Annotated in this window: 43 protein-coding genes (1 of these 43 running past the window's edge); 5 read left to right on the top strand and 38 right to left on the bottom strand. The window is 61.1% G+C overall.

Translation table 11 applies throughout. From position 1 onward, the window contains the following. Positions 1-932: glutamine synthetase family protein (locus tag Q0K43_RS00005; protein ID WP_297288514.1), on the bottom strand; the 932-nt coding region annotated here is incomplete at its 3' end. A 328-nt stretch (positions 933-1,260) separates the two neighbouring features. Between Q0K43_RS00005 and fumC the strand changes: the two genes are divergently transcribed. Both fumC and Q0K43_RS00015 read left to right on the top strand, forming a co-directional pair. Next, a complete protein-coding gene (gene fumC / locus Q0K43_RS00010; RefSeq protein ID WP_297288515.1) occupies positions 1,261-2,625 on the top strand; it encodes a class II fumarate hydratase in 1,365 nt (454 codons plus the stop codon). Positions 2,626-2,640: 15 nt separating this feature from the next. Next, a complete protein-coding gene (locus Q0K43_RS00015; RefSeq protein ID WP_297288516.1) occupies positions 2,641-3,810 on the top strand; it encodes an NAD(P)-dependent malic enzyme in 1,170 nt (389 codons plus the stop codon). Positions 3,811-3,883: 73 nt separating this feature from the next. Here Q0K43_RS00015 and ftsZ read toward each other — a convergent pair whose 3' ends face one another. From ftsZ to Q0K43_RS00155, 28 genes are all read right to left on the bottom strand, one after another. Next, positions 3,884-4,996: a cell division protein FtsZ gene (ftsZ, locus tag Q0K43_RS00020; protein WP_297288517.1), complete on the bottom strand. Its 1,113-nt coding sequence runs from the start codon at positions 4,994-4,996 to the stop codon at positions 3,884-3,886. Positions 4,997-5,056: 60 nt separating this feature from the next. Further along, entirely contained in the window at positions 5,057-5,446 is a 390-nt protein-coding gene (locus tag Q0K43_RS00025; protein ID WP_297288518.1) for a small basic family protein, read from the bottom strand. Continuing rightward, on the bottom strand, positions 5,447-6,199 hold the full coding sequence (locus Q0K43_RS00030; protein ID WP_297288519.1) for a DUF881 domain-containing protein: 753 nt from the start codon (positions 6,197-6,199) through the stop codon (positions 5,447-5,449). It abuts the gene before it with no gap. A 16-nt stretch (positions 6,200-6,215) separates the two neighbouring features. After that, on the bottom strand, positions 6,216-7,148 hold the full coding sequence (locus Q0K43_RS00035) for a cell division protein FtsQ/DivIB (protein WP_297288520.1): 933 nt from the start codon (positions 7,146-7,148) through the stop codon (positions 6,216-6,218). Positions 7,149-7,237: 89 nt separating this feature from the next. Next, positions 7,238-8,485, bottom strand: coding sequence for a UDP-N-acetylglucosamine 1-carboxyvinyltransferase (murA, locus tag Q0K43_RS00040; protein ID WP_297288521.1), 1,248 nt, complete (start codon positions 8,483-8,485; stop codon positions 7,238-7,240). Between the two features lie 63 nt (positions 8,486-8,548). Next, positions 8,549-9,682 (bottom strand): undecaprenyldiphospho-muramoylpentapeptide beta-N-acetylglucosaminyltransferase, encoded by a 1,134-nt coding sequence (gene murG / locus Q0K43_RS00045; RefSeq protein WP_297288522.1) that lies wholly within the window; start codon positions 9,680-9,682, stop codon positions 8,549-8,551. A 58-nt stretch (positions 9,683-9,740) separates the two neighbouring features. Further along, positions 9,741-10,955, bottom strand: coding sequence for an FtsW/RodA/SpoVE family cell cycle protein (locus Q0K43_RS00050; RefSeq protein ID WP_297288523.1), 1,215 nt, complete (start codon positions 10,953-10,955; stop codon positions 9,741-9,743). A 35-nt stretch (positions 10,956-10,990) separates the two neighbouring features. Further along, the gene (gene mraY / locus Q0K43_RS00055) at positions 10,991-11,971 is read right to left on the bottom strand and encodes a phospho-N-acetylmuramoyl-pentapeptide-transferase (RefSeq protein WP_297288524.1); all 981 of its coding nucleotides are present in this window, start codon (positions 11,969-11,971) and stop codon (positions 10,991-10,993) included. A 121-nt stretch (positions 11,972-12,092) separates the two neighbouring features. Beyond that, positions 12,093-13,532 (bottom strand): UDP-N-acetylmuramoyl-L-alanyl-D-glutamate--2,6-diaminopimelate ligase, encoded by a 1,440-nt coding sequence (locus Q0K43_RS00060; protein ID WP_297288553.1) that lies wholly within the window; start codon positions 13,530-13,532, stop codon positions 12,093-12,095. A gap of 36 nt (positions 13,533-13,568) precedes the next feature. Then, entirely contained in the window at positions 13,569-15,974 is a 2,406-nt protein-coding gene (locus Q0K43_RS00065; RefSeq protein ID WP_297288525.1) for a penicillin-binding transpeptidase domain-containing protein, read from the bottom strand. Between the two features lie 183 nt (positions 15,975-16,157). Beyond that, positions 16,158-16,709, bottom strand: a complete 552-nt coding sequence (locus tag Q0K43_RS00070; RefSeq protein WP_297288526.1) for a hypothetical protein — start codon at positions 16,707-16,709, stop codon at positions 16,158-16,160. 44 nt (positions 16,710-16,753) lie between these two features. Then, the gene (gene rsmH / locus Q0K43_RS00075) at positions 16,754-17,695 is read right to left on the bottom strand and encodes a 16S rRNA (cytosine(1402)-N(4))-methyltransferase RsmH (protein WP_297288527.1); all 942 of its coding nucleotides are present in this window, start codon (positions 17,693-17,695) and stop codon (positions 16,754-16,756) included. A 1-nt stretch (position 17,696) separates the two neighbouring features. Beyond that, complete coding sequence (mraZ, locus tag Q0K43_RS00080) at positions 17,697-18,113, bottom strand: division/cell wall cluster transcriptional repressor MraZ (RefSeq protein ID WP_297288554.1); 417 nt, start codon at positions 18,111-18,113, stop codon at positions 17,697-17,699. A gap of 328 nt (positions 18,114-18,441) precedes the next feature. Further along, complete coding sequence (locus Q0K43_RS00085; protein ID WP_297288528.1) at positions 18,442-18,948, bottom strand: hypothetical protein; 507 nt, start codon at positions 18,946-18,948, stop codon at positions 18,442-18,444. Then, on the bottom strand, positions 18,948-19,445 hold the full coding sequence (gene coaD, locus Q0K43_RS00090) for a pantetheine-phosphate adenylyltransferase (protein WP_297288529.1): 498 nt from the start codon (positions 19,443-19,445) through the stop codon (positions 18,948-18,950). Before coaD ends, Q0K43_RS00085 begins: the two co-directional genes overlap by 1 nt. An 8-nt stretch (positions 19,446-19,453) precedes the next feature. After that, positions 19,454-20,011 carry a 16S rRNA (guanine(966)-N(2))-methyltransferase RsmD gene (gene rsmD / locus Q0K43_RS00095; RefSeq protein WP_297288530.1) on the bottom strand — a complete coding sequence of 186 codons (558 nt, stop codon included), beginning with the start codon at positions 20,009-20,011 and terminating at the stop codon, positions 19,454-19,456. Further along, positions 20,008-21,846, bottom strand: a complete 1,839-nt coding sequence (uvrC, locus tag Q0K43_RS00100) for an excinuclease ABC subunit UvrC (protein WP_297288531.1) — start codon at positions 21,844-21,846, stop codon at positions 20,008-20,010. Before uvrC ends, rsmD begins: the two co-directional genes overlap by 4 nt. Before the next feature lie 89 nt (positions 21,847-21,935). Next, on the bottom strand, positions 21,936-22,199 hold the full coding sequence (locus Q0K43_RS00105) for an HPr family phosphocarrier protein (protein ID WP_007495691.1): 264 nt from the start codon (positions 22,197-22,199) through the stop codon (positions 21,936-21,938). Positions 22,200-22,353: 154 nt separating this feature from the next. Next, on the bottom strand, positions 22,354-24,726 hold the full coding sequence (locus Q0K43_RS00110) for an endonuclease MutS2 (RefSeq protein WP_297288532.1): 2,373 nt from the start codon (positions 24,724-24,726) through the stop codon (positions 22,354-22,356). Positions 24,727-24,793: 67 nt separating this feature from the next. After that, complete coding sequence (locus Q0K43_RS00115) at positions 24,794-25,657, bottom strand: PhzF family phenazine biosynthesis protein (RefSeq protein WP_297288533.1); 864 nt, start codon at positions 25,655-25,657, stop codon at positions 24,794-24,796. Position 25,658: 1 nt separating this feature from the next. Then, a complete protein-coding gene (gene recO, locus Q0K43_RS00120) occupies positions 25,659-26,414 on the bottom strand; it encodes a DNA repair protein RecO (RefSeq protein ID WP_297288534.1) in 756 nt (251 codons plus the stop codon). A 1-nt stretch (position 26,415) separates the two neighbouring features. After that, positions 26,416-27,309 carry a GTPase Era gene (gene era, locus Q0K43_RS00125; protein WP_087334516.1) on the bottom strand — a complete coding sequence of 298 codons (894 nt, stop codon included), beginning with the start codon at positions 27,307-27,309 and terminating at the stop codon, positions 26,416-26,418. 34 nt (positions 27,310-27,343) lie between these two features. Then, on the bottom strand, positions 27,344-27,829 hold the full coding sequence (gene ybeY / locus Q0K43_RS00130; RefSeq protein ID WP_297288535.1) for an rRNA maturation RNase YbeY: 486 nt from the start codon (positions 27,827-27,829) through the stop codon (positions 27,344-27,346). Next, positions 27,826-28,803, bottom strand: a complete 978-nt coding sequence (locus Q0K43_RS00135) for a PhoH family protein (RefSeq protein WP_297288536.1) — start codon at positions 28,801-28,803, stop codon at positions 27,826-27,828. Before Q0K43_RS00135 ends, ybeY begins: the two co-directional genes overlap by 4 nt. Beyond that, a complete protein-coding gene (locus Q0K43_RS00140) occupies positions 28,800-30,029 on the bottom strand; it encodes a sporulation protein YqfD (RefSeq protein ID WP_297288537.1) in 1,230 nt (409 codons plus the stop codon). The genes Q0K43_RS00135 and Q0K43_RS00140 overlap by 4 nt, the downstream gene beginning before the upstream one ends. Positions 30,030-30,045: 16 nt before the next feature. Then, positions 30,046-30,327 carry a YabP/YqfC family sporulation protein gene (locus tag Q0K43_RS00145; protein WP_297288538.1) on the bottom strand — a complete coding sequence of 94 codons (282 nt, stop codon included), beginning with the start codon at positions 30,325-30,327 and terminating at the stop codon, positions 30,046-30,048. A gap of 99 nt (positions 30,328-30,426) precedes the next feature. Further along, positions 30,427-31,299, bottom strand: coding sequence for a 4Fe-4S cluster-binding domain-containing protein (locus Q0K43_RS00150; protein WP_297288539.1), 873 nt, complete (start codon positions 31,297-31,299; stop codon positions 30,427-30,429). Positions 31,300-31,363: 64 nt separating this feature from the next. Continuing rightward, entirely contained in the window at positions 31,364-31,582 is a 219-nt protein-coding gene (locus Q0K43_RS00155; RefSeq protein ID WP_297288540.1) for a helix-turn-helix domain-containing protein, read from the bottom strand. Positions 31,583-31,656: 74 nt separating this feature from the next. Between Q0K43_RS00155 and Q0K43_RS00160 the strand changes: the two genes are divergently transcribed. Continuing rightward, a complete protein-coding gene (locus Q0K43_RS00160; RefSeq protein ID WP_297288541.1) occupies positions 31,657-31,839 on the top strand; it encodes a hypothetical protein in 183 nt (60 codons plus the stop codon). On the opposite strand, the gene Q0K43_RS00165 is transcribed toward Q0K43_RS00160, so the two are convergent. Together Q0K43_RS00165 and mutY are read right to left on the bottom strand one after the other, a co-directional pair. After that, entirely contained in the window at positions 31,825-32,394 is a 570-nt protein-coding gene (locus tag Q0K43_RS00165; RefSeq protein ID WP_297288542.1) for a thymidine kinase, read from the bottom strand. The genes Q0K43_RS00160 and Q0K43_RS00165 overlap by 15 nt on opposite strands. Beyond that, positions 32,364-33,434, bottom strand: coding sequence for an A/G-specific adenine glycosylase (gene mutY / locus Q0K43_RS00170; RefSeq protein WP_297288543.1), 1,071 nt, complete (start codon positions 33,432-33,434; stop codon positions 32,364-32,366). The genes Q0K43_RS00165 and mutY overlap by 31 nt, the downstream gene beginning before the upstream one ends. Positions 33,435-33,599: 165 nt before the next feature. On the opposite strand from mutY, the gene Q0K43_RS00175 reads away from it, so the two are divergent. After that, positions 33,600-35,534, top strand: a complete 1,935-nt coding sequence (locus tag Q0K43_RS00175) for an FUSC family protein (RefSeq protein WP_297288544.1) — start codon at positions 33,600-33,602, stop codon at positions 35,532-35,534. 79 nt (positions 35,535-35,613) lie between these two features. Here the strand turns inward: Q0K43_RS00175 and Q0K43_RS00180 are convergent, their stop codons facing one another. The 6 genes from Q0K43_RS00180 to Q0K43_RS00205 all read right to left on the bottom strand — a co-directional run bounded on the left by Q0K43_RS00180 (position 35,614) and on the right by Q0K43_RS00205 (position 42,801). Continuing rightward, complete coding sequence (locus tag Q0K43_RS00180) at positions 35,614-38,100, bottom strand: S-layer homology domain-containing protein (protein WP_297288545.1); 2,487 nt, start codon at positions 38,098-38,100, stop codon at positions 35,614-35,616. 34 nt (positions 38,101-38,134) lie between these two features. After that, the gene (locus Q0K43_RS00185) at positions 38,135-38,326 is read right to left on the bottom strand and encodes a hypothetical protein (RefSeq protein WP_297288546.1); all 192 of its coding nucleotides are present in this window, start codon (positions 38,324-38,326) and stop codon (positions 38,135-38,137) included. A gap of 166 nt (positions 38,327-38,492) precedes the next feature. Next, complete coding sequence (locus Q0K43_RS00190) at positions 38,493-40,115, bottom strand: RNA polymerase sigma factor (protein WP_297288547.1); 1,623 nt, start codon at positions 40,113-40,115, stop codon at positions 38,493-38,495. Between the two features lie 394 nt (positions 40,116-40,509). Further along, positions 40,510-40,959 (bottom strand): GNAT family N-acetyltransferase, encoded by a 450-nt coding sequence (locus Q0K43_RS00195; protein ID WP_297288548.1) that lies wholly within the window; start codon positions 40,957-40,959, stop codon positions 40,510-40,512. A gap of 848 nt (positions 40,960-41,807) precedes the next feature. Next, entirely contained in the window at positions 41,808-42,251 is a 444-nt protein-coding gene (locus tag Q0K43_RS00200) for a GNAT family N-acetyltransferase (RefSeq protein ID WP_297288549.1), read from the bottom strand. A 37-nt stretch (positions 42,252-42,288) separates the two neighbouring features. Beyond that, a complete protein-coding gene (locus tag Q0K43_RS00205) occupies positions 42,289-42,801 on the bottom strand; it encodes a GNAT family N-acetyltransferase (protein WP_297288550.1) in 513 nt (170 codons plus the stop codon). Positions 42,802-44,222: 1,421 nt separating this feature from the next. Here Q0K43_RS00205 and Q0K43_RS00210 point away from each other — a divergent pair. Beyond that, positions 44,223-53,849, top strand: coding sequence for an InlB B-repeat-containing protein (locus tag Q0K43_RS00210; RefSeq protein WP_297288551.1), 9,627 nt, complete (start codon positions 44,223-44,225; stop codon positions 53,847-53,849). A 410-nt stretch (positions 53,850-54,259) separates the two neighbouring features. On the opposite strand, the gene Q0K43_RS00215 is transcribed toward Q0K43_RS00210, so the two are convergent. Beyond that, positions 54,260-57,671, bottom strand: the end of a protein-coding gene (locus Q0K43_RS00215; protein ID WP_297288552.1) for a CARDB domain-containing protein. Its footprint extends 18,713 nt past the window's final position; only the last 3,412 of its 22,125 coding nucleotides appear in the window; its start codon lies beyond the right edge, outside the window; it ends in the stop codon at positions 54,260-54,262.

Here is a 57,671-nt window from a genome sequence, read left to right on the forward strand (position 1 = left end):
GACCAGGCCAGGTAGCAGGGGGCCTCGTAGCCGGGCACCAGCCGCTTGTAGGAGTTGACCAGGGGGTTGGTGATGGCCGCCATGCCCTTCACATGGGCCAAGAGGCCGGCAATGAAGGAATAGGCCTCCCTGGACAGGCCCCGCTCGCCGTTGGGATCATGAAACACGTTTTTGCCGTCCCGGAACAGGGACATATTGGTGTGCATGCCAGACCCGGCCACGCCGTAGATGGGCTTGGGCATAAAGGTGGCGTGAAGGCCGTTCTTCTGGGCCAGGGTCTTGACCGCCAGCTTGAAGGTCATGATGTTGTCGGCGGCGTGAAGGGCCTCCTCGTACTTGAAGTCGATTTCATGCTGACCCTGAGCGCACTCGTGGTGGGAGGCCTCAATCTCAAACTTCATGGCTTCCAGGGCCAGACAGATCTCCCGGCGGGTAGACTCCCCGTGGTCCAGGGGGCCCAGATCGAAGTAACCGGCCTCGTCGTTGGTCTTGGTGGTGGGCTTACCCTCGTCGTCGGTCTGGAAGAGGAAAAACTCCGCCTCAGGGCCTACATTAAAGGAGTCAAACCCCATGTCCCTGGCCTTCTGGATCACCCGTTTGAGTACATAGCGGGGATCACCGGCAAAGGGGGAGCCGTCGGTATTGTGTACGTCGCAGATCAGGCGGGCCACCTTGCCGTGGTGGGGCTGCCAGGGAAAGACGCGGTAGGACTTCAGATCGGGGAAGAGGTACTGGTCGGACTCGTCGATGCGGACAAAGCCCTCGATGGAGGAGCCGTCGAACATGCACTGGTTGTTGACCGCCTTCTCGATCTGGGAGGCGGTAATGGCCACGTTTTTCAACTGGCCGAAGATGTCGGTAAACTGGAGACGGATAAACTTGATATCCTCATCCCGTACCATACGAATGATATCTTCTTTGGAGTGCGGCATGACAGGGGCCCCTTTCTCTCTTCAAATTCATCGGTTCAGATAGCAAAGAAGGCGCTCCGCCCCCCGGGCCGGAACGCCTTTGTTCACAACTGAGTTTAGTATACGAGTTCTCCATTCTCCTGTCAAGGGAGTTGCCGGGCAGAAAAAGATTTTTGTGGCAACGAGCAGGGGGACCTGCTTTTGCCCCCCTTTCCCTTGTGCGGACAGCACAAATTCAGCACAAATGGAGGGTTTTCACCCGTATCCTTCTTTTATCCACACAGGATCTGTGCTAAAATGCAGCTATCAATACATCTCCGTCCAGAGGGGAAGAGGGGGAGGTCCACACATGGAATACCGCACCGAACGGGACAGCATGGGGGAAATGCAGGTGCCCGCCGACCGCTACTGGGGGGCTCAGACCCAGCGCAGCTATCAGAATTTTAAAATCGGCACAGAAAAAATGCCGCTGGAGATCATCCGCGCCTTCGGCATTCTGAAAAAGGCGGCGGCTATGGCCAACCACAGCCTGGGCAAGCTGGACGAGGAGAAGCTGAATGTGATCTCCCAGGCCTGCGACGAGGTGATTGCCGGCAAGCTGGGCGGCCACTTCCCTCTTGTGGTGTGGCAGACCGGCAGCGGCACCCAGTCCAACATGAACGTCAACGAGGTGGTGGCCAACCGGGGCAATGAGCTGGCCGGCAAAAAGCTGCTCCACCCCAACGACCACGTCAATATGTCCCAGTCCTCCAACGACACCTTCCCCACCGCCATGCACATCGCCGCCGCGGTAGAGATAGAGGACAGGCTCTTCCCCGCCATCGACGCTCTCATCGCCACCTTCAAGCGGCTCGAAGCGGAGAATGCCGACGTGGTGAAGAGCGGCCGCACCCACCTCCAGGACGCGGTACCCATCACCGTGGCCCAGGAGATCAGCGGCTGGCGCTCCAGCCTGGAACAGGACAAGGCCCTGCTGGAGCTGGCCCTGCCCCCTCTCCATACGTTGGCCCTGGGCGGCACCGCCGTAGGCACGGGCCTCAACGCCCCAAAGGGGTTTGACGCTGCCGTGGCCGCAGCCGTGGCTCAGCTTACCGGCAAACCATTTATCACCGCCCCCAACAAATTCCACGCCCTTACCAGTAAAGACGAGCTGGTCTTTGCTCACGGAGGACTGAAGGCCCTGGCCGCCGACCTGATGAAGATCGCCAACGACGTGCGCTGGCTCTCCTCCGGCCCCCGGTGCGGCCTGGGGGAACTCCACATCCCGGAAAACGAGCCCGGCTCCTCCATCATGCCCGGCAAGGTCAATCCCACCCAGTGCGAGGCGGTGACCATGGTGGCTGTTCAGGTTATGGCCAACGATGTGGCGGTGGGCATGGCCGCCTCCCAGGGCAATTTTGAACTCAACGTCTTTATGCCGGTGTGCATCTACAATTTCCTCCAGTCGGTGCGCCTGTTGACCGACTGTATGGTCTCTTTCAACCGCAACTGCGCCGTGGGCATTACCGCCAACCGGGACAAGTGCCGCCACAACCTGCACAACTCCCTTATGCTGGTCACCGCCCTCAACCCCTATATCGGCTACGACAACGCCGCCAAAACCGCCAAGAAGGCCTACGCCGAAGGCATCTCTTTGAAAGAGGCCTGTGTCACCCTGGGCTTCCTCACGGCGGAACGATTTGACGAAGTGTTCCATCCGGAAGAAATGGTGTAAGAAAGAAGGCTTTGTATGGATATCAATGAGCAGGCCCTGGACCTCCACTATCAGCTCCAGGGCAAGATCGAGGTGGTCTCCCGCAAGCACATCGAGACCCGGCAGGACTTATCCCTGATGTACACCCCCGGCGTGGCCGAGCCCTGCCGGGTCATCGCCAAGGACTATGAGCAGTCCTTCCGCCTCACCTGCCGGAGCAACCTGGTGGCGGTGGTCACCGACGGCTCCGCCGTACTGGGCCTGGGGGACATCGGCCCCGCCGCCGGCATGCCGGTGATGGAGGGCAAGTGCGCCCTGTTCAAGGAGTTCGGCGGGGTGGACGCCTTCCCCATCTGCGTGGACACCAAGGATGTGGACAAGCTGGTGGAAACCATCGCCCTCATCTCCAAGAGCTTCGGCGGCATCAACCTGGAGGACATCGCCGCCCCCCGCTGCTTTGAGGTGGAGCGGCGGCTCAAGGAGATCTGCGACATTCCCGTGTTCCACGACGACCAGCACGGCACCGCCATCGTGGTGGCCGCCGCCATGCTCAACGCAATGAAAGTCACCGGCAAACAGATGGGACAGATGAAGATCGTCATCAACGGCGCCGGCGCCGCCGGCATTGCCATCGGCAAGCTGCTCATCTCCATGGGCTTCGGCAACGTGGTGCTGTGCGACCTGCGTGGTATCATCTGCCAGGGGGATCTTGACCTGAACGCCGGACAGGAGGAAATCTCCCGCATCTCCAACCTGAATCATGAGCATGGCACCCTGGCCGACGCCCTCAGGGGGGCCGACGCTTTTGTGGGCGTGTCCCGTCCCAATCTGGTCACCGCCCAAATGGTGTCCACGATGAAGGACGGCATTGTGTTCGCAATGGCCAATCCCACCCCGGAGATCATGCCCAACGAGGCCAAGAAGGGCGGCGCCGCCGTCATCGGCACCGGCCGCTCCGACTTCCCCAACCAGATCAACAACGTGCTGGTGTTCCCCGGCGTCTTCAAGGGGGCTCTGGCTGTCCGTGCCCGGGAGATCACCGAGGGCATGAAGATCAAGGCCGCCCACGCTCTGGCGGCCCTGGTGACGGACGACCAACTCAGCGCCGAGTACATCCTCCCCTCCGCCCTGGACAAGACGGTGGCCGACGCTGTGGCCGACGCCGTGGCCCGGGAGGCCAGAGCCCAGGGCATTGCCCGCATCTGAGCATTTTCAGACAAAAATCCCCGTTCCGTCAAAGCGGAACGGGGATTTTTTATGCTGTCAGCTTGCCGCGCTCTCAGCGGTTGCGGTTAAAGATCTTGAAGATATCGTCGAAGGGGTCCTTCTCGTCCGGATTGCCGGCGTCCGCCTGAGGCTCGCCGCTCTGCCCGGTCTGCTCCTCCGCCTTCTTCTCGCCGGCAGTTGTGAAGGGCTTGCTGGGCATGGCGTCCTCCGCCTCCTCGAACCCGGTGGCAATGACGGTGACCCGGATCTCGTCCTCCAGGGTGTCGTCGAAGGCGGCGCCGAAGATGATGAGGGCGTCGGGATGGGCGGCCTGCTGCACCAGGTTGGCGGCAGTCTCCACTTCCTCCAGGCCGATGTCCACCGAACCGGTGACGTTGACCAGCACGCCCTTGGCGCCGTTGATGGAGGTCTCCAGCAGGGGGCTGGAGATGGCCATCTTGGCGGCCTCCTCGGCCTTGTTCTTGCCGGCGGCCCGGCCCACGCCCATGTGGGCCATGCCGGCATTCTGCATGACGGCGGTCACGTCGGCAAAGTCCAGGTTGATGAAGCCGGTGTTCTTAATGAGGTCGGAGATGGACTGCACCGCCTGGCGCAGCACATCGTCGGCGATCTCGAAGGCATTCTGGAAGGTGATCTTCTGATCGGTGGCATATTTCAGCCGCTCGTTGGGGATGATGACCAGGCTGTCCACCCGGGTACGCAGTTCCTCGATTCCCTTCTCCGCCTGCATCATCCGCCGGCGGCCCTCAAACTTGAAGGGCTTGGTGACAACGCCCACGGTGAGGATGCCCATCTCCTTGGCGATGTCGGCCACGATGGGGGCCGCGCCGGTGCCGGTGCCGCCGCCCATACCGGCGGTGATGAACACCATGTCGGCGTCTTCCAGAGCCTTGGACACCGCGCTGCGGCTCTCCTCGGCGGACTTGCGGCCCACCTCGGGGTCGCTGCCCGCGCCCTGGCCGCCGGTGAGCTTTTCGCCGATCTGAATCTTAAAGGTCGCGCTGGAAACGGCAAGGGCCTGCTTGTCCGTATTCACAGCGATAAAATCCACACCCTTGGTACCGGTCTTCACCATCCGGTTGACCACATTGTTGCCGCCGCCGCCGACGCCGATCACCTTAATGGTAACTACATTGTCCGGCCCGGTGTCCAGTCCAAACGCCATAACTGCTCCTCCTATGTACAACGTATTCGTGAAAAGACACGTAGAAAAGGCAAATATCTGTTATCTTTGGTTTTCTTCCGGAGAAGATACTATATCTAGTTGTTTTATTGTATCTCTCTTTTGCTTCGAGGTCAATAGTTCCCGCCGGATTTTAGCAAAGTTTTGGAACATCCGCGTGCCGAACACCACCACTGCGGCCAGGTAGAGGGGAATACCCAATTTTTCCCCCAGCCAGGTGAGGAAGGCGGCAATGGCAGCGTTTCCGATGGTGCCTGAAAGAAACACCGAAAGGCGGAACTGTTTTTCCAGCCGGGCACAATAGCCGCCCAGGGCGGAGTCCAGCGCCGCCAGCAGTCCGGCGGCCACATAGAGAGAATACTGGCTGGGAATGGTCCAGGGCACCAGGATGCCTACCAGCACGCCCACCAGCAGACCGATCAATTCCAGCATTTATTCTCCCCCCTCTTCCGGCTCAGGCTGAACGGTATGGGCGTACTGATAGTCCACCGTGCCGCTGTACTTGGGAATCAGCAGCAAGTCGCTGGCCGTCACCTTCACCGTAATACCCCACTGGCTCAGCACATCCACCACTCCATTGCGCATGGTGAGGGCGCTGTACAGGGTATCGGGGTTCCCTATGGCAAAGATCACATAGGGCGCGGCGTACCGCCGTCCGTTCACCGTTACCACCGCGCCGGTACAGCGGATCTCGCTGTTTGCCAGCAGCCGTTCTCCGTTGAGGGAGATGGCCTCCGCTCCCGCGGAGCGCAGTTCGTTAACCACCGACAACAGGTCGTTGTCGTGAATGAGGTAATCGGCCTCGTCGCCGGTCACGTTGCTCTGGGTGGAATCCTCCAGGATCACGGCAACTCCCGGCCCCTCCACATCGGTGCGGCCGGCAGTGATCTCCAGCTGTTCCAGTTCGGCTTTCAGGGCCTCGCCGCCCTCGTCACCGGAGGCCGCCTGATCCCGGTAGATGGCAAGTTCGCTCTGCAGCTGGGTCACCTGATCCTCCAGGGCGTCGTTCTGCTTGCTCTGCTCGTTGTACAGCTCCTGCAAGGTCTCCAGGCGGCTGGCATTGGTGGCATCCGCCGCACCGGTGAGCTGCACGGTGCGCAGTTGGGCCGCCAGCAGATAACCCACAATGATGCACACCACCACTACGGCAAATTCCCCTTTATTGCGTCGTTTCTTCTGTGTCATGTGATGCTCCTTGTCGTTATTGCGCTTCCTCCGGCGCCTGTTGGGGTGCCGTGGGCGTGTGTTCAGGCTGCGGGTCCTCCGTCTGCTGGGGCTGCGCGGACTCCTCCGGCTGAGATTCTGACCCGGACTGCTGGCCGGCGTCCTCCAGGGCGCTCCACCCATCAGGCAACCAGCGGTCTGGCAGCAGATGGATCTTCCGGTCCTCATAGTTTTGATCCAGCGTCCCGGTACGGGGCAAGCCCCGCTGGTCCATCGTCTTCAGGGCCAGCTCCAGCTCATGGGTCTCCGATGCAAAGTCGCCGTTGAGGGGAAACACCACCGTCAGGTTTTCCCCGTACCCAAACCGGATCTCGTTGCCGGAGGTCAGGTCAATGAATCCCTTCAGGCTGCCCGTCATCACCCTGCCCCGAATGGCCGCGAAAAAGGCCTGGAGCCGCTCCAGCTTGTCCTGCTGTTCCGGCGAGACGGTAAGGGTATTGCCCACTGTGGGATTCACCGCCGTCAGGCCAAGCACCTGGGGCTTGCCCTGTACCAGGGCGGCGTCTCCCACCTCCAGCAGCTTGCAGTTATCGTCCAGCAGCCAATAGGACCCTCCGCTCTCCAGCCAAGCCGTCCCGGTACTTTCCGTGACCTCAAAAATCAGGGTATCCGGCAGCTTACGGCTGATGGCTACTTCGTTTACATAGGGCAGCTGGGTCAAAATGCGGTTTGCGATCTGATACTTATTCAGCGTAAACAGGTTGTCCCCCTGTTTGACGCCGGCAGCGGCAATGATCTCCTCCTGGGTATAGCGGGAATTGCCCGCCACAACCATGGTGTTGACCCGGAAGAAAATGATGCAGCCTACCAAAATGGCGGCAAAGATGAGCAGAATAGACAGCAGCTTATAAAGGCCGCCGAAGCGTCCCCGATTCCGCCGCCGTCTCTTTCTGTTCCGTCTTGCCGCCATTGTGCCGTTCTCCTGTTCTTTTTTCTCCATCCTCCCACAGAATGGTGGATTTTTTGCTAAGAAATTCTTACAATTTTCTCAAACTTCTCTCATGTCCGCCGGATCTGGGCCCCCAGCCGCTGTAAGTCATACTCCAGAGACTGATAGCCCCGGTCCACATGGTGCAGGCCGGTGACGGTACTGCGTCCCTCCGCCCCCAGCGCGGCCACCACCAGGGCGGCGCCGCCCCGCAGATCGGAGGCCACCACGGACGCGCCGTGGAGTTTGGAGACGCCGTACACCACCGCTACCCGGCCTTCCACCCGGATGTCCGCCCCCATGCGGATCAGTTCGTCCACATGGCGGTAGCGGCTCTCAAACATATTCTCCACAAAGACCGTACAGCCGCTGCCTCCGGCAAACGCCGCCATGAGAGGAGCCTGGGCGTCGGTGGGAAAGCCGGGATAGGGGACGGTGCGGATGGGACGCACCCCTTTCAGCGGACCTGACGACTGTAAAAAGATGCGCTCCGCTTCGCTGTGTACCTGACACCCCGCCTCTTTCAGCACCGCTGTTACGGTGGACAGGGTACGCCAGTCCACACCGGTCACCTCCACCCTGCCGCCCGCAGCCGCGGCGGCGGCAAGATAAGTGGCGGCCACGATCCGGTCCCCCATGACCCGGTAGGACCCGCCCCGGAGGGGCGCGCCGCCCTCCACCGTAATGACCGAGCTGCCCGCGCCCCGGACGTTGGCACCCAGGGTCTGCAAAAAGCCCTGGAGATCCACGATCTCCGGTTCCCGGGCAGCGTTGGTGATGGTGGTGGTGCCCTGGGCACACACCGCGGCCAGCATGGCGTTTTCGGTGGCTCCCACGCTGGGCAGGGAGAGGACAATATCCGCGCCCTGCAGCCTTCCGGAACAGGACAGGCCGCCCTCCCGTTCCTCCACTGCGCCGCCCAGGGCACGGATGGCAGCCAGATGTAAATCAATGGGCCGGGGCCCCAGCTCGCAACCGCCGGGGGCGCACAGCCGCGCCTGTCCCATCCGTCCCAGGATGGCGCCCAGGAAAATCACGGAGGATCGCATTTCCCGCATGAGCGCGTCAGGTACGTCGTACCGGGTGGGCGCCGAGGCATCCACCACCACCGCCTCTCCCTGCCACTCCGCCCGGCAGCCCAGATGCTGCAAAATTGCCAGGGAGGCCTCCACATCGGACAGACGTGGGCAGTTTTGGATCACGCAGGTCCCCGGGGCCAGCAGGCAGGCCGCCAGGATGGGCAGCACGCTGTTTTTGGCCCCGTGAACCTCCACGGAACCCTCCAGCGGCCTGCCGCCCTCTATCACATATGCACTCATAGCTTCCATCCTCCGCATTCAGGATTTATGTACGCCATCCTATGCGTCAGATGGAAGGCCGGTTCATTTTGCCCGTTTTTCCAGCAATTCCTTCAAGGTCTGGTAGATTTTTTCCGCCGCGTCGGGAGAACCCATCTCCCGCAGGGCCCGGCTCATCTTTTCCCGGCGGTTCGGGTCAGCCAGCAGCTGATTGACCAAATCATAGAGCTTCTCACCGCTGGACTCGTTCTCAGGCAGCAGGATCGCCCCACCGGCGTTGGCCAGCACTCTGGCGTTCTTGGTCTGGTGATCCGCCACCACGTTGGGAGAGGGCACCAGCACCGCCGGGCGGGCGATGGCGGTCAGTTCCGCAATGGTGGACGCCCCCGCCCGGCAGAGTACCAGGTCGGCCGCCGCCATCACCAGAGGCATATCATAGATGTACTGCCGCACTTCGATGCCGGGATACCGGGTCAAATCCACACCCTGCGCCGCCAGGTCGGTGCATACCTGTTCGTAATTCCGGCCTGCGCCGTGGATGTGCCGCCAGGGCGCGCCGTGGCTGTATTCCAGGGCAATACATTGGGCAATCTGCTCATTCATCACCTTGGCGCCCAGGCTGCCCCACACCGACACCACCAGCGGCTTGTCGTCGGAAAAGCCCAGCTTTTCCCGGGCCTCCTTCCGGTTATAACGGAAGAAATCCTCCCGGACCGGAGTGCCTGTGACCACCACCTTGGAAGGGTCGTCATAATGATTGCGGCTATCCTCAAAACCCACCATCACCACGTCCACCACTTTGGACAGGGTCTTGGTGGTGAGGCCCGGCACGGCGTTGGACTCATGGACGGCGGTGGGAATACCCCGCTCCGCCGCCGCCTTCACCACCGGATAGGATGCGTAACCGCCGGTACCCACCACCAGATCAGGCCGGAACCGATCCAGAATGGCGTTGGCCTGCTTCTTGGACTTGTTCATGTTCAGCAGGGTCCTGACGTTGTGGCTGATGGCCTTGGGCGTCATGGACCGCTGGAAATTGGTGATGGTCACCGTCTGAATGTCATAGCCTTCCTTGGGTACCAACCGAGTTTCCATGCCGCCGTCGGCGCCCACAAAAAGCACCTGGCAGCCCGGATTGCGGGCCTGGAACATCTGGGCCAGCGCCACAGCGGGATTCACATGGCCGGCGGTCCCGCCGCAGGTAAAGAGGATTTTCATGGATGGTCTCCTCCTCAAGGAATATCAAGCATTGGGGCGGCCGCCATAAATGGCGGCCCTACTCTTGTTTGGGCGCTGGAATTTGTCTCGAGACAGAAAGCACCATGCCCATCTCCGCCAGCTGAATCATCAATGCCGTACCGCCGTAGCTGAAGAAGGGCAGGGAGATGCCGGTGGAGGGGATCAGATTGGTGACCACGGCGATGTTGAGAAACACCTGCACCGCCGTCAGGGTGGTGATGCCCACCACCAGCAGTGCGCCGAACCGGTCCCGGGCGTGGACGGCGATCCAGTAGCCCCGGATCACCAACAGGATAAACAGAATGATGACAACAGCCGCACCCACGAATCCCATCTCCTCGCACCAGATGGAGAAGATGTAGTCGTTTTCCGACTCAGGCAGGTAGAGGAACTTCTGGCGGCTCTTGCCGAAACCCACCCCCAGCAGGCCGCCGGAACCGATGGCATAGAGGGACTGGATGATCTGAAATCCTTTGTCCCGGCCATTCATTCCGTCGTTCCACGGGTCCTTCCAGATGGCCAGACGGGTGGCCATATAGCTGGTCTTGGTCATGATGACCCACAGGCCGGCCGCCGCCAAAGCGCCGCCGCCGATGAACCAGTACAGCTTGATACCGGCGGCAAAGAGGACCGATGCGCCCCCCACCAGCACCAGAATGGTGCCCGACATGTGGGGTTCCATCAGCATCAGCACGGCCACCAGGCCCAAAATGAGAAAATACGGAATGGGCTCCAGCACGCCTTTCTCGTCCAGCCAGGCATAGATCCCGCTGAGGGGATGACGGGACGGCAGGCGTTTATGCTTTTCCGTATTACGTTTTGAAAGACGGGCGGCAAAGTACATGATGACGCCCACCTTTGCGATCTCCGAAGGCTGGAAACCGCCGATGATGGGCAGGCTGATCCACCGCTGGGCACCTACGGTGCTTCGGCCGTAGCCGAAGGGAAGCACCAGCACCAACAGGAGAATGGAGACAGCCAGCACGAAAATAGACAAGCCCCGGAAGGTCTGGTAATTGATCTTGGCGATCAGGCACATGGCAACCAGACCCACCGTGCCAAACCCGGCCTGTTTAATAAAATAGTTGGCCGGATTGAGGCCCTCGTTCATGGCGGTAGGATAGGAGGCGGAGAATACCGCAACCACGCCGATGGCGGTGAGGATGACAACCAGCATCAGAAAGGGAATGTCGATAGGGCCCCGGGCCAGCTGCTGCATCACCGTCAGGTCACGCCTGCGTTTTGTCACCATGGTCTGTCACCTCCCGTTTTACGGTGCAATGGGTCTCAACGGTACATGACCCCCCAAAATGCCAGCGCGCACATCACCAGGGTGATCCCGGAAAAGACGAACACCAGCTTCACCTCGCTCCAACCACCCATTTCCAGATGGTGGTGGAGGGGCGCCATGCGGAAAATCCGCTTGCCGTGGGTCAGTTTAAAATATCCAACCTGTATAATATCGGACAAAGTCTCCGCGATGTAAATGATACCCACCAGGATCAGCACCAGGGGGATATCCAGCGCAAAGGCCAGGCCGCAAACCGCGCCCCCCAGGAAGAGAGAACCAGTGTCCCCCATAAATACCTTGGCGGGGTGGAAATTGTAAATCAAAAAACCGGCCAGGCCGCCCAGCAGAGCGGCGGAGAAAATCCCCAGTTCGTCGCGGCCCCACCACCAGGCCACGGCGGTGAAGAAGAGCATCACCGGCATGGTGACGCTACTGGCCAGGCCGTCGATGCCGTCGGTAATGTTGACGGCGTTGACACATCCCACCATGACGAAAGCGGCAAAGACCATGTACACCGGCCAGGGGATGGAGAACGTCACATTGAAGAAGGGGATGTATAAGTCGGGCGTCAGGTATCCGAAATTCCGCATAAGCACTGTAAACAGGATGGCCGCCGCCAGCTGGAGAATAAACTTCTGGGGGGCAGTCAAGCCGGTGTTCTCGTGCTTTTTCACCTTGAAATAGTCGTCAATATAGCCGATCACCCCAAATACCAGGGCAAAGAGCAGTACAAATCCACCGCCGAATTTCCCGGCGGCAAAGTCCTGCCAGCTCAGGGCAGCCACCGCCACGATGGCGGCGATGATAAACATAAGCCCACCCATGGTGGGAGTGCCCTGTTTGGACATATGCCAGGTAGGACCGATCTCTTTTATGGACTGGCCGGCCTTCATACGCCGCAGCGCCGGAATCAGCGCCCGCCCGGCGAGGGCGGCCACCACAAATCCGATCAGGCAGCTGATGACGATCCTCAACATCTCTTTTGCAACCTCCAAAGCCTCTTACGGCTCATATTCTTTCCCATCACAATGGGCCAGCGTAGTATTTTATCACAGACGCTTCCCGGTTTCCACTCCAAAATATCACAAAGTTCCGCCGCTATTTTATAAAAAAGGCGGCCACTTCCTCCCGCTCATCCAGATGGTACTGCACCCCGTCAATCTCCTGGTAGGTTTCATGGCCCTTGCCCGCCAGCACCACCGTGTCCCCGGCCCGTGCCAGGGAGAGGGCCAGAGCAATGGCCCGCCGCCGGTCAGGCTCCACATGGCGCTGGGCGCCGGTGTCCTCCATTCCCTTCAGAATGTCGTCAATGATAGCCTGGGGTGCCTCGGTGCGGGGGTTGTCGGAGGTGACCACCGCCACGTCGGACAGCTGCCCGGCAATAGCCCCCATCTGGTTCCGCTTGGACCGATCCCGGTCGCCTCCACAGCCGAAAAGGCAGATCACCCTGCCACGGGTAAAGTCCCGGACGGTGGTGAGAATGTTCTCCAGAGCGTCAGGGGTATGGGCGTAGTCGATGAGTACCGTGTAGTCCGCCGGCACCGGCACCACCTCGATGCGGCCTTTCACGCCCCTGGCCCGGGCCAGAGACGCGGCAATCTGACCCAGGGGCAGACCCAGCGTCAAACCGCAGGCAATCACACCAAGAGCATTGTAGATGGTGAACCCGCCGGGGATGGGCAGGCGCACCCGGGCGATAGCATCCGCAGTCACCGCCTCAAACTCCACCCTGTCCGGGAACAGACGCAGGTTTTTGGCGGTGAGGTCCGCCTCATTCCGGCATTCCGAGTAAGTAAACCGGGGGCAGGGCGCCGTGTCTGCGTAATACCGTCCCGCCTCGTCGTCCAGATTGAGGATTGCGGCAGAACACTGACGGAACAGCAGGCCCTTTGCCTCCCGGTAGGCCTCCATGGTCTTGTGAAAGTCCAGATGGTCCTGGGTCAGATTGGTAAAGATACCGGCTGCAAAACAGATCCCGTCCAGCCGGTGGAGTACCAGAGCGTGGGAGGATGCCTCCATCACTACATGGCTGCATCCGGCGTCCGCCATCTCCCGCAGCAGCTTCTGCACCTCCCAGGACTCGGGGGTGGTGCGGTGGGCGGGCAGAACCTCCTGGCCGATCATGTTCTGGTTGGTGCCGATCAGGCCTACCCTGGCCCCCAGCACGCCCTCCAGCATGGCCTTGAGGAGATAGGTTGTGGTGGTCTTGCCGTTGGTGCCGGTCACCGCCAGTATGGTCAGTTCCTTTGCCGGGTGGCCGAACCAGTTGGCGGACACCGCCGCCAGGGCCGCACGGGGATCTTCGGTCACCAGCCAGGGCCCCTCCTCCGTCGGCGGGCGGCGGCATAACACTGCCGCCGCCCCCTGGGCCAGAGCCGTCTGAATATACCTGTGTCCGTCGGTCTTATAGCCCGGCAGCGCCACAAAAAGGCAGCCGGGGATCATCGTTCGGGTGTCATAGCAGATGCCTGAAATTTCCACATCCTGTACCTGCCGGGCTGTTACAGTCACGCCCGCCAGCACTTCATTCAGCTTCATGCTCACACCCCGCTTTCTCCCTACAGAGGAAGGTGATTACAAACCGTCGCCGCTGGCGGTGGAATCGGTAAAGCGCACCTCAATGGCGGTACCCCGGTCCACGCTGGTGCCCGCTTCCACGGATTGGTCGTAGGCCACCACACTGGAACCGAATTCGGAGGCGCCGCTGGCTTTCAGGTAGAGATCCTGTGCCTCCAGCTTCTTCTTGGCCTGTTCCACGCTCAGGCCGATCACATTGGGTACCTGGACCTGATCGGTGGGCACCTCGGCTCCCATATAGACCACCACCTCGCTGCCGCCGGGGATGGAGGCGCCCTTGGCGGGGATCTGGCCGGTGACGGTGTCGCCGTCGCCCACCACCCGGATGGACAGATTGTTCTTCTTCAGGGAAGTGGTGGCGTCGGCCTCGGTCAGGCCGGTCAGGTTGGGAACCACCACGTCGGCGCTGGCGGAATAGGTCTTTTCCACTCCCATGTAATCCAGGATCTTTTCCAGCAGCTCGCCGGCCTTGATGGCGGCCATGTTGCCGCCGCTGATGTACCACAGATCCTCGGTATAGTTGGAACCGGGACTCATGGGCTTGGGGCTGTCGTAGGCCAGCAGAATGACTACCTGGGGATCATCCGCCGGCGCGAAGCCCAGGAAGGAGACGATAGTATGGTCCTGACCCTTCAGGGTCTGGGAGGAACCGGTCTTGCCGCCGATGCGGTAGCCCTCTACGGCGGCGTTCTTGCCGGTGCCGCCGTCCACCACCTTCTCCAGAATGGTCCGGCACCGCTCACTGGTCTGCTCGCTGATGACCTGGCGCACTTCGGTAGGTTCGGTATGCTGGAGTACGTTGCCGTCGGCATCGGTAATCTGGCTCACCACATAGGGCTGCATCAGATGGCCGCCGTTGACCACTGCGGAAGCGGCGGTGATGAGCTGCAGCGGGGTGACCTGGAATCGCTGGCCGAAGGAGGCCACCGCCAGGTCCACGGTGCCGAAGCTGTCCCGGGGCCAAATCAGGCCGGCGCTGACCGGGTTGATGGCGCTCTCACCCTGCATATCGATGCCCGTAGGCCCCAGGAAGCCGAAGTCCTCCAGATAGTTATAAAATTTCTCCGCGCCCAGCCGTCTGCCGATCTCAATGAAAGCCGGGTTGCAGGAGTTGGCCACCGCTTTGGCCAGGTCCTGATCCCCGTGGCCGTCCCGGTCGGAGCAGCGGATGGGGTCGCCGGTCCACCCCTCCACCTGGGCCACACCGGTACAGAAAAAGTGGTCGCTTTCGCTGACCACGCCCTCCTCCAGGGCAGCAGCCAGAACAATGGACTTGAAGGTGGAACCTGGCTCATAGGTATCGTTGATGGCCTTGTTGCGCCACTGCTGGTTCTGGACCTGGCCCAGCGCCGTCCTATAGGCCTCCTCACTGGCGGTTGGATCGTTTTTTACCGTCTCCAGGTATTGGGAAAGCACCGGATCCGTGATAGTCCATGGATCGTTCAAATCGTAGGCGGGAGAGTTGGCCCAGCCCAAAATGGCTCCGGTGTTGGGGTCCATTGCCAGGCAGAAGGCACCGTCCTGTACATCAAACTGCTCCACGCCCTCCTGGATAATGCTCTCGCAGTAGGACTGGATGGTGGCGTCAATGGTGAGGGTCAGATTGTTGCCGTCGGTGGCGTCGTAGTAGTCCTCAAAACGGTAGAGCAGCTCGGTGCCCACGCCGTCCTTGGCAGTGACTACCCGGCCGGTCTGACCCGACAACTCCTCCTCAAACTGGGCCTCGATACCGTAGGCGCCCTCCCCCGCCTCCCCCAGATTGGGGTTGACCCAGCCGATCACATGGGCCGCCAGGCTGCCCTTGGGATAGTATCGCTTGCTGGTGGGCATCAGATAGATGCCGTGGGACAGATGATTCTCCGTGATAAAGGCCTGGACCGCCTCCGACTCCTCGGGTTCCACCCGTTTTTTGATGATCTCATACTGGGAGTTCTTGTTCTCCAGATGCTTCATCACATCCTCGACTTCCAGATCCAGAATGGCAGCCAGATTTTCCGCTACGAACTGGTCGGTGGGCTCCGGGTAATCGGGCAGCTCGCCGCCGTTTTCCTGGGCGTCCTCCACCTTCTCCCGATAGGTCTCCTGGGTCTCCATCAGGTCTTTTGGGGAGAGCTGCACGTTGTACACCGTGGCGCTCATGGCCAGCACAGCCCCCTGGCTGTCATAAATGGTTCCCCGGTTGGCGGTGACGGTGCTGTCTCTGGTCTGTTGCTGCACCGCCAATTCCTGGTAGTAGTCATGCTGGCTGATCTGGATCTGCCAGAGTTTAAAAAACAATGGGATAAACACGACCACGCCGAACAGCGCCATTAAAAATAAACTGCGCATCAGAATGATACGGTTGGCCCGCCGGTCCGGCCTCTGCCGGATGATTCGATCGCCTCTTTTTCTCTTGTCTGCCATAACCGGCTCACCTCGCTTGGGATCATAATTACATGTATGCCGCTCAGCGTAGCACAATACCACAGAAGGGCGTAAGAAAATTTCTTTTCTTACGCCCTCTCTTACTTGCTCGCTTCTGCTTCGGACTGCCCCGGGAGCGGCCCGTTTCTCTCTATTGCCTGCCGTTGCAGTATATGGCGCTCATTAGCTGAAATATTCCACGATCTCTGAAAAGATGGAGTACATACTCTCCGCCGCGCCCTTGAGGCCAGTGGCTCCCTCTTCCTGCTGATAATAGGTAATGGAGTCCGGTTCGGACAGATCCACATAGATAACCTGCCCGTTCTGAGGCTTGACCATGGCTCCGCTGGCGGTGAGCGTCTGTTCAATGCTCTCCAGATCGTAAGCCAGCTCATACTGGGCCCGCAGTTTGGCCTCCTCGCTCTTCAGACCCGTCAGGTCGGAGCGCAGGCTCACCACCTGGTCGGAGATCACCGCCAGCTGCACATAACTGAACAGCAGCAGCACCGCAAAGACCGCCACCGCCATAAATCCTACCACGGCAAAGGGAGACACTGCGCCAGCTTCCCGCACCCGTACTTTGGGCCGGACCACCGCCCGTTCCCGGGGGCGAACCAGCGGACGGGGCTGGAGTACTTCTTCCTGCTGGAGCTGTCGGGCCGCAGAGCCGTCATAGATATCAAAGGGCACGGTGTCATATTGGGAATATCTTTTGCGTTTTACGGCAGTCGCCATGGCTGCTCCACTCCATTCTCATTCGTATATCTGCCGTTATCTCTCTACAGCTTCTCCGCCACCCGCAGCTTGGCGCTGCGGGCCCGGGGATTCTCTTCCAGTTCTGCCGGGCCGGACACGATGGGCTTCCGGGTGACCAGCTTGATCTGGGGCTTTTTCCCACACACACATACCGGGAAATCGGGGGGACAGGTGCATCCTTTTGCATACTCCGCCAGGCCGTTCTTCACGATCCGGTCCTCCAGGGAGTGGAAGGAGATCACCGCCAACCGTCCGCCGGGGTTGAGCCGGGGTACCGCCGCGCGCACCATCTTGTCCACCGAGCCCAGCTCATCGTTGACCGCGATGCGGATGGCCTGAAAAGACCGCTTTGCCGGGTGCTGCTTCTCCCGCAGAGCGGAGGCCGGCATGGCCCCCTTGATGATGTCCACCAGCTCCAGGGTGGTCTCCACCGGCTTGTCCCCTCTGGCCCGCACGATGGCCCCCGCGATGGCGGAGGCATATCGCTCCTCGCCATACTGCCACAGGATGCGCCGCAGCTCCTCCTGGGGCCATTCGTTTACCACCGTCCGGGCGGTGAGGCCGTCAGACCGATCCATCCGCATATCCAGGGGCGCGTCCGCCATATAGGAAAATCCTCTGGCGGCATCGTCCAACTGGGGGGAGGACACCCCCAGGTCGAAGAGCATTCCGTCCACGCCGTCCAGGCCCAGCCCATCCAGAATGGCGTCCAGCTCACAGAAGTTGCTGTGGACCAGGGTGACCTTGTCCCGCCACTGGGCCAGCCGCTCCTCCGCCGCGTCCAGGGCCGCCTGGTCCCGATCCACGCAGATCAGCCTGCCGCTGGTCAGCCGCTTCACAATTTCCCGGCTGTGACCCGCCCGGCCCAGGGTGCCGTCCAGATAGATGCCATCCGGGCGGATATTCAGCGCCTCGATACATTCCGCCAGCAGCACCGGCTTGTGGGAAAATCCTGCTTCACTCATCTCAGAACCCCAGCATCTCCATACAGGCGGACATCTTCTCCGGCGTCATCTCTTCCTCCTCCTGGGCCTGCCAGGCGTCGGCACTCCAGATCTCAGCCCGGTCGTTGACGCCGATAATGACCACATCCTTGTCCAGTCCGGCGTATTTCCGCAGCTTCTGCGGCACCACGATACGCCCCTGGCTGTCCAGTTCACATTTGGCGGCATTGGCAAAGAGAGGACGCATGGCCTTGGACTGGCTCATGGGAAGGGAAGAAAACTTTTCTGTAAACCGATCCCAGGTGGACTGGGGATAGATGGCCAGGCAAGCGTCCACCCCCATGGCCAGATAGAAGGTAACGCCCAGTTCTTCCCGGAGTTTGGCGGGGATAAACAGGCGGCCCTTGCCGTCGATGCTATGCTCGTAGGTACCGGTCACGCCTGTCACTTCCCCTCCACTTTAATGTATTTGAGCGGAGTTTTCCCCCATTTTGCTCCACCGTCTCCTTCAGTATAAATGTTCTGTAACGGAATTGCAATAGTTTTTTACTCTTTTTTAACCCCGAAACTCCCTGTTTTTTATACGAAACTCGTCCTTTTTAGCATTAAAAACAAATGTTCGATTTATTTTCGTTGTCAATCGGCAGCAAAAAACACCATACCTGGTGGTATGGTGCAAAAAAAATCACAATTTCTCTATGTTATGTAAATAACGCAACAGAAAAAAATGGCACCCCGCCGCTGTTGGGCAGGGTGCCATTTACAGATCATTCATCAGCTTCAGCGTCGTAGGGCTGGCGGCTGTTCTGGGAACCGCCGCCGGCCACCGCCCGGAACCGGGCCCGGGACTTTTTGATCTCGTCATAGGCCTCGGCCACCGCCTCCTCGGTGCGGCGGAGGGCGTCCTCACAGTAATCGTTGGCCGCCTTGCGCAGGTCACGGCTGCGCTCCTCAGCGGTACGCATGATCTCATTGGCTTTCTGCTTGGTCTGGGCCAGCAGTTCGTTCTCCGACACCATCTGGCGGGCCTGCTCTTCGGCCTGCTTGCGGATCAGCTCAGCCTCCCGCTTGGCGGAGTTGATATAGTCCGTCCGGGCGGCGATGAGCTTTTTTGCCTCGCTCAATTCCATAGGGAACTGGCCCCGCACCTCGTCCAGCAGGTCCAGAGCCTTGTCCCGCTCCAGGATACACTTATCGCTGCTCAGGGGCATGTTCTTGGCGTCCTCGATCATTTCATAGAGCATGTCCAGTAATTCTTCCACGCCGGTAGCCATTACGCGTCCCTCCCGCTTTCAATTTTTCGCCGGACGTCCTCAATGATCTCACGGGGAACGAAGTCCGACAGATCCGCCCCGTAGCGGGCCATCTCCTTGACCACACTGGAACTGACATAGGTATATTTGGCGCTGGATGGCAAAAACATGGTCTCCAGCCTGGGATTGAGTTTTCGGTTGATGAGGGCCATCTGCAGCTCGTTCTCGTAGTCGGACACCGCCCGCAGGCCCTTCACCAGGGTACAGGCCTTTTTCTGCCGGGCGTACTCCGCCAGCAGGGTGGCAGAGCAGTCCACCTCCACATTGGGCAGCTTGGCCACCACCTTGCGGATCAGTTCCACCCGCTCCTCCGGGGTAAAGAGGCCCCGGTTCACCTTCTCCGAGTTCACCAGCACACACACGATAAGCCGGTCAAAGCACACCGCCGCCCGCTTGATGATATTGAGGTGCCCCAGCGTGATGGGATCAAAGCTGCCGGGGTAGATGGCTGTCTTCATAAGGGCTTTCACATCCTGTTGCCGACGGTACGGTGATAGAGGGTGAGTTTGATCTTGCCGTAGCGGTACTCCCGGCCCTTCTCGTAGGGGCCCTCCAGCTCCGGCAGCACCGCCTGGGCGTCGCTTTCGCAGACTATTATACCATTTTCCGTCATGATGTCAATCTTGGCGATAGCCGCCAGGGCCTTCTCCAGCATTCCCGTGCCGTAGGGCGGATCCAGGAACGCCAGGTCGAATTTCTCCCGGCAGCCGGTGAGAAAGGCCAGGTAGTCCCCCTGGATCACTTTGGCGCTGTCCGCCAGTTTGGTGTGGGCCAGATTCTCCCGCACCACCGCGGCAGCCTCCCGCCGCAGATCCACGAAGGTGCAGAAGGCCGCCCCCCGGGACAGGGCCTCGATGCCCATCTGGCCGGTGCCGGCAAACAGATCCAGCACCTGCCGGCCCTCAATGTCAAACTGGACGATATTGAACACCGATTCCTTCACCTTGTCGGTGGTGGGCCGGGTCTCCAGGCCGGGCAGCTCCTTCAGCTTGCGGCCCCGGGCAATTCCGGTGATCACTCTCATGTGCTTCCCTCCCCTTTCGGATGAAAATAGTCAAATACCGCCTGGGCGGCGTTCTTAGGCACCACCTCTGCCAGCTGGGCCTGGGTGGCTTCCTTGATCTTCTTGATGCTTTTAAAGTGCTTGAGCAGGTCGCTTCGCCGCTTCTCCCCCACGCCGGGGATCTGGTCCAGCACCGAGGCCCGTACCCGCTGGTTCTGCTGCTGGCGGTGGAACTCGATGGCAAAGCGGTGGGTCTCCTCCTGGATCTGGCCGATGAGGGAGAAGATAGCCTGGTTGCCCTGGATGCCGATCTCCTTCCCCTCCGGCGTCACCAGAGCCCGGGTGCGGTGCCGGTCATCCTTCACCATGCCGAAAACGGGGATGGACAGCCCCAGCTCCTCCAGCACCTTCACCGCCACATTGGCGTGATTGACGCCGCCGTCAATGAGCAGCAGGTCGGGCTTGTCCGCGAATTTCTCGTCCCCCTCCAGGTAGCGTTTGAACCGCCGTGTCAGCACCTGTTCCATGGAGGCGTAGTCGTCGGGGCCGTCCATGTCCTTCAGCTTGAAGTGGCGGTAATCCCGCTTTAAGGGCCGGGCGTTTACATACACCACCATGGAGGCCACGATGTCGTCGGCTCCCTGGTTGGAGATGTCGTAGGACTCGATGCGGCGGGGCGGCTCCTCCAGGTCCAGCATCTTCCCCAACAGCTCCATCAGCTTGCTCTGCCGTTCCTCCCGGGTGGTCCAGCGCTCCACTTCCTCCACCGCGTTCTTGTTTGCCAGGCGGATCAGGTCCATCTTGGCTCCCCGCTGAGGGGTGACCAGCTCCACCTTCCGCCCCGCGTCCTCGGACAGCATCCGCATCAGCGGCACCTCGTCCTCTAGCTCACAGGGCAGCAGGATCTGCCGGGGCAAGTTCCCCCGGCCTCCATAGTATTGCCGCACCAGGGCGGACAAAATGTCCGCAATTTCCTCCTCCATGGGGGTGTCGATCAGATCCCAGTCCTTGGCGGCCAGCTCGCCCTCCACAAAGTGGAGGACCACAAAGCAGCTCTTGGTGGTCTCCCCCTTGTGGAAGCCCACCACATCGGTGTCGGCCAGAGAGCCGGCCACCACCTTCTGCCGCTTGCCCAGCAGTTCAATGGCTTTGTAGCGATCCCGCAGCTCGGCGGCCTTCTCAAACCGCAGCTCCTCCGCGGCCAGCTCCATCTCTTCCTTCAGCTCATCCCCCACCTCCTGGAACTTGCCCTCCAGCAGGCGGACAGCCTGGTCGATGGCCTCCCGGTAGCGGCTCTGGTCCATGTCCTTCCGGCAGTAGCCGTCGCACTGGCCCATGTGGTAGTTGAGGCAGGGCCGCTCCCTGCCGATGTCCCGGGGGAACTTTTTATTACAGGAGGGCAGCTTCAGAGCCACCCGCAGGGCGTCGATGATGTTCTGAGTGTTGCCCCGGCTGCCGTAGGGACCGAAGTACCGGGCCCCGTCCTCCGCCGCCTTGTTGGCCAGGGAGAACTTGGGATACTCCTCCTTCACCGTCAGGCGGATGTAGGGGTAGCCCTTGTCGTCTTTCAGCAGGATGTTGTACCGGGGCTGGTGGCGCTTGATGAGGGAGTTCTCCAGCACCAGGGCCTCAAACTCCGAGTCGGCCACAATGACGTCAAAGTGGTCGATCTGGCTCACCATGGCCCGGGTCTTTTCGGTGTGGGAGGCCAGGTTGGCAAAGTATTGGCTCACCCGGTTTTTCAGGGCCTTGGCCTTGCCCACATAAATGACCACATTTTTGGCGTCCTGCATGATATACACGCCCGGCTTCAGCGGCAGGGCATGAGCTTTCTCTTTTAATTCGTCGAAGGTCATAGAATTGGAACACGCCCTCCCTTCCGCCAAATGCGCATGGGTCAAAAAAAGCGCCGCAATGCGGCGCTTTTTTCTCTCGCTTTGGTCGCTTACTCGGAGAAATTGGAGGAGATCAGCTCGATGAGAGCCTCCACCGCTTCCTTCTCGTCGGGGCCGTCTGCAATGAGGTTGATGGAAGTCCCCTTGACGATCCCCAGAGAAAGCACACCCAGCAGGCTCTTGGCGTTGACTCTCCGCTCGTCCTTCTCCACCCAAATGGAACTCTTGAACTCATTGGCCTTCTGGATGAAGAACGTAGCCGGTCTGGCATGCAGGCCGACCTGGTTGTTCACAACTGCCTCTTTCATATACATAGCGTTTCCCCCCAAGATGCATTCGCATACTTCGTATAATAGGATAGCAAATTTATCCCAAACCGTCAATGACAAAATGCACAAAATCCGTGCAAGAATCTGTTTTGAATGACGAACCGCCCGGTATTCTTTTCAATTCGGAACATATGCTCCATCACCGCAGCTCGGCAATGGTCACGCCGTCTTCTCCTTCGCCGTAGCGGCCGGGCCGGAAGGATTTCACATAGCGGCTGCGCTTGAGATGCTCCCGCACCGCCTTGCGCACCGCGCCGGTACCCTTGCCGTGGATGATACGCACCTCGTTCAGCTTGCCCAGCACCGCGTTGTCCAAAAACAGGTCCAGCGCGCCGATGGCCTCGTCGGTCATCATGCCCCGCAGATCCACTTCGGGGGAGGCGCCCAGGGAGCGCAGCTTATGCTCGGCCCGGGCCACCACCTTTTTGGCGGCCTTGATGCTCTCACCTTCCACCACCCGGACCTCGTCCTGCTTGGCGGTGATCTTCAAAATCCCCGCCTGGAGCTGGAGGGAGCCGTCCTTGTTCACCTCAAGCACCGTAGCCTGGGTGCCCATCTTCACCAGCTCCACCGTGTCCCCCTTCTGGGCGGGACGGGTGGGCGGCGGCACGGGAGCCTCCGGCCGCCGGCCCAGCTTGCCCTCGGCTTCGTTGAGGCGGTGGCGCAGGCCCGCCCGCTCCTCATTGATGGTCTGCCAGTCCTCTTCCTTCCGCTGGCGGCGGCGCATGTCGTTGAGTTCCTTGAACACCTGGTCGGCGGTGTCCCTGGCCTCGTCCAGAATGGCCCGGGCCTCCGCCTGGGCCTTCTCCACCGCCTTCCGGCGCTGGGCCTCCATCTGGGCCTTGTACTCCCGGGAGACCTTGGCGGTCTCCTCCATCTCCCGGCGGAGTTGGGCGGCGGCCTGCTTCTCCCGCTCCATCTCCTGACGCTGCTCGTCCAGCTTGGTCAGCACATCCTCAAAGCGCACGTTCTCCGCGTCAATGCGCTCGGCAGCCTTCTGGATGATCTCCTTGGGCAGACCCAGCCGCTGGGAGATGGCGAAGGCGTTGGACTTGCCAGGGATACCGATGAGCAGCCGATAGGTAGGGGCCAGGGAGTCCACGTCGAACTCGCAGGAGGCGTTCTCCACCCCCGGGGTAGTCATGGCGTACACCTTCAGCTCGGCGTAGTGGGTGGTGGCGGCCACCAGGGCCCCCATCTCCCGGGCGGACTCGATGATGGCGGCGGCCAGAGCCGCGCCCTCGATGGGGTCGGTACCCGCACCCAGCTCGTCGAAAAGGATGAGGGTGCGGTGGTCCGCCTCCTTTAAGATCCCCACAATGTTCACCATGTGGGAGGAAAATGTGGACAAGTTCTGGGCAATGGACTGCTCGTCGCCAATGTCGGACAGCACCCGCTCAAAGACTTTGACACAGCTGCCGTCCCCCACGGGGATGTGGAGGCCGCACTGGGCCATCAGGGTCAAGAGGCCGATGGTCTTAAGGGTGACCGTCTTGCCGCCGGTGTTGGGGCCGGTGATCACCAGGGTGTCGAAGTTCTCCCCCAGCATCAGGTCATTGGCCACCGCCTTGTTGGGGTCCAGCAGGGGGTGGCGGGCCTTCCGCAGGTAGAGGCCCTCCTCCGACAGCCGGGGGGCGGCTCCCCGCATCCGGTAGGCCAGCCTGGCCTTGGCAAAGATCACGTCCAGCAGGATGAGCAGGTCGTAGTCCTGGCTGATGTCCTCCTTGTACTGGGCGCACTGGGCGGACAGCTCCGCCAGGATGCGCTCGATCTCCTTCTCCTCCTTGGCCTGCAATTCCCGCAGCTCGTTGTTGGCCTTCACCACCCCCATAGGCTCGATGAAGAAGGTGGAGCCGGAGGAGGACACGTCGTGGACCAGACCGGGCACGTCGTTTTTGTGTTCCGACTTCACCGGCACCACATAGCGGTCATTGCGCTGGGTGATGATGGACTCCTGGAGGTACTTGGACTGGTTGGAGGAGATCAGCTTGTTCAGGATGTCCCGCACCTTGGAGGCGGTGGCCCGGATGTGCCGCCGGATGGCGGCCAGCTCCGGGCTGGCGGCGTCGGCGATCTCGTCCTCCCCTACGATGGCCCCGGTGATACGCTCCTCCAGGAACCGGTTGGAGGTGAGGGAGCGGAACAGGTGGTCGATGCAGGTCTTGCTCTGATCCCCCTCCCCCTGTCCGTACTCCCTGGCGGAGCGGGCGGAGCGCAGTACGGCGGCGATGTCCAGCAGCTCCCGGGTGTTGAGGGCGCCTCCCATATCCGCCCGCTGGAGGGAGGCCCGAACGGGCCGTACTCCGGAGAAGGAGGGGGATCCCCGCAGGGCGGTCATATTCACCGCGGCGGTGGTCTCGTCCAGAGCCCGCCCCACGTCGTCGGCATCGGTCAGGGGCCGCAGGGCCAGGCAACGCTCCTTGCCCTCCTCGGTCACCGCCTGCTCGGCCAGCTTCTCCAGCACCCGGGGCAGCTCCAGAGTCTGAATGGATTTTTCAAATAAATCGGTCATACGGTTCTCCAAATTATCGGTTTCCTATCAACGGGATGTAGGGGCCGATGCCCTCATGGGCCCGGCCTTATCCCATCAGTTCACATTTCAGGGTGATGAGAGCCCGGCCTCCCACCCGCACCTTCACACCACCGTTGTCCTCGGTGATGCGGCTCAGGATCTCGGAGGGCTTGCCCATCTTCTCCCCCTGGACAAACCGGTTGTCCGCCCCGGCCTGGATGAGCCCCCGGCGGAACAGGTAGTAGGTCAGCGCCCCGTTGGAGGTGCCGGTGGCCGCCTCCTCCGGGATGGCGTACAGGGGGGCGAAGTTGCGGCAGTGGGCGGCGGCGTCCGGGGTATGGGGGCAGAACATATGCACCCCCACCACCTGGTAATGCTCCGACAGGCGGGTGACCTCCCCCTCGTTCTGCACCGCCCTGTCCAAAGTTTCCAGGTCGCGCACCGGCAGCAAAATATCCATCAGGCCGGTACTCACCGCCTGGGGCTCCAGTCCCTCCGGCCGGTCGGCCAGAGACAGGCCATAGGCAGCGTAGATCGCCTGCTGCTCCTCCTCCGGGAAGGTGGGGCCATCGGTGGGAGGCGCCATGTCCATCCACACCGCGTCCGCCCCCACCCCGATCTCCAGGTCTCCGGAGCGGGTATGGAGGGCGTAATCTCCGGGGACAATGGCCCCGGTATCCCGCAGGACGGTAAAGGCGGCAATGGTGGCGTGGCCGCACAGGTCCACCTCCTCGGCGGGGGTGAAGTAGCGGATATGGAAGGCCTTGTCCCCGGTCCTGCGGACGAAGGCGGTCTCGGAGTGCTTCAGTTCCCCGGCCAGGGCGCGCATCAGCCCTTCCTCCGGGAAGTCCCCCTCCCCCAGGAGGGCCACGCCGGCTTGGTTGCCGGAAAAACGCACGGTGGTAAAGGCGTCTGCCACATAAAGTTCCATGTTACATCCCCGCTTTCAGTGTTTTGTAAAAATCCAGCGTGCCAAATCCCCGGTCCAGCTGGGTACAGAGGAAGCCCTCGCACACCCTGGCCAGGCAGTCCAGCCCTCCTTGATCCAGTTGGAAGGAAAACAGCCGCTTGGGATCGCCGTAGAGAATGTGCCGCAGGGCGGCCAGCGCCCCCTCCGTCAGGGGCAGGGATGGGCCTTCCCCCACCTCGCTCTTGCAGGCGGCGCAGTGGAGGACGCCCTCCGCCAGATGCAGCATAGGCTGTTCCGGGTCCGGCCTGCCGCACACCGCGCAGGCGTCGGCCAACGGCTCGTACCCCTCCAGGCACATGAGTTTCATCTCGTAGGCCGCCTTCACCAGAGCCTGGGGCTTGTTCAGCTTGTCCAGGGCGTGGAGGCTGTTGAGAATGAGGGACATGGCGGCGGGATCGGGCCGTCCCTCCACCGACACTACCTCCATCACCTCGGCAAAGTAGGAGCCCAGGGCCAGCAGCTCCACGTCGGATTTCAGGTGCCAGAACTGTCGGATGGACTCTCCCTCGTTGAGGGTATAGCGGTCCTGATAGGCGAAAAGGGTCATGTCGGAATAGACCAGCAGCTGAGCCACCGCCGCAAGGGGACTGCTTTTCCGCCGGCAGCCTCTGGCCTTCACGGTGCGCTTGCCCCCCTCGGCGGTGAGGACGGTGAGGATCTTGTCGGCCTCCTTGTAGTTGACCTCCCGCAGCACCAGGCCCTGTGTGGCGATGTGCATCTTACTCGTCCCGGTAGCCGAAGTTGTGGATGAGATTCAGGTTGTCCCGCCAGCCCTCCTTGACCTTCACCCAGGTCTGGAGGAACACCTTGGTGCCCATAAAGGCCTCAATGTCGGTGCGGGCCAGGGTGGAGATCTTCTTGAGCATGGCGCCCCCCTTGCCGATAATGATGCCCTTGTGGCTGGCCTTCTCGCAGTAGATGGTGGCGTCCAGGTCGATGATCTCGTTGTCCCGCTCGGAGAAGCGGGTGATCTCCACGGCGGTGCCGTGGGGGATCTCCTTGTCCAGGCAGAGCAGCAGCTTCTCCCGGATGATCTCGGCGCACACCTGCCGCTCGGGCTGGTCGGTAACCATGTCGTCGGGGAAGAGCTGGGGGCCTTCGGGCAGAAATTCCGCCAGCAGGTCCAGCAGCTCGTTCACGCCCTCATTCTGCTTGGCGGAGATGGGCAGGATGGCGTTGAAGTCGTGGGCCTGGCCGTAGGTCTGCATGACCGCCAGCAGGGCCTCCTTCTCCACCGTGTCCATCTTGTTGATGACCAGGATGGAGGGCACGCCCAGCTGCTTGATGCGGGCGATCAGCTCGGCCTCAGGGCCGCCAATGTGGGGAATGGGCTCCACTAGCAGCAGGATGGCGTCCACGTCGGCCACGCTCTCCTTGACCACCTTCACCATGTAGTCGCCCAGCCGGGTGCGGGCCTTGTGGAGGCCGGGGGTGTCCAGGAACACATACTGACATTCCCCCCGGTTGACCACCGCGCTGATGCGGTTGCGGGTGGTCTGGGGCTTGTTGGAGACGATGGCGATCTTTTCGCCCACCAGGGCGTTGGTTAGGGTGGACTTGCCCACGTTGGGCCGGCCCACAATGCTGATCATTCCGGATTTTTTGATTTCCATAGGTGATCCTCAACTTTCTTGAGCTTTTACTTGTTTAATTGCGGCCAATACCCAGTTTCCCCAGGATGGCTTCCTCACGTTCTCTCATCTGGCGCTTCTGCGGGCCCTCGTCCATATGGTCGTACCCCAGCAGGTGGAGTACCGAGTGGACGGCCAGATAGGCCGCCTCCCGGCGGGCGCCGTGACCGTACTCCTCCCCCTGGGCCTTTGCCCGTTCCAGGGAGAGTACCATATCCCCCAGAGGCACCAGGCCGGTGCCGGGATCGGCGTCCTCCCCGGCGGGATGTTCTCCGGGCTGGAGGTCGAACATGGGGAAGGAGAGTACGTCGGTGGGCCTGTCCACCCCTCGCTGCTCCAGATTGATCTGGTGGATACCCTCGTCGTCGGTGAACAGCACGTCCACCTCGCAGGGTACATCCACCCCCTCGGCCTCCAGGGCGGCGGGGATCACCTGCCGCAGCAGGTCGGCGTACTCCTCCGCCCCGTCCACCTCGGTCTCAATGATGATCTCGTGGTTCATGCTTTTTTCTCCTTCTTGGCCCGGCGGTTCTCGTCGGCCTCGTAGGCCTTGATGATCCGCTGGACAATGACGTGGCGCACCACGTCGGACTCGTTCAGGCGGCAGATGGCGATATCCTCCACCCCGTCCAGCACCCGCATGGCCTCCTTCAGGCCGGACACGGTGTCACGGGGCAGGTCGATCTGGGTGATATCGCCGGTGATGACGATCTTGGAACCGAACCCCAGGCGGGTCAAAAACATCTTCATCTGCTCCCGGCTGGTGTTCTGGGCCTCGTCCAGGATGATGAAGGAGTCGTCCAGGGTACGGCCTCTCATATAGGCCAGGGGGGCCACCTCGATGTTGCCCCGCTCCAGGTACTTCTGGTAGGTCTCAGGGCCCAGCATCTCAAAGAGGGCGTCGTACAGGGGGCGCAGGTAGGGGTCCACCTTGCTCTGCAAATCGCCGGGCAGGAAGCCCAGCCGCTCCCCCGCCTCCACGGCGGGCCGGGTGAGGATGATGCGGTTGACCTGCTTGTCCCGGAAAGCGGCCACGGCGGCGGCCACCGCCAGATAGGTCTTGCCGGTGCCCGCCGGGCCGATGCCCAATGTGATGGTATTTTTCTTGATGGCGTCCACATACCGCTTCTGGCCCAGGGTCTTGGCCTTGATTGGCTTGCCCTTGGCCGTGACGCACAACACATCCCGGGCGATGTCGTTGATATGGGACTCGTTGCCCGCCTTCACCAGATTGATGATGTAGCGCACGTTCTGCTCGCTGATGGTCTCCTTCCGGGCGGCCAGGCCCAGCAGGCCCTCCACCGCCTTGACGGCGTACATCACGTTCTCCGCCTCGCCGGAGATCTTCAGCTGGTCGTCCCGGCTCACCACCGTCACGCCCAGCTCATGCTCCACCAGCTTGATATTCTCGTCAAAGGAACCAAAGACGTCTACGACATCTTCCATCCGCTCGATATTGATGGTCTGTTCTATCATGGATCGGCCTCGTTTTCTTGTGTGATGGGATCAGGCACAAAGGTCCCGATCTCTTCCCGGCACTCTGCCTGGAGGGTGACTTTCAGCATCCCGTCCACCGTCTCCACGGCAAACTCGGTGCTGACGATCTCTCCCTCGCCCACCGCCTCTTCCAGCGCCTCCATCAGGCGCTCTTCCAGCATGGCCTGAGCCGCGTCCGGCTCCACGGCCAGCTGCTCCAGTTCATAGGCCCGGCAGGTCTCCCGCTGCACGGCCAGGGGCATCTCCCGGCCGCCGGGCAGGGTCAGGGTCCAGGTACGGCTTATTTTATCATACCTGTCAAAAGAAATTCCACCCTTTCCGAAAAAATCCACCCGCCGGCCCAGGAAGGTAAACGACCACAGGGCGGCCTCCTGGCCGGTGTACCGCTTAACCTGGGCCTCCAGGGGCAGCTGGGCCGCCAGGGTGCGCCAGGTGCGGGCGTACACCCGGCCGGAGGCCCGCACCTGCATCTGGCCGATCTCCGGCTTCTCGCTGTAGGCCGGGCCTTTCAGATGGACGGTACCAGAGATGAGGGTCTCCCCCTCCAGCACCGTGTCCCCCACCTTTACCACCGCCTCGCCGGTGAGGGGTTCCACCTTGGTAACGATACCCGAAACCCGGGCCACCACGTCGCCGTACTCCTGGGCGTCCACCAGCTCCGGGGCCTCCACTGCCTCCCGCACCAGCACCTCCGCCCGGGTGCCGTACAGGTTGATGGACAGCCAGGACAGCTCCGGGATCTGGAGCAGCACCTTGTTGCCCACCGTCCGCTCGTCCAGGCCTGGGCCGAAGGTACCCACGCTTAGCCCCTGCCGCCGCAGCTCGGTAAGGATCTGGGCGGTGGACACGTTGGTGTTCCCCTTCACCTCAATGGTGAGGACAAAGGCGGAGAGGACGCACACCGCGATCATGGACAAGCTCAACCCCACCCAGAAGGCGTACCGCTTTTTGAACCGGGCCAGAAAGTAGGGCATCCCCGTCCGGGCCGCCGGCGTGACGGTACACAGCACCCGCTCCCCCAGGGCGGCGGCCTGCCGGCTGCCCCGGCGGGTGACGGTAAGCCGCAGGCGGGTGGGCTCCATCCACTCCACGTTCCAAAACAAAATGCCCCGCTGGGCGCACAGATTGAGGAAGCGCTCGGGGAAGGCCCCCTCCACCTCCAGACGCACGCTCCCCCGCAGGGCGTTTACCAGCCGCAGCAGCATTCCTCCGCCTCCTTTTTCAGGTCAGATCCACCCCGTCGATCTCGCCGGTAATGAGCAGCTGGCTGGCGTTCATGGACTTCAGTTCCAGATTGCTGCCCCGCACCTTGACCACCAGCTTGCCGCCGGAGATGTGGATCTCCTCGCTGCCGTAGGCCAGGATGCCTTTATGGTTTTCCATCCGCAGTTCCCGGCTGCCGGTGATCTCCAGCCTGGGCAGGCCGGCCACCACGTCGCCGGGCAGGTCCAGCACCTGGGCCGTCTTTTCCAGCAGGCCGGGCCGTTTCCGGTTCCCTTCCATAGCCGCCACCTCCTCCCACCTATGCTTATGCGGGGAGGTTGTCCCTTTTGACAGGAAAAGGGCGGGCCTTTCGGCCCGCCCCAGAATGGGAGATGGTTCTTATATGCCAGTCAAATCAAATGGGGGGATATACTCCGCCCGGGCGGCCTCCGCCCCCTGGGTAAAGCCCTCCAGCCCCAGATCCGCCATGTAGCCCTCCGCCGCCCGGACCTCCGAGGGGCGCAGCCGGCGGTTCAGCTCCGGAAACTCCGCCGCCCGTCCCCAGGGAAGGTACTGGCTCATGAGGGAGAACAGCACCTCTCCCGGCGCGAAGTGTTCCGCCACCCAGTCCATCACCCGCTTTGCCTCCGCCAGTTTGCCGGGCAGCAGCAGGTGGCGGATGATAACGCCCCGTTTTAACAGCCCGTCTTCATAACAATACGGGCCGGTCTGGCGGAACATCTCCAGGATGGCCGCCTCCGCCGCCTGTGGGTAGTCGGGGGCGTCGGAATAGCGCCCGGCATACTCCGGCGTGCGGTACTTGTAGTCGGGCAGGTAGACGTCCACCTTGCCCTCCAGGGTCCGCAGAGTCTCCACCCAGTCGTAGCCGCCGGAATTCCACACCACCGGCACCGGCAGCGGCTCTTGCAGCGCCTCCCGCACCACATGGGCGTAGTGGGTGGGGTTCACCAGATTGATGTTGTGGGCGCCCTGATGGATCAGCTCATAAAAGATGGCCCGCAGGCGATCCACCGTGACCGGCTTTCCAAAATCCCGGTGGCTGATCTGCTCGTTCTGGCAGAACACACACCCCAGGGAGCAGCCGGAGAAAAATACGGTGCCCGACCCCTTTGTGCCGGAGATGGGGGGTTCCTCCCACAGGTGGAGAGCCGCCCGGGCCACCACCGGGGCTTCTGGCATCCGGCAGCGACCCTCTCCCCGGTCAGCCGTACGCACCGCCCCGCACTGCCGGGGGCAGAGGTTGCAGATCATGGCAGTCGTTCCTTTCCCTTGGTCTTGGCGGCGGGCGGCCGTAAAGGCCGCCCCTGCGTCTCGTCTATTTCCACACTTCCCTGCGCTCGGTGCGGCCCATCAGCCAGTCCACCGAGACGTCAAAATAATCCGCCAGCCGGAGCAGGTTTTCAAATCCCGGTTTCTGTTCTCCCCGTTCAAAGCGGTGGTACTGCCGCAAGGTCATTTGACATGCCTGGGCCACCGCTCCCTGAGTCACGCCTCGTTGGGTGCGAAGCTGCAACAGCTTTTGACAAAAATCCATAAAAACTCCTTGACATTGACTAATAAGTCAATTATACTCGTATTGACTAATAAGTCCAATCAGAGGTGTTACATATGTCCATTACGATGGAACTGCTCTACCACTACTTTGTAGGGCCGCCGGACCCCGATCAGTGGCCGGAGGAACTGAAAAACAATCCTGCCGCCGGCCATGGGATGTACTCCTTTGAACAGGGATTCCGGCTGGGGCTGCTCCTGTCGGCAGAGGCCCTCTTCCCGGAATTACTTCGGCCCTAAGTTGCCCTCTTTCCAGTGCTTGCGGCACAGGCCGATGTACTGGTCGTTGGCCCCCAGCACCACCTGCTCCCCCTCCTTGAGGACATGGCCGTTCTCGTCAAACCGGGCGTTGCACAGGGCCTTCTTGCCGCACCAGCAGATGGTCTTGACCTCCTCGATCACATCGGCGGTGGCCAGCAGCTCCGCCGAACCGGGGAACAAGTCCCCCTTGAAGTCGGCCCGCAGGCCGTAGCAGATCACCGGGATGTTCCAGTCGTCCACCAGGTCGGTGAGGTAGCGCACCTCCTCCCGGCTCAAAAACTGGGCCTCATCCACGATGATGCAGGCGTAGGGCTTGAGCTGGCGTGGGGTCATCTCCATCAGGTCGGAAAAATAGATGCAGTCGTGGCTCAGCCCCGCCCGGGAGGCCACGAACCGGGCCCCGTCCCGCTGGTCGATGGCGGGCTTCACCAGCAGGGCGTCCTGGCCCCGCTCCTCATAGTTGTAGCGCACCATCAGGGCGTTGGCGGTCTTGCTGGAACCCATCACTCCATACCGGAAATACAGCTTTGCCATGGTTCCTCTCCTTCTCCTTTGAGCCGCCCCTCCACCGCAGGCTTGAAGGCCTGAAAGGCGTTGGGTACGGCGTAGTCCCGGTCCAGTTCCTCCAGGGTGGCCCACACCCAGCCCTGGGGCAGGGTATGGCGGGCCGCCTGGACCAGCACGGCCTTCATGTGCCACTCGATATGGGTAAAGATGTGCTTGCCGGAAGGCCCCTGCTCCAGAGAACTTGCCTCCACCGGGCAGGGGGCGGGGGACAGCTCGTTGGGGTACTCCCACAGACCCGCCAGCAGGCCCCGGCTCTTCCGCCGCCGGAGGGCCACCGCCCCATCCCGGAAGATGAGGAACACCGTCCGTTCCTCCACCCGCCGGGCCTTTTTGGCCGTCTTCACCGGCAGCTCCCCGGTGCGCTCCGTCAGCCGGGCCACGCAGAAGTCTCTGGCGGGGCACTGCTCGCACAGGGGCGCGCCGTTGGGCAGGCATACGGTGGCCCCCAGCTCCATCAGGGCCTGGTTGAAGTCCCCGGGGGCATCCACCGGCATGACCCGCTTCAGAGCCGCTCCCATCCGGGTCTTGGTGTCCGGCCTCATGATGTCCCCGTCGTCCCCGGTGATACGGGCCACCACCCGCAGCACATTGCCGTCCACCGCCGGTTCCGGGATGCCGAAAGCGATGGAGGAAATGGCCCCGGCGGTATAGTCCCCAATGCCGGGCAGGGCGCGGATGGCCTCATAGGTATGGGGGAACACGCCGCCGTACTCCTCCATGATCCGGCAGGCCGCCTTTTGCAGGTTGCGGGCCCGGTTGTAGTAGCCCAGCCCCTGCCACAGCTTCATCAGCCTGTCCTCCTCCACCGCCGCCAGATCAGCCACAGTGGGCAGTTCCGCCAGAAAGCGTCGGTAGTAGTCCAGCACCGCCGCCACCCTGGTCTGCTGGAGCATGATCTCGCTGAGCCACACATGGTAGGGGGTGGGTTCGCTGCGCCAGGGCAGCACCCGGGCGTTTTCCCGATACCATTGCAGCAGCGGGATGGGAAGCAATTCCAGCGGTTCCAAATAGTTCCCTCCAAAGTCTGATTGTTATCCCGTTCATTATATAATGACTGCCCCGCTTTTTCAATTCCCACCGTTCTACAAAATTTTGCCCTCCCCTTGCGCTTACCGGCAGGTTACCACTATAATGTTAGATAAGCAATCAATTTCCGGCAAGGGGGCTTTATCGTGGCCGCAGGCAAAGGCATCAGAGGATTTCCGGCGTTGTTCTGGCGCCGGTGGAAGGGCGCCTTTTCCACCATTTTATTTTACATTATCCAGTTTCTGTTGGTGATCTGGATCTTCGGCACCACCTACGCGATGGTGGTATCCTGCTCCACCACCCTGTTCCAGCTGCGCCGGAAGGAGGCCAACCGGCTGGAGGACTACCTGTCCATGTGCCTGGTCTCCCTGCTGCTCTGCCTGCTGGCCTTTGCCGCAGGTCTGAACGTTTGGCTGTGCGCCGTCCTTAACTTTGCGGTGCCTTTCTACCTGGTATTCTGGAAGTGCAGCCAGTTTACCCCCAAGGGCCACATGGGCTACGCCATGACCTTTGTCTTTTTGGAGCTGAGGCCCCCTACGCTGGAGCAGCTGCCCAGGCAGCTGGAGGCGGTGGCTTTTTGCTGTCTGCTGCTGGTAATCGCCCTGCTCATTAACGCCAGGGTGGCCCACATCACCAGTGACCCGGCGGGCCAGATCTCCACCAGTCTGCTGCGCCTGGCCGGATTGCTGGACGATCTGGCCGAGGGCGGGGACGACAAGGCCGCCGGTAAGGAGCTTTACGACCTGGCGCGCAGCTTTCATCGGATGGGCTACGACCGGCGGCATCTGCTCCAGCTCCCCGACCGGCAGAAACGGTGCTATCATCTGCTTGCCCTGTTGTTCCAGCGGGCCTCCTACCTGGTCACCGACGGCCCCTCCTGGCAGGACTCCAAGCAAACCGACGGCTTTTCCTCCGCCATGCACACCCTGGCGGAGGTGGTGCGGCAGCTCCAAAGCGCCTGGGAACCCGCCGCCCGTCAGCGGCTGGCCGCCCGTATCCAGGCTCTGCTGGATCACACCGACCTGCCCCAGGGCCGGCTGCGGATCTTCTACCGCAGTGTGCTGCACACCCTGCTGCTGCTGTGCCGGGAGTCCTTCCACGCACAGCGCGACCCTCTCTTCCGCAAGGTGCCCTGGCGGGCGGCCTGGAGCGGCCTGCGCCAACGGTTCTCCCCCGGCCGGTTTGAGTTCCGCTTTGCCCTGCGGCTGGCGGTGGTCATGACCATCAGCGAAACCGTCAGTTTCCTGTGGGAGTTTGAACATACCTACTGGTTCCCCCTCCACGCCTTCCTGCTCCTCCAGCCCAGCTATGAGGAGAGCGCCCACCGGATGGTGACCCGCCCCGTGGGTACCGCCATCGGGTGTCTGCTGGTCCATCTGGTCTATCCCTGGCTGCCCGGTCTGCCGGGGATCTTCGTGTTCTCCCTCATCATGATCTCCCTGATGTACTGCTGCACCCCGGGCACCTGGGTCCACCCCATTTTCTCCACCTCCTTCGCCCTGACAATGGCCACTTTGACCGTGCAGGAGACCGAGGCCATCGGCCTGCGGCTGATGTACCTGGGCATGGCGGTGGTTCTCGTGCTGGTGGTCAACACCTTTCTGCTGCCCAACCGGAGGGAGCCCCAGTTCCGGCGCAACTTCCAGGAACTCTACAGGCTCCAGGCCTACTACTGGCAGGTGATCCGCCGCAGCCTGCGTCAGCCGGTGGATCCCGCCCTGTTCAGCGAGCTGCTCTCCCAGTTCCACATGGTGTACCATGAGGCCGCCCAGTTTGCCGACCAACTGCCACTGGAGGAGGCCTCTTTCCACCGGCAACGGCTGGTGATCCTGTGGAACATGTTCTCCGAGCTGGAACAGACCGAGGGGCTGGTGCAGACCGACGGCCTCTCCCCGGAGGAGCGTCAGGTACTGGAGACGCTGGCGGCCGAGCTGGAACGTCGGATCTGTCCGCTGGCCGATCTCAACGGCCTGCCGCTGGACACGCTGCCCAGGGGGGAACTTTATTATGTGATCCATCGCTATCTGGAAAACGCCCACGCTCTGCTGGCAGCCTCCGAACCTTCCAGCCTATGTCCATAACCGACGACGAAAAAAGAGCTAACTGACTTGCAGTCAGTTAGCTCTTTTTTATAAAGGATGGGATGATTGGGGGGCTGGCTCAGCTTTCGGTCAGGTAGTTGATTTTCACCTGGGCGGTGCCGGAGCTGCCGGAGCTGCCCATCCGTGTCAGGGTGTAGTCCTCTCCGCAAACCAGCTCGTCCACGCAATAGCCTTTCCCGCCCACGATGTCGATGGCCTGGGTCAGCCCGGCCCAGCAGCTGCGGCCATCCCAGGAATACTGGATGGTCAGCTCGGTCTCACCGTCCCGGACGGCCTGCTCCAGGATGCCGGTGTAGTAGGCGACAGCCTCCTCATCGGTCATCTCAGGCAGAGGGTACTGGAGGGAGGCTTTGAACACCCCGCTGTCCTTGTTGGTCCCGCCGCTGAACAGCAGGTAGTCGTTCCCGGAGACCTTGCCGCTGGCGGTGACATAGCCCTCGGCCTTTATGAGGCGGTAGGCTTTGGAGGCGTAGTAGTCGCCGTCCTGATCCGGGTAGTCCGCGGGCTGGAACTCCACCTGGAAGGCCCCGCTGTCAATGGCCTCCTCGATCTGATCCACATACTTCTGCAGCTCCTCCCGGTCCCACTTGCTGTTGGTGAGGGTCACCACCCCGCCGGTCTTGGAGCTGAGGTCGTAGTCTTTGGTCTGCCAGTTGCTGTGATAGGTGTAGCCGTCAAAGCTATACCCCTCCACCTTCATGGTGTTGCAGGCGATCTTGATGGCTTCATCGGTGTAGCCGGTGAGGGTCACCGTTTTGGTGTGGCAGTTCATCTCAACAATGGCCTGCTCCAGGATGGACACGATCTCCAGGGCGGCGGTCTGGTCCTGCGCCTCTTGCTCCTCCTTCTCCGCCTGGGCTGCCTCCTGACGGCGCTGCTGCTCCGCCGCTATATCGTCACGGCGGAACTTAAACGACATCTCCCGTGAATCAAAGGAACCGTAGGCAAGCTCCGGGTGTTGGGCCATAATAGCCTGCGTTACCTCGCGGCTGTACTTGGACAGGGTATTGGAATCAAAGCCGGCGTTGGACAGGTCAATGTTGAAGTACAGTGCATCGCGCAGCTGCTGGTCGGTGAGGGCCTGCAGCTCCGCCTGGGTCCAGGTGGGGACATCTTTCAGAGCAGGGGCACAGGCGGCCAGGATGGCCTCCACCTGCTCCTGCCGCTCATCGGCCATCGCCTGGTCCGTGGAGTCCAGCAGGTCCTCATCGTACTTGGTGCTGGTGCAGGCGTGGACGTCCTCCCAGTCCCGGTGGCTCCGGCTGACCATCACCTTGTCGCTCTTCAGAAAATAGGTGTAGCGAATGTAGTCGCCACCCTGGGTGGTGGGGTCGTCCCAGGTGGTATCCACATGGTACCACTGGCCGTCCACCTGCACCAGGTTCCATGCGTGATAGCCGCCGGCGTAGCCGGTGATGGTCTCATTGGGGATGCCGGCGGCATCCAGCATGGCCTCGTAGGCCTTGGCATAACCGGAGCAGACGGCGGTCCCCTTCAGAAGGGCTCCCTCGGCCTGATGGGAGACGAAGGGCATATTTCCGATGTCCACCCGGTAGTCGTAGTCGCAGTGGGTGACCAGGTAGTCGTGGAGGGTCTTGACCACCTCATAGTCGCTCATGCTGCTGGTGATCAGCTCGTCCACCACCCGCTGGGCCTCCGTCTGGGCCGCGTCGGAGATGTAGCGCCAGTCATGGTCGGCCACCGTACCGACGGAGATGGTGCTGTTGGTATAGTACACCGCCAGGGTCTTGGCAATCTGCCCGTCCTGCTCATAGGCGTTGAGACTGGTCACCCCGTAGGGGTTGGCTCCGTCGATGTCGGCGATCTTCAGGGCCAGCTGCTCCGCCTGGGAGGCCTCCAGTCCGAACTCGCTGATGTCGATGGCGGACTTCCGGTCCAGAAAACCGGTAGTAATGGCCAGGGTGGCTCCCACCTCGTCGCTCAGCACCGGCTGCTCCTGGGTCTCCTCGTCTCCCAGCTGCTTCCACAGGCAATAGACCACATCCGAGCGGGGGCAGTTGGACTGGGCGGTGAAGGTAAGTCCGGCGGTAAGTCCGCTGCTCCTGGCCCAGGCCACGGCGGCGGAGGACCAGTTCTCCCCCTCAGCCTCCTCCCCGGCAAAGCGGCACAGGAAGGTAAAGATCTGGTCATAGGTCAGGGTACCGGTGAGATTGAACCGGCCGCCCCCTACGCCATTGGTGATCCCCTTCTCCACCGCCCAGAGGACGGCCTTGTAGTAGAAGGCGCTCTTGTCGGTGACGTCGCTGAAACCGGAAGATGCGGCGGTGGGAGCCGGAGACCCGGCGGCACGCCACAGGAAGGTCACCATCTCCGCCCGGGTAACGGTCTTCTCAGGGGAGAAGGCACCGCCTCCGGTACCCTGGGTGATCTCCTTTTCCACCGCCCATACTACCGCATCGGCGTAGTAGGCGTCGTCCGGCACATCGGTAAAGCCGGTGTCCACCGCTCCGGCGGTGACCGGCAGGGCGCCCACCATCAGCACCAGGGCCAGCAGCAGGGCAACCATCTTTTTGATTCCTCTCATGATCCGTAACCTCCTTCTATCTGTCTTGCGGCACTCAGCCGAACAGGGCGTCCTGAGCGGCCTGGGCGGCGTCGTCCACCAGATCCTGGGCTGCATTCAGGGCGTAATGATACTCGCAGTAGCCGTCTTTGTATACCGCCTTGTCGCAGGATTTGCAGTGCCCGCCGCAGGCGGTCAGGCTGGCGGCAATGGCCAGGGCAGCGATCAGAGCCATCATCTTTTTCATCGTTCATACCTCTCCTTGTTGCATCAGATTATATGGATGGAGGCGGGAACTCCAACGGCCCCCCGCGCTCTCTGTGTAATAGTGCCGCGGGGCGTTCCATCGGTTTTATGAATCTGCAATTTTTTTAAAATTTTTTCCGGTGGTGGTCAGACCCCGACCATTTCCTTTAACCTGCCACTTCTCCCAGCGCCCCGGCGTGGTCGCTGAGGCGGACAAACTCGTAGTGGGTGGGATCGTCCATGTCCAGGTCCCATTCGGACTGGATGGCCCGCTCGGGGTCAGGGTCATCCACAATATTGACCCCCAGGAGTACCCCGTCGTAGCCCTCCGGCACCCGGACGGTATAGGTTACGTCCTGGTAGGCATCTACGGTGATCTCCCGGTCCAGGCCGGGCTGGTTACTCTCCTGCCAGTCGCCGTAGTCAATGCCGCTGGTCCACTGCTTCTCATAGGTAATGGGGACGGTCTCTCCGCCGTACTCCACCTGGCTCTCCCCCCCGGCCTGGTCCTGGCCGGCGGTGTCCGCCCTCTGATCCGGGAAGTAGAGCTGGCCGGTGTACCAGTCGTAGAGGCCGTACTCCTGGGTGAGGATGGTGAAGGCCAGGGAGGCGCTGCCGGGGTTGCCCATACGAACCTGGGCGGTGTTGGTATAGCGGATCGTATAAGTCACATACCCCTCCCCATCCGGCTCGCTCACCGTAATGTCCGGCTGGGTGAGCCCGCCGACGGAGGAGAGGGTTTCCAGCGCCGGATCCCCCACCACGGCAGTCAGAGGAACGTCCTCGTAGGAGCGGGGGGCCACCAGGGTAAAGCCGTGGACTGCCCCGAAGGAAGTGTCCTCCGGCGCCTCCGACTGGAGGACCTCCGGAGACGCCGGAGCCGCCGGTTCGGCCTGACCGGATCGGGAGGCGAGCCCCACCGCCGCGCCGCCGATGGCCACTGCCCCGGCCAAAACGGCGGCCACCACTTTGACGGAGATGCCCGCGGCGGCTCCCGCAGCTGTACCGGCGGCCCCGGCCCCCGTGGAAGCGCCGGTTGCCGCGCCTCCTGCCGCTGTTTCAGCGGCAGCCGCTCCGGCGGCGCTTCCCGCCTGGGCCAGCACCCGGCCGGCCATGGCTGCTGCGGCGGTACCGTCCAGAGCGGTACCCTCCGCCTCACGCCGCAGGAAGCAGAGCAGCAGCAGGATGGGGCTGACGCTGTAGAGCTTCACGCCCTTGCGCTCGTAGTCCTCCACGCCGGCCTTGATGGACTTCCTGGCGTAATTCAAACGGCTCTTCACCGTGCCCTCGCTGGTGTCCATGGCCTGGGCGATCTCCCGGACGCTCATCTCGTCGTAGTAGTAGAACAGCACGCACATCCGCTGCTCCGGCGGCAGGGCATCCACCAGATCCAGGATCATCCGCCGGGTCTCCTCGTTGTCCAGCGCCTTCTCGGGCACCAGCGTCTCGTCCAGGTCCTCCACACTGTCCAGCAGGGAGTCTCCCTCCTCGCTCTCCGGGATCTGCCACTCCGTGTGGGGGGCTGAGAGCAGGTGGCGGCAGCGGTTTGCCGTGATCCCGTTGACCCAGCCCCAGAAGGCGGCGGGTTCCTTCAGCTTGTCAAGGCCCGTCAGCATGGCGATCAGCACATCCTGAGCGGCATCCTGGGCGTCCTCTTCCTTCTTCAGCATCTTTTTGCAGTGGTAGTAGACTTTGTTCTGGGCAAGGCGCACCAGCGTCTCCCGGGCTTGTGGATCTCCCCTCCTGCCTTGTTCCACAAGTTCTCGAAGTTGTTCCTTCTCTGTCCTCATCAAACAATCCTCCTGTGCTGCCGTCTCCCGCCCAGGGCGGGGTGTGTTCCTTCGCGTCCATCAGGAGGCAGCGGCGAAGAAACTGGAAAAGTGGTATGTATTTCACCGACAGGGCCTCCTTTATGCGGTTTACAGGATATAGTGCCGGCAAAGTCCCCATCGGTTTTGTGTTTTCGTAAATATTTTAGCACCAATTCCTTCGCGGTGCAATCATTTGCAGCCACAGGATCAATGCCTCCAGACAAAACACTTGAAAAAGCAAAAAGAAAACCCAGGGAAGTCTTTCACTGCAAGACTTCCCTGAGTTTTCACCGTTACTCCTATTTGGTAAATCCAATGATATGGGCGCATATTTGCCACGAGTTCGCAGAAAAGGATTCTGCAAATATGAGTTTTATAGGGTTATGCCCATTTCCAATTCGTCATCATCACTTCTGCCGGTTTCCGTAAATCCAATTTGGCGATATAACCTATATGCCACTTCATTTTGGGGATTGCAGGTCATTAAAACGGTTTTGGAATTCCCAAAGGGTTTTGAGGCAATGTATTTGAGTACTTCCTGCAATGCGCCTTTACCATAGCCATTCCCCTGAAAATCGCTGTCAATCATCATGTGCCAAATATTGTATACTTCTTCGTCATAATCATAGAGAACCATTACATAACCAACCATTTTATCTTCTGCATAAATTCCAAATGGCACACATTGGCTGTAATAGATATATGCTTGTACAAGACTGCGGATCGGACTTGAAACATACCTCTCCTGTCCCATTGCAAGTTTCAAGTTGAAGCAATCAATGAAATTTGATTCGTCAATTCTCTTCAAAGTAATATGATTCATAGCTTTCCTCCATAATCAGGAGGGCTATCTCAGAGTTGCCCTCCAATTTTCGTCGCTCCAAATATATCTCATCATCATAGTGAACAACTCCTTTTCAACTATAATATCTATTTATAAACACAGAAAGCCTGTGGAATTGTTTCTCTCCTTCACCTTATTTAACTGAGGCACACCTACTTTTGTGATTTGATAAAGTATAGCACAAGACTATATATAAATCCATCTGTTTTCTCGGGCATCACAACCGGAGGTGCGCCGCGGCCGCATTCGGGACTTGTCTGCTTGCTCCTCTTGGGCCCAAAGGCTCTCTTAATCCGCTCATAGTCGGCGGAAATTGCCGCAGAGCCTTGTTCTCCACCTTGGCCTTCTCTTAAGCGGTATGGAACGCAGATGGTGTGCTTCCATACACACAAGCCCCCCGCCGGACTCTGCGTTGCAGAGTCCGGCGGGGGGCTTACTCAGTTCATTCCCACTCGGCAAATTCAAATATATGGGGGTGTATTTGAGGTAATTTTGTAGGAAAAACTTTCGCAAATATGTTAATATTTCACCTATTATTTGGGGCAACCAGTTTTCTTAGTATCAAAATAGTATCACAGAAAGCAAGAGATTTCAAGGGTTCCAGGCTTCGCAAGTCTCTGCTGAAATTGGCCTCAAATTGAGGCCAATTTCGACTGCTGACCTCCGCCCAAAATAAAAAGAGGCGGGCAAGCTCCTTTGGGGCCTGTACGCCTTGATAACCGCAGAGCAAGACCAGGAGGGGCGGTCAATGGCGGCGCACTTGTGCGCCGTTCATCTTGACCATTGACGGCCCCTCCTGGGATTGCCACCATCTCCGAGTTTGACGGTTACTCCCGGCTCATATAAAGCAGAGGATAGGGGTTTCCCTGCTCGTCTGTTTCCGTTCTCTTGTAGACTTGAAACCCCATGTGTTCATAAAAGCCTTTTGCCTGCGGGTTTTGTTCGTTGACGGCAAGCCGCTCTACTCCATAGTTTTCGATCCCGTAGTGGATCAGTTGTTTTCCCAACCCCCGTCCTCTTTCTTCCGGGGTAATGAAAAGCATTTCAAGCACCCCATCTTCTATCCCCATAAAGGCGAAAGGCGTTCCCGCCTCGTTCTCCGCAATCAGCAGATGGGCGATACCGCTTAATGCCTGCGGCACATATTTTTTGATGGCTTTCACTTCCTCGTCGGATAGGAAAAGATGAGTCGCCCGCACAGACTTCTCCCACACTTGTAGAAGTTGCTGCACCAATTTAGCGGGTCTTTCACTGACTTCATATATTTTCATAGTAATTTCTTCATAATTCCCAGTTGTTTTAATTGATTTATTCGACACCAAACTCTTTTGCGTATTTTAATGTACCGTAAAGAGGTGGCACATCGTCTTTTAATTTATACGCCATAAAGTTTTCGTCTGTTACATCAAATGGCGCTCTTATTCCAAATTTCTTTGCCGGTTGATACCCTGTTCTCGGATAATACCTCTCGCTGCCTAGCACGATTGAATATGGATACCCCAACTTAGCAGCAATCCTGTGCCCTTCTTTTATCAGAGCAGCTCCTACGCCTTGCCTTTGATATTCTGGCAAAACGGACAGCGGCGCTAATGCTATTACAGTTTCTTCGTCGACATTCGCCTTTGTAAACATGATATGCCCAACAATTCTTCCATCTGCTTCTGCAACCAGTGATAATTCTGGAATAAATGCATCGCTTTTCCGCAGATCATTTACTAAGTCATGTTCATTTCCATCAGAATGTTCAGCATTATCAAAGGCAATCTTCACAAGAGAATATACATCTTTATAATCCCTTGGTTTTTCTTTTCTAATCTGCATAAGACACCTCACGAAAGAAAAGTTGTCGTGCTGACTATTAGTTATAATAGCATATCATACAGTTGTTTATAAATCTATATTTTTACCGCCCTTCCCGGTCAATAGAACGCCGGGGCCGCTTACGGCCTTTCTCCGCCTGTTCCCGTTGTTTGTCGGCCTGTGTACTGCCGCCGCCACTTGCTCCGGGCCAAAGACCCGCTTGACCCGCTCATAGCCGGCGGAAATTGCCGCAGGGCCTTGTTCTCCACCTTGGCCTTCTCTTAAGCGGTATGGAACGCAGATGGTGTGCTTCCATACACACAAGCCCCCCGTCGGACTCTGCGTTGCAGAGTCCGACGGGGGGCTTACTCAGCTCACTCCCACTCGATTACAGATTCGCGGTTTCTACCATATGCAGTGGGTTTATTTGAGTGGCATTATCAATATCTTGTGTTTCTATCTCCTCTATTTTGTTTTTCAGGACTTTTTGCGGTCAATTTGCGGTCACAAAAATAAGCAGCACGCCGGTGGCATCAATCTTCATCTGGTAGCTGGTATTTTCGGTATGCAGCGTCATGGTGCGGCGCTCAGCGTTATATTGAACCATACGATTTCATCCTTTAACAGCAAAAGTGGCACGGGGCAAGTTCAAAACATGGTGCGGCCCCCGCAAGCCTTGTTTAACGGCATTTATTATACCACATCCCGCCAGGCGTTTCATCTGCTTTATGTTGGATTCTTTGGTTCATTTCTGTTCCGCCCGCAATCAGTTTGCCTGCCTCTGCTCCAGGTCCTGAACAGGCGGCCCCCTCCGGCGCTGCACCCGCGGGGATACATACTGCCCGCATGGGTTCCTTGCATCCAGCGCCGCGAAGCGGCGGCAGAAAATTGTCTCTTCCTTAAATATATATTCAGAAAAGGGCTTATCCAGAAAACGGAAAACCATTGCGCCGCATAGATTTTCTGCATCGGCCCACGCGAACTCTACGAAAGTTCGTATACCCCGCTCACCGGCAGGCGGCCTGCGCTTCTGCCCATTCTGATTGCGTATGGGCCGGGAGAGGTCCGCCCGCTCCGCAGCGCCGGGCGCATCCCAGTCATTGCGGGACCGGATGGGGCCTGCACCAAGCGGGAGTATGCAAGGCTGCCCTTGCCCGCCCTCCGAAAATCCAAGGCAACCGGAAAAAGTCCCCCCCCACCGTACCCGCACCGCCCCACACGGCCGAACCGCAGATCGCCCGCCCTTTGAGCGGCAGACTGCCCTGCCAGGCTCTCAAGCAATGAGTTGCCCCGGGACGGCAGGCCTCCGTTGGGAAGTCTTCGCAGATATGACCCGTTCAGGGTGGTAAAACGGGTAATAGGCGTCTTTGAAAAATTATGATAAAGTAAGGTTGAAGTATTGGATGTACGGAAGCGAGATGAATATGTAAGGAGGAATGCACATGAAACGAACGAAACGCCTGCTGGCCTGGGTCCTGACGCTGGTCCTGCTGACAGGGATGCTGCCGAATATGGGCAGTTGGCTCCCTGCTGCAAAGGCGGCCGATGACGAGGACGCCACGGTTGATGCCTTCGGCATCAAAATGGAGGACTGGACAGACGAACAGGCCGCAGCGGCAGAGAAAAACTCCCCCTTCGGCGGCGGTTTGAATTCCGCTACCTCCGTCATGACCTTTGCGGAGCTTTACGTCTCCGCGGGCAGGGACTCCAATGCCCGCGCCACCAAGACCTTCGACTGGACCGGTGCAAACGTGGAGCAGAAGGTCTGGGACTTTATAGGAGATGGAAATAATAGTAGTTTGACGTACCAGTCCAGCTCCTACAAGTTCGTGGAGACCGCCCCCATGGACATGAAGGGGACGGGCAAGGACGAGTATGTGGTGAACTATGCCTTTACCGGCGGCGGCACCAACAGCAGGCTGGACCTGTTCGTCACCGACAGCAACGGCAACCGGGTGACCAATTCCGTTCTGGTGGCCAGCGGCGCCGGCATCGACCAGGTGGATAAACTCAATACCTACCAGCTCCGGGGCGCCATCTCCGTGGTGGCCGGTGACTTTGACGGGACCGGGAAGGACAGCATCCTGGTCTATGTCCCCGCTCTGGGGCAGAATCCCTGCATCTGGCGCTACACAGTAGACGGTTCCACCCTCCAACGGGACGGTTCTCTCGGCCCCAAGGAAAATGTGCTGGATTTACTGGGCGTCTCGCTCCCCGAGAATGCGGACAGGGATAACCCCCATAACCAGCCCATGGTACATATGCTGGCCGAGGACGTGGACCGGGACGGCTATGACGAGCTGATCCTCACCGCCGGCATGAACGATGTGGTAGGCAGCGGCGATACCGGCAAAACCGGCAACCTGGGTTCCCAGCTTTTCATCTTTGACAGAGTGAACGGGACCTGGCAGCAGTCCTACCAACTGGACCTGAGCACCACCTCCGGCGGCGGCGCCCATGAGGCGAACCGCCTGGTCTGGGCCTCCTCTACCGTGGGCAATATTATGACGCCCGATTCCGACAGCAGCGTGGATTACCCCGAGATCATCGCCGCCGGCTATCAGGACCCCGCGAGCAACGGCGCGTGGAACATCGATATCCCGTCAGATGACTGGCTGGGCGCTGTGGTGGTAGGGGTGGACTCCATGAAATCCGGCAAGGCCGGAGAAAATATGGTGGCCAACTACTCGGTGCGCTTCCAGGAGCAGCTGACGCCCAACGGTTTTACAAAAACCGGCTTTTACGAAGGCGATGACTGCAACAATGTGCTGCCGGTCCAGGCCTTTGCAGACCGGGGCCTGTCCTATAATGAATCGGTCTTTATTTCCGGCTCCGTGTTCCGAGTGAACGAAAATAAAGACGGATTTGACCAGGTATATACACCCAGCCATTTTGATGACGCCCCCAGAAGCGTAAACGGAACCGAAGTGACCAACGCCCATATCCAGGCGGTGACCGCCGGTAACTTTGACGGCAACCGGGAGGGCAGGGAGCAGATCCTCTGCGCCACCTCCCTGCGTCAGTCCGGCAAGAACAACAGCTGGTCGGACCTGGTCTTTATTCAGAACAAAGGCAATGCGAGCGAGTTTTCTTTCAGCGAATCCGGTGATGGGCCGCTGGGCTTCCAGAAGCGGGACCGCTTCTACATCACCCTGCACGCCCTGGATGTGGATGACGACAGCCTGGTGCTGACTCTGACGGAAGTGAAGCGGGAGTACAGCAAGCCGGACGTGATGGCCATCCTGGAAGCGCCCCCCTACTTTGCCGAGATCAACGGCGGCGATACGGGCAACAGCGCCACCACCTACGGCACAGCCACCTCCAGCGGCAGCGGAAGCGAAGACAGTACCGGCTTCTCCGCCGGCATCACGGTGGGATATGAAGTGGACGGTCTCTTCTTCGGCGGCGGCGCGGAGACCAGCATCGACACCAGCTTTACCTCCTCCACCGCCTCCAGCCAGAGCATCGAGTGGGGCATCGAGTATTCCAACGACAGCGGCGATAACCTGATCGTGGTCTACCGCTGCCCGGTGGCCTGCTACCACTATAAGGATCAGAACGGGGAGACGCTGGCCATTTTCCGCAGCGAGCAGCCCGCCACCTCTATGATCCCGGTGTCGGAATATAACGCCATCGCCCCCGGGTACGGCCTGGAAGTGGTCAGCGACGACCTGCTGGGCGAGCCGGGCAACCCCTTCAGCTACCGCTCCGACTCCACCTCCCTGAATGGCGTTGTTAACGGTCAAGCCAATACCCAGACCTCCCCCAACGGCTGGGTGCAGTACTACGGCCAGGGTACCGTGACCCAGAGCCTGGAGACCGGAAAGGAGACCGAGGAGACCTTCGAGTACGGTCTGGACGTGTCGGTCAGCGTCTGGGGCAAGGCCGGCGGCGCCAAGGCCGGCGTCCAGGCCGGCTACAGCGAGAGCCACAGCCAGACCACCGTTAACGGCAGCACAGTCACCAAGTCCGGCGCCGTCACCAGCCAGCAGGTGGAGGGCTATGACTTCCAGTGGAAGTTCATTGCCTTCCAGCATAAGATCAACGACAACACCATACCGGTCCTGGGCTATCTGGTGACCAATGTTGTGGCGCCGCCCTCTCCCCCGGTGGATCTCAGCGTGGACAACGTAACCAGCGACTCCCTGACCCTGAGCTGGGAGCATGGCGACCGCACCGCCCAGCAGTACCGGATCTACCGGGTGCTGGAAAGTTCCAGTATGCCCTATATGCAGGTGGATTCGGTCAGCGGCAATGTGGACAGCTACACCGTCACCGGCCTGAATCCCGGCACCACCTACACCTATGTGGTCCGGGCCGTGGGTTATGATGCCGCCGGGGCGGAGCAGGTCTCGGTGGACAGTTCCCCCGTGACGGCCCGCACCACCACCGATGGGGCCGACGATGTGACCGTTTCCCTTTCCACGCTGACCTTGAGTTCCACTGGCGAAACGGCAAGCATCACAGCCAACGTGTACAATCCCCGGGGCAATACCTTCTACACCTGGCAGATCCGCGCCCCCGGCAGCAGCCGCTGGGTGAACCTCACCAACGGCGAGGAGAACCAGGGCATCGGTACGGTGTCCGGCGCCGCGGCCAAAACCCTGGTCATGAACTCCATCGACGGCGAGATGGACGGCGCGGCCCTGCGATGCATCGTCATCGCCCCCACATCGGATCAAACGCCGGAATACTATTACAGCCCCATTGCCACCCTGGTACTCCAGGGTGAAGATACCACCACCACTCTGTCTGTGTCTGGCCAGCTCGATGGCAGCGGCACACAGGCGACGCCCTACACAGGTCTGCCGGACTACAATGCCGTCACCAATACCCCGTCCACCGCCTATGAGTACCTGCCGGTGACGGTAGGCGATTATACCATTTATGAGTATAAAAAGGATAATTCCACCGTCTATGTGGGTGTAAAGAGCGGCCTGGGAGGCAACAGCTATGCTAAGGCCACCCAGTCTGGCAGCAGCTACACCATAGGCGACGCGCTCACCACGGGCAGCGAGGGTTACTATTACAACAACAATGGAACAAAGACGGCGTACACCGCTCCGGCAGGCTTCGACGGGACTACCCTGCAGACGGCGACCGTGACCACCGGTGAGGGGGATACAGCTGTCACCACTACCTACTACCGCAGCTATCTGTTTAGTGACGGCAAGCCCACAACCGAGTACTGGTATGAGCAGGAGGCCGGCAAGTACTACACCCGCGCAGAGGTTCAGGATCAGCCCGGTACCTACACCTACACGGAGCTTCCCACACAGCCCGATGATGAAGCCGATATCCGCAGAGTGTACAAAAATGATGCAAATTCCATCATTGTGGACCAGTCCAGCGATACCGACATCTATGACGGCGGCGCCAACACGCCCGGCTACGGCTATTATAAGTTTGAGACTTATACAGGCGCAAACACCGCGGCGTCCGCAATTTTCTGGTATGAGACTGATACCGGCCTGTATTATGAGACTCAGGGTACTTCCGAGCCTCCCCAAACGATTCAAGTAAAGTACGCCGACAGCGGTTCTTTGTCGGTGGTGACGGCGCTGCAGGAAGTCTCCACCACCATCACCAAGACGGAGCCTACATCGGGTACCCAGATCACCCTGTCCTCCACGGTGGCAAAGGGAGAGGGCGCCAGTGTGGGCACCACTGTGGATTATATCATTACCCACATCCCCACCGGCGGCAAGACGTCCCTTTCCGCTGCCAGCGGCAGCAGCGTCACATGGACCGCCAACGCGCCCGGCCTCTATGAGATCACGGCCACAGCCCGTTCCACGGTTTCCACCCTCTCCAGCAGCGCCACCTGCTACTACTACGCCCGGGAAGTGGCCAGCGATGACCAGACGACCGAGTACCAACTCCTGGTGAAGCGTAACGGAGAAATCGTCTCCAGTGCAACCTACAGCAACGGTCAGGCCTTTACCCTGACCCTCCAGAGCCGGACCGCAGCCGGCGCAACCGGTACGCCTGGTTCGTGGACGGATGTAAGCAATGCAACATATTTCTTAAACAACAGCAGCAGCCCCCTCTCCGGCGCTTCCTACACACCCACCGCCGCAGGCAGCTATTCCTTTGCCGCAAAGGTTGACGGCAAGGTCGTCGCCATGGCCGCGCTCACCATCACCAAGGCCAACGCGACTTTGTCGCCCACCTGGTCGGAGAGCGGCATCCCGGAGACGCTCAGCGGCATCACCGTCACGGCCGAACCTGAGATTCAGGACATTGCGCTGACCGACGCCGTGCAGGTTTCCTGCGAGCTCTATGGGGCCGACGGCAACCTGCAAAGCGGCAAATACGGCAACTTCCCCGTGACTCTGTCCTGGAAAACAGGGGCGGCGGCCACGGCCCTTCAGTCCCGCTACAATGTGGTCCTGAGTTCGGGGACCCTGTACCGGCAGGCCGACACAGTGCCTGTAAACTTCTCCGGCGGCGAGAACGGCACCGTTACCGCCAGCCGGATCGAGGGCAACGAGTACAGCATCACTTCCGGCACCTCTGTTTCCGTCACCAATGACGTAAAGTTTACCGCCACCCCCGCCGCCGGCTTCGTGGTGGAAAAGTGGACCGTCAATGACGCAGAGCAGACCGAAGGAATTCAGTCCTTCGCCAACGGCGGCCAGACCCTGACCCTGGATCTCAGCCAGTACAGCGATGCCGTCACCGTCTATGTCACCTTTACCAACAGCCAGAACCAGGTCACCTTCAGCGCCGGTGAAAACGGCAGCGTGACCGCCCAGGACGGTTCCCAGAACTCCATTACCTCCGGCAGCCAGGTCGCCTACGGCGCTGACCTCACCTTTACCGCCGTCCCCAACGAGGGCTACATGGTGGATTACTGGACGGTCAACGGCATGACCTTCTGCTGGGACACCGGCGAGAACTACCGCGAGAATGTGCTGGTCCTGGAGGATATCTCCGAAGGCTGCACCGTAATTGTAAACTTTGTCCAGAAGGCCGATACCAAGGTGGTCATCGGCGACGCGGTGGATGCCAGCGAGCAGGTCACCTCCGCCGCCGCGGTGGAAGTAAAGGATCTGGAGGGTACTGTACTCCAGCCTGAAGACGGCGCTTACACCGTCCAGCAGAACAGCAGTCTGGTGCTTACCGCCCAGATCCAGGGCGGCAGCGACAACACCCGGGTGACCGAGTGGCAGAGCAGCACCAACGGCACCGACTGGACTACCATCCCCGGCTCCGGCAGCCAGGAGAGCATCACCATCCATAACTTTACCGGCGAGACCCTTTACGTCCGTGTGAAGGTCTCCACCGCTCAGAGTTACCAGCTGTCCTGGGTTGTCAGGATGGCGGACGGAAGCCAGGTACCTGCCGAAGCTGCCGCCAGCCTGAAAGCGGCCAGCAATGGCCTGGAACTCACCAGCGGAGGATACCAGACCGCCTTCACCAGCGTGGACTTCACCCTGACTCTGGATGACGCCTACTATGTGGTGGAGTGGAGTGACAATGTAGTGCCCAGCGGCACCACTGCCATCCTGAACAGCCTGACCGGCGACACCGCCGTCGCCGTCACCATCGCCAAGAAGCCGGTGCTCACCATTGTGGACGAAACCGGCGGCACCGTGGAGGTCAAGGGCACCGTCAACGGCGTGGCTGACACCGTCGTGCAGGACGGCGACTATGTGGACTACGGCACCGCCATCACCGTCACCCTCACGCCCGACAAGGGCTATGTGGTAGGGTCGCTGGGCAGCATCAGCCCCTCCTACATCGACGGTGACGGCACCACCACCGACACCATGACCTACACCGTGCGGCGGGTAACTGCTGACGGAACCGTTCCCCAGGCCTGGACCGCTCTGGACGAGTATCCGATCGGCTTCTCCGTGGTGGATACCAACGACGACGGCAGCGGCGACTTCGGTACCCTGGCCGCCGACGTGGAGCGCAAGGGAATGGACGACTACGCCACTGACGAGGATGTGGATGCTGACATCACCGGCAGCACCATCGTCTACGAGGGCGGCACCGTCACCTTCACCGCTGACGCCGATGCCGGCTACCGGGTGAAGGAATGGACCGTGGACGGCAAGGTCTACCAGACCAACGGCCAGACCTACACCGCCGCCGTCCTGACCCTGACTCCGGATGCAGCCAAGACCGTCACCGTCCAGTTTGAGGCGGGCGCGCCCCAGGTGTTCTTCGATCAGCCTGCCAACGGCACTCTGGAGGCTGTCACGCCCACGGACGACGGAGGGACGGAACCCTTTACCAGCGGCGGCGCCACCGTGCTGCCTGTAACCTTCACCGTAACGCCCGATGAACACTATGAAGTGAAGCAGTGGACCGTCAACGGCGTCGTACAGGCCGACCAGGACGGCACCCCCATCACCGACACCACCTTCACCCTGACGCCCACCGGCAACGTCACCGTAGCGGCAGAGCTGTGGGGCGAGGAACTGAATGCCCAGGTGATCCCGGGCGCCGGCGGCACCGCTGACATCAGCGGCATCGTCCGCTACGATGAGGAGCTTACCATCACTGCCACACCGGAAGCTGGCTATGTGGTGGAGAGCATCAGCGCGGCAGGCGAGGATAACGCTCTGTACACCAACGATACCAAGGCTAACGGGGAGCAGAGTGCCACCTACGAGATCTTTGAAGATACCGACTTTACGGTTGTCTTCGCGAAGAAACCCGTTGTGACCTTCTCCGCCGCCAACGGCATCATCAGCGCCACCGGTACGGTGGACGGCACGCCTGCCGCCACCCTGACCAGCGGCAGCTATGTGGACTTCGGCACCAGCGTCACCTTCACCGCCCAGGCCAATACCGGCTTCAACTTCGACGGCTGGTATGTGGACGGCGTCAAGGATGAGAGCGCCGCCGACCTGACCTATACCCTCAGCGATGCGGCCGCGGACGCGACTGTGGAGGCCCGGTTCATTGCCACGCCGGATCTTGCAGTGACCTACAGCGTCAGCGACGACACCATGGGCACCATTACCGCCACGGCGGGCGGCAGAGGCTTTGCCTCCGGCGACCTGCTCTCCGGCGGCGTGGAAGTGGTCTTTACCGTGCAGCCGGTTGAGGGCTACCGGGTGGCCAGCTGGACCGGCCTGCCTGCCGACGCAGTGATCAGCGCCGACAAGGCCACCGCCACTGTGACAGCCCTGGACCAGGCGCTCACCATTCAGGCGGTCCTGGAGGCCATTCCCCAGCGCACCATTACCATCACGGAACCCCAGCACGGCACCCTCACCGCCACGGCGGGCGGCCAGCCCATCGTCTCCGGCGACACGGTGCCCGACGGCACCGAGGTGACCTTCACCGCCACCGCCGACGCCAACTGGATGTTTGACCAGTGGACCGGCGATGCCGCCGGCCAGACCGTCAGCACCATCACCCTCACCGTGACCGACGATATTGCGGTGGGTGCGGACTTTGCCGTGGCTACCTATTACACCATCCAGTATTCCGTCACCGGCGCCGGCGGCAGCGCCACCGGTGCATCCGGCGAGACCGACATCACCTATGATACCGCGGTCCAGCTGGTGGGCGGCAGCACCGTGGTCATTACCGCCGCTCCCGATCCCGGCCAGATGGTCAAGGCCTGGACGGTAAACGGCGAGACCGTCACCAAGGACAATCTGGAGACCCTGGGCCTCTCCATGCACCCCCTGTCCAAAACCCTGATCCTGGATTACCTGGCCGAAAATACCGTTATCACCGTGGAGTTTGAGACCTATGCGGGCTTTACTACTCCCGGCAACGGCGTCGGCTACACCGTGGAAAATGTGACCCGCGCCCCCGACGACACCGAACCGGCCGGCGAGATCCGCAAGGGCGGCGACCTGACCTTTACCGTCAAGCCCGAGGCCACCTATGCCATTACGGCGGTGACGGTGGCTGACGAGAACGCGGAGATCAAAGCCAATCCCGACGGCAGCTGGACCGTAACCATTCTGAATGTGCAGGACGACATTGACCTGAACGTCACTACGGTAGCCGGTATCCCGCTGGTGGTTGACTGCGGGGCCAACGGCACCGTCACCGTGAAGCGCAACGATGTGGAACTGCCCGCCAACACCGGCCTCCAGGCCGGCGACGAGCTGGTCATCACCGCCGCGGCGGAGAGCGGCTACCGTCTGAAGAGCCTCACCATCAACGGCGTCAGCTTCCCCAACGGCGGCACCTACACCGTGGTGGGCGACGAGCAGGCCATCGCTGTGAAGGCTGAATTTGATGTTCAGCCCTCCGGCGGCGGCGGCGGCAGCAGCGTCAAGACCTACGACATCACCGTGGAGCAGGCTGACAACGGCCTCGTAACTGTTGATCCGGAGTCCGCCGCCTCCGGCAAGCCTGTTATCATCACCGTTACGCCCAATGAGGGCTACGTCCTGGAGTCCATCACCGTTACCGATGCCGACGGCGTCAGCGTGGATGTGAGCGACAAGGGCGATGGCACCTACGAATTCCAGATGCCTGCCGCGGCCGTCACCGTGACCGCCCAGTTCGCCGTTCGGACACCGGTGGAAGACCTGTTCGACGATGTGGATGCAGGCGACTGGTTCCACGACTCTGTGGAGTATGTGTACTACCACGGCATGATGAACGGCATAAGCAGCCGGCTGTTTGCTCCCTACCTCAACCTGAACCGCGGCATGATCGCCACCGTCCTGTGGCGTCTGGAAAACAGTCCGGAGAACACCTCCGATGTGTTCCTGGATGTGGAGGATGGCATCTGGTACACCGAAGCGGTGAACTGGGCCGCGGACAACGGCATCGTGAAGGGCTATGGCAACGACACCTTCGGCCCGGAGGATGACATTACCCGTGAGCAGATGGCCACCATCCTGCATCGCTACGCCCAGTACAAGGGCTACGATGTCTCCGTGGGCGAGGACACCAATATCCTCAGCTACACCGACGCTTCTGACGTGAGCGAGTGGGCCATCCCCGCTGTACAGTGGGCCTGCGGCTCCGGCCTGCTGAAGGGCAAAGGCGGCGGGCTTCTCGATCCCACCGGCACCGCCACCCGTGCGGAAGTGGCCGAGGTCCTCACCCGTTTCTGCGAAAACATTGCTCCGTAATCATCCATCCTGGGGCAAAGGGACCGCTTAGCGGCCCCCAGCCCAAAGAGAAATCCGGCTGCACTTACTGTGCAGCCGGATTTCTTGCATACAGCGGCCGGGCACCAATAAATGTATTGGCTGCCGGCGTCAGCGATCCCCGGGCCAGACGGGCCGTCGGGGAATGGGATGGGAGACAGCGCCGGTCACGGTCAAGCCCGTCCCCCCCCAAAGCCTCCGCCTCCCGGCACGCCTCTTCCGGAGGATTGGCTTTCCGTCCATGCCGGTCGTCTCTCCCCGCATCACCTGGAGGCGGCATTCAAAACGCGGTCCTGATCCGGGATGCAAAGGCTTTGATCCCTCTTTTATGCTTCCCCTGAACAGATTGCGGGGCCGGAGAGATCTCCGGCCCCGCTCGGTCTGCGGATGACTCACTTTGCACTGTATTTGCAGTAGTTCATCAGCATCTGCGCCACCTGGCTGCGCAGTGCGGTGCCCTGGGGCGCCAGTCTTCCGTCGCCTGTGCCGTTGATAATGCCGTTCTCATTGGCCCAGGCCATCGCCTGACAGGCATAGCCGCTGATCTGATCGGCGTCGGCAAAGTGCTCCAGACTGTGGGTGCTCTCCGGCTTGCCCGCATAGCGCCACAGGATGGTGGCCAGCTGTTCCCGCGTGATGCTGTCGTCCGGCCCGTACAGACCGTTGTCGTAGCCTGTCACCACACCCTGTTCCGCCGCCCAGTGCACGGCATCGGCATACCAGATGCCGGGCTGCACATCCGGGAAAATGTTTGTCACACCGGCCGCCGGGTTGTTCTCCATGTTGTGGAGCACCTTGGCCTGCATCCCGCGGGTCATGATCCCATCCGGATCAAAGATGCCTCCGCCCGTTCCGCTGAAGATATCCCGGGCGGTGACAAAGGCCACAGCTTCGCTGTACCAGGCGTTTTCATCCACATCGGAGAAGGACTGGGTATTATCCACAATCCGAATGACGGAACTGCCCTCCAGGGTGAGAAGCACGCCGTCCCCGGTGGCTATGGACTGCTTAAGCACGGTTTCCGTACCATCTTGATCCACCAGGACCGCCACTACGCCGGGCGCGGCGTTCTCCACGGGGATCTTTACGGTGACAGTCTGGGCATCGCCGGGAAGGATGATCTCCACCGTGGGAGCGCTGCCGCTGCCCGAACCAGGTACCAGGCCGGGCAGAGGCAGTTCCACCGGCTGGCCGGTCTGCTCCGCCTGGGCCGCCCCCTCCTGGGAGATCTCCACCTGGGCGGTGGTGTTCCCCTCCGGGTCGGCCTGGGCTGTACCCGTGGTGCCGTCAGGCTTGGTGGTAGTCTCGGTCACCGTGCCATCGGGCTTGGTGTCGGTGGTCGTCGTGGTGCCGTCGGGATAGGTGGTGGTTTCGGTCACTGTGCCGTCAGGCTTCGTGACGGTGGTGGTGGTAGAGCCGTCCGGATTGGTCACGGTTTCTTCGTCCGGCTCCTCCGGCAGGGCACCGCCGCCGCCGCCACTGCCGCCGCCACTGCCACTGCCCTCATCACCGCCGCCCTGACTGCTCTGGGTGGCTGTGACGTTCAAGGGCGTGGACACGGATTGGTAGTTGGCGTTGGTGGGCGTGTATGTGGCATTATAGGAATTCTGGCCCTCCTTCAGTACCGTGGCCGGACTGTTCCAGCTCCAGCCTCCGGGCAGGGTGACGGTGCTGAGGGCGCTGCCTGCGGTACCGGTGAGGCCGGTTGGTTCCTGATACGCCGGATCACTGGCGGCCGGGGCTTTGGCGATGGTGAAGCTGAGGACCGTACTGCCGAAGTAGATACTGTCCTCCGGCACACTGACGGTCAGGGTGTAGCTGCCCGCATCCGCGGGCGCGCCGATCAGGGGCGTGCCATCGGACTTCTTCCAGGTGTAGGTCAGCCCGCCCGTATAGCCGCCGGTGACGCTGGGCGTGCCCTCATACTTGATGGGTTCGCCGTCATAAGTCTTGTCGCTGACGGTCAGGCCGGTGATGGTCACCTGGATCTTGCCCGCGGGCGGATTGACGTTGACGGTCAGGCCCACATCGACGGGGGCGTAGTTGGGATTTTCAGGAGTATAGGTGGCCTGATAGACGCCGGTAGCGGTCAGGGACTGCGACCCGTCCGCCCAGGCCCAGCCGCTGGGCAGGGCCACGGTGCTCAGCGCCGCACCGCAGTCGGCGGCAAGGCTGTCAGGCTCCCGATAGGCTGGGTCGCTGCTGCCCGGGGCCGGGTCGATGGTCACGGAGACGCTGACGGCGTTGCTGGTATACTTGGAGTCGCTCTCCGGCACCCGGACGGTGACGGTGTAGCTGCCCGCGTCTCTGGGCGCGCCGGTCAGAGGTTCGCCGCCGGCGGTGCGCCAGACGTATTCCAGGGCGCCGGGATAGTCCCCGGCGGCGGCGCTCACCTGAACAGGGGTGCCGTCATAGGTCTTGGTCACATTCTCCGGTGCGGTGACGGTGATCTGAGTCTTTTCCGCCGGTTCCTCCACTGCGGCTTCGGCGGCCAGGGACAGGGTTCCGGTGGCCGATGCGGCGAAGGGCACCAGGATCTGGCCGTCGGCCGGAGTGGTGACGGTCAGCTGGAATCTGCCGGTGGTCTCATCGGCGGTGGTGACCCCCGCCATGACGGCGGCGCCCTCCTCCTGGCCGATTTTACCGGCGTCGGTGGTCAGGGCCACCCCCACCAGCTGGCCGGGCTGGGCTGTTCCGGTGACCAGCGTGGTGCCGTCTCCCTGGTCCTGAGCGGTCACATCCGCGGGTGCCGCGGGGATCGCCCGGTCCACCAGGATGGTGATGGGCATACGCCAGGTGGCCGAACCGTCGTCAGCGATGGTCCACTGGCCGTCGCCGGACCGCAGGCTGTCGGCGCTCCCCTGCTCCACGGTAATGGTGATCCAGGCGGGATAGCTGCCGTCGGTCAGTTCCGTCCCGTCGGAGGCCACCAGCAGGGTGGCGTTTACCATGCCGCCGGCTGTCAGGGTGCCTCCGGCGGCGGCAAGCTGGGGATCACTGCTTCCTGCGGTGTTCCTATCCGGCTGGCCCAGGAAGGACCAGGTAAGGCCGCTCTGGCTCCAGGGTTCTCCCGCCTCGTCGGTGAGGGCAAAGGAGACATTGCCGGCATCCTTACCGCCGAAGCCGGTTTCGGTGACAAACAGTTCCGCTATGCCGGAGGCGGTGCTGCCCCTCAGGTCCTTGCCGATGGTCAGGGTGTCGCTCCCCGCCCAGGCGTCCACCTGCGCGCCGTCCGGGGTGAAGGCCATGGCCTCCACCAGCAGCTGGCCGGTGTAGCCCGCCGGAGCGGCGGCGGTAACGGTGTAGGTACCTGCGGCAGGGTTCTGGATGATCCAGTAGTCGTTTGCGTTGATATAGCTGCGGGTCACGGCCGCCTCGGTGGGACCCTTGACGGTAAGTGTGGCGCCGCTGGCGGGCAGGGCTCCCAGGGCAAAGCGCAGCTGCCGGGTGCCGTCGGCCACGGTGTAGGTACCTGCGGCGGTGAGGGCCTCGCCGCCGTCCCCCGCAGTGGAGACAATCAAGCCGGTGCGGTAGCCGCTGCCGGTCCGTACGGCGTCCAGCGCAGCCCGCTGGCCCACCCAGAAGTGGGCCAGGGCCGGACCCTGGGTCTCGGAGATGGTCATGCTGGTATCCTGGCTGACCTTCCAGGTCAGCAGGGCTGTGTAGCCGCCGTCGTCCGCCAGGGAACTGTCGGGCAGCAGGAAGCTCACCGTCTGGATGCCGGTTTCACCGGCGGGGAGGTACATAGTCTCGGCGTCGAAGTTCAGCACGATGCCCCGGTCGGTGAAGATCTGGATGCTGGGC

This window comes from uncultured Flavonifractor sp., assembly GCF_944383115.1.
Classification (GTDB): Bacteria; Bacillota; Clostridia; order Oscillospirales; family Oscillospiraceae; genus Flavonifractor.

What these genes read in the sequence shown, in the direction of transcription:
- fumC (WP_297288515.1), top strand. Translation starts at nt 1,261, where the DNA reads ATGGAATACCGCACCGAACGGGACAGCATGGGGGAAATGCAGGTGCCC.
- Q0K43_RS00015 (WP_297288516.1), top strand. Translation starts at nt 2,641, where the DNA reads ATGGATATCAATGAGCAGGCCCTGGACCTCCACTATCAGCTCCAGGGC.
- ftsZ (WP_297288517.1), bottom strand. Translation starts at nt 4,996, where the DNA reads ATGGCGTTTGGACTGGACACCGGGCCGGACAATGTAGTTACCATTAAG.
- Q0K43_RS00025 (WP_297288518.1), bottom strand. Translation starts at nt 5,446, where the DNA reads ATGCTGGAATTGATCGGTCTGCTGGTGGGCGTGCTGGTAGGCATCCTG.
- Q0K43_RS00030 (WP_297288519.1), bottom strand. Translation starts at nt 6,199, where the DNA reads ATGACACAGAAGAAACGACGCAATAAAGGGGAATTTGCCGTAGTGGTG.
- Q0K43_RS00035 (WP_297288520.1), bottom strand. Translation starts at nt 7,148, where the DNA reads ATGGCGGCAAGACGGAACAGAAAGAGACGGCGGCGGAATCGGGGACGC.
- murA (WP_297288521.1), bottom strand. Translation starts at nt 8,485, where the DNA reads ATGAGTGCATATGTGATAGAGGGCGGCAGGCCGCTGGAGGGTTCCGTG.
- murG (WP_297288522.1), bottom strand. Translation starts at nt 9,682, where the DNA reads ATGAAAATCCTCTTTACCTGCGGCGGGACCGCCGGCCATGTGAATCCC.
- Q0K43_RS00050 (WP_297288523.1), bottom strand. Translation starts at nt 10,955, where the DNA reads ATGGTGACAAAACGCAGGCGTGACCTGACGGTGATGCAGCAGCTGGCC.
- mraY (WP_297288524.1), bottom strand. Translation starts at nt 11,971, where the DNA reads ATGTTGAGGATCGTCATCAGCTGCCTGATCGGATTTGTGGTGGCCGCC.
- Q0K43_RS00060 (WP_297288553.1), bottom strand. Translation starts at nt 13,532, where the DNA reads ATGAAGCTGAATGAAGTGCTGGCGGGCGTGACTGTAACAGCCCGGCAG.
- Q0K43_RS00065 (WP_297288525.1), bottom strand. Translation starts at nt 15,974, where the DNA reads ATGGCAGACAAGAGAAAAAGAGGCGATCGAATCATCCGGCAGAGGCCG.
- Q0K43_RS00070 (WP_297288526.1), bottom strand. Translation starts at nt 16,709, where the DNA reads ATGGCGACTGCCGTAAAACGCAAAAGATATTCCCAATATGACACCGTG.
- rsmH (WP_297288527.1), bottom strand. Translation starts at nt 17,695, where the DNA reads ATGAGTGAAGCAGGATTTTCCCACAAGCCGGTGCTGCTGGCGGAATGT.
- Q0K43_RS00085 (WP_297288528.1), bottom strand. Translation starts at nt 18,948, where the DNA reads ATGGCTACCGGCGTGGAAGAATTACTGGACATGCTCTATGAAATGATC.
- coaD (WP_297288529.1), bottom strand. Translation starts at nt 19,445, where the DNA reads ATGAAGACAGCCATCTACCCCGGCAGCTTTGATCCCATCACGCTGGGG.
- rsmD (WP_297288530.1), bottom strand. Translation starts at nt 20,011, where the DNA reads ATGAGAGTGATCACCGGAATTGCCCGGGGCCGCAAGCTGAAGGAGCTG.
- uvrC (WP_297288531.1), bottom strand. Translation starts at nt 21,846, where the DNA reads ATGACCTTCGACGAATTAAAAGAGAAAGCTCATGCCCTGCCGCTGAAG.
- Q0K43_RS00105 (WP_007495691.1), bottom strand. Translation starts at nt 22,199, where the DNA reads ATGTATATGAAAGAGGCAGTTGTGAACAACCAGGTCGGCCTGCATGCC.
- Q0K43_RS00110 (WP_297288532.1), bottom strand. Translation starts at nt 24,726, where the DNA reads ATGACCGATTTATTTGAAAAATCCATTCAGACTCTGGAGCTGCCCCGG.
- Q0K43_RS00115 (WP_297288533.1), bottom strand. Translation starts at nt 25,657, where the DNA reads ATGGAACTTTATGTGGCAGACGCCTTTACCACCGTGCGTTTTTCCGGC.
- recO (WP_297288534.1), bottom strand. Translation starts at nt 26,414, where the DNA reads ATGCACATCGCCACACAGGGCCTGGTGCTGCGGGAGGTCAACTACAAG.
- era (WP_087334516.1), bottom strand. Translation starts at nt 27,309, where the DNA reads ATGGAAATCAAAAAATCCGGAATGATCAGCATTGTGGGCCGGCCCAAC.
- ybeY (WP_297288535.1), bottom strand. Translation starts at nt 27,829, where the DNA reads ATGAACCACGAGATCATCATTGAGACCGAGGTGGACGGGGCGGAGGAG.
- Q0K43_RS00135 (WP_297288536.1), bottom strand. Translation starts at nt 28,803, where the DNA reads ATGATAGAACAGACCATCAATATCGAGCGGATGGAAGATGTCGTAGAC.
- Q0K43_RS00140 (WP_297288537.1), bottom strand. Translation starts at nt 30,029, where the DNA reads ATGCTGCTGCGGCTGGTAAACGCCCTGCGGGGGAGCGTGCGTCTGGAG.
- Q0K43_RS00145 (WP_297288538.1), bottom strand. Translation starts at nt 30,327, where the DNA reads ATGGAAGGGAACCGGAAACGGCCCGGCCTGCTGGAAAAGACGGCCCAG.
- Q0K43_RS00150 (WP_297288539.1), bottom strand. Translation starts at nt 31,299, where the DNA reads ATGATCTGCAACCTCTGCCCCCGGCAGTGCGGGGCGGTGCGTACGGCT.
- Q0K43_RS00155 (WP_297288540.1), bottom strand. Translation starts at nt 31,582, where the DNA reads ATGGATTTTTGTCAAAAGCTGTTGCAGCTTCGCACCCAACGAGGCGTG.
- Q0K43_RS00160 (WP_297288541.1), top strand. Translation starts at nt 31,657, where the DNA reads ATGTCCATTACGATGGAACTGCTCTACCACTACTTTGTAGGGCCGCCG.
- Q0K43_RS00165 (WP_297288542.1), bottom strand. Translation starts at nt 32,394, where the DNA reads ATGGCAAAGCTGTATTTCCGGTATGGAGTGATGGGTTCCAGCAAGACC.
- Q0K43_RS00180 (WP_297288545.1), bottom strand. Translation starts at nt 38,100, where the DNA reads ATGAGAGGAATCAAAAAGATGGTTGCCCTGCTGCTGGCCCTGGTGCTG.
- Q0K43_RS00185 (WP_297288546.1), bottom strand. Translation starts at nt 38,326, where the DNA reads ATGAAAAAGATGATGGCTCTGATCGCTGCCCTGGCCATTGCCGCCAGC.
- Q0K43_RS00190 (WP_297288547.1), bottom strand. Translation starts at nt 40,115, where the DNA reads ATGAGGACAGAGAAGGAACAACTTCGAGAACTTGTGGAACAAGGCAGG.
- Q0K43_RS00195 (WP_297288548.1), bottom strand. Translation starts at nt 40,959, where the DNA reads ATGAATCATATTACTTTGAAGAGAATTGACGAATCAAATTTCATTGAT.
- Q0K43_RS00200 (WP_297288549.1), bottom strand. Translation starts at nt 42,251, where the DNA reads ATGAAAATATATGAAGTCAGTGAAAGACCCGCTAAATTGGTGCAGCAA.
- Q0K43_RS00205 (WP_297288550.1), bottom strand. Translation starts at nt 42,801, where the DNA reads ATGCAGATTAGAAAAGAAAAACCAAGGGATTATAAAGATGTATATTCT.
- Q0K43_RS00210 (WP_297288551.1), top strand. Translation starts at nt 44,223, where the DNA reads ATGAAACGAACGAAACGCCTGCTGGCCTGGGTCCTGACGCTGGTCCTG.